The sequence below is a fragment of the Sulfitobacter sp. NFXS29 genome (assembly GCF_040148765.1).
GTDB lineage: Bacteria > Pseudomonadota > Alphaproteobacteria > Rhodobacterales > Rhodobacteraceae > Sulfitobacter.
The window spans coordinates 57374-101886 of the sequence record NZ_JAGDED010000012.1 but is presented as its reverse complement, the minus strand read 5'-3'; the positions used below and the strand labels follow the sequence as shown (position 1 = coordinate 101886).

Below are 44513 nucleotides of genomic sequence, written 5' to 3'. Positions count from 1 at the left end.
TTCCACGCGGTTCAACTCGCGCTCGCTCATCATCACCCATCCCATGTCCACACATCCTCATCCCAAACCGAGGACAGAGTGACACTTCTGCTTTGCTTAAGGGTGACATTATCGCTTTGCGGCTACAACAAAAAAACCTATAATCATACTTATGGTAAATGCAAAACCCCACAGAAAACCGCAAAACGCAACAACAACACCACAGGGACACCAAAAACTACCCTATCGCTACATACCATATACCAAAAGATAGTCGCTCTATCCCGAATGATCCGCGCCAAAGCTTGGGCTAAATGCAATGATATCCTTGCAAATAGCAGGAGAAAGCCATGAGGCGCTCATTTACCACCGCTAATACTGAAATCAGCCCCCTCCCTAAAAGGCATCAGCATAGCCCGACACACAATCCTTCAGACGCCCCAGCTGGAAGCCTCACTGGCTGAGATATGTGAAAGCCCGAGCCCAAGTTTACGTAGGTAAACCGACGATCCGTAAGGCCCGGACGCCAGCCAAAATACGATAATACAGACAGCGGTACTCATCACGATGCCAAAATCGATAAGTGCGAAAGAAAGGTCCTCTTCCCATGCATATTCTTATTGCCGATGATCACAACTTGGTGCGGGAAGCCTTCGCCAATGTATTGAAAAATATGGAGGGTTTTACTGTTACCCAAGCCTCCACATTTTCAGAAACCATTTCAAAGTTAGAGGATGCTGCCCCCGATATAATCCTTCTAGATTATGATATGCCTGGGATGGACGGCCTCCAAGCCCTCCAAAAAGCTTTAGAGGCTGCGAAGCCCATCCCGGTGGCACTGATGTCCGGTGTCGCTTCGGTTGAGATTGCAGAGCAAGCCCTCGAACACGGTGCTGCGGGCTTCGTACCTAAGACGTTAGGCGTAAACGCGATCTTAGGCGCGATTAACCTCATGATACTAGGTGAACAATTCGCTCCTGTACGCTGGATGCGCGAAACACAGGTTCATACTGAAGTTCCAGACAGCGGTATCACGCTAACCGGCCGGGAGATGCAACTGCTAGAAGGGTTGCGTGAAGGAAAGTCTAACAAAGAAATTGCCCGTGACTTACACCTCCAAGAGGTCACAATTAAACTCTATATGAGGTCGCTCTTCAAGAAGTTAGGAGCAAAAAACAGAACCCATGCAGCGCTTCTAGGCAAACAAAAAGGGTTCGTTTCGCATTAAAGCCCGTGCCGATATTCTCGAAGAACAGTGGCCGTCTCCGCGGCCTTAGCATCAAACGCACTGAACCTTTCAACGACTGTAACGCGGCCTCTAACCTTTGCCGCCGTCTCTAGAGCTGCAGCCGCCTGCTGCAGTTCTGAAGCGCCAACAACCGCCGCTGATCCAGCAACTTTATGGGCGCATCTGGCGAGCTGTTCATAGGAATTGTTCGATACAAACTGTGATACCTGAGCACGCGCCCCCTCGATTTCATCTACAACCTGAACCAAAAGCTCCACAAAAGCAGACCTCTCCATCACCGCATACAATTCAAGAAGTATGTCGCCGTCGATCAGAGGGATGTCCTCCCCCTGCCCTTGTTTAAAATCATCAAGTCTGGCGAGGATATCTCGTAACATTGTGGTTCGGAGCGGTTTGATCAAACAGCCCTGCATACCAGCTGCTAAAAACCCCTCGATCTCCTCAGGAAGCGCATGCGCTGTCAGTCCAAAAATTGCTGAGTTCTGCGAAGGCCCAACTGTTTGCCGGATGTGCATTGTTGCCTCCACCCCATCCATGCCGGGCATGCTTATATCCATGAGTATAAGATCAAATTTGCCCTCCTGCGCTTTGCGCAGCCCCTCATGCCCATCCTGCGCGAAAACCACTTCATAACCCTCCGCCTCAACCATACGGCCAACAATAAAGCGATTGGTTTCATCATCCTCGACGAGAAGAACGCAGCCAGCTTCCAAATGCGCTAGAGGATCAAATGCAGACACGCGACTTATCTCCTTTCGTTCGACGGTTTCAAGAAGCAGGACCATAGGAGGATTGCTTTCTTACCCGTCGGCCTTTTGCTCAGAAATCACCTGCCATGACTTTGACGAGGCGTCTGCCCGATTGCCAGAGCTATGCCTGTTTCTAGCTACATGCGGCTGATCAGCGCCTTCCAACACGGCCTCAGAAACCGTTATCTCATAGATCGCATTCAGTAGGATATCCCCCTACGACATAGGGATAAGGGTTAGGCCCACCATGCCAAAAGATAGCAAATGCAGCCCAGGCCCATCGCACAAAGTAAGCGCTAGCGCAGAACGTGTTTCTCTAGAAAACCCCGCCACCCCCCTACTCCACTATCGTCGTGGCCGCAGTAGACGCGTCGGTCTGATAGCTTTCCATGATCTCACCCAGAGCATCTGAAACAGACTGTTGATTGCCTTGGTTGTTCTGGTGGTTCTCGATCATGATAAGTCCTTCAGACCCATCGCCCAAATGCATGTCGACCTGCACCCAGTTACCGATCGCATAAGAAGTCGAACTCACAGGATAGCCCGGATATCCAGAAGCGCCAAAGTTAGAGGTACTGAAGCCACTCTCAGCACCATCAGGCCCGCGCATATACATCGCAAGATGGTTTTCCCGACTGCGGTTGGCAAAATTCCAAGGGCGACTTCCAATCACAAAAGTCGTTTCTCCTGCGAGCGCTTCTCTCGGGAACGGCAAAAGAAGGCAGAAAACAAGAAAATATTTCATGGTAGTTCTCCGTCTAGCAATATGAGGGAGGTGGCCCGATGCGGTTACCGGGCCACCTACGGCGCATAAGGTCCTTAGGAGATGAACAATGTGGGAAGGACCTTACCCGCCATTCCATTCTCAGTTAATACCGTCGATGGTCACACCAAGGTTGTTGCCTACCGCCGTCGACGTCGATGAAATCGCCGGGGCAGAAAGCGTGCCGAGCCCTGCAACATCCGCAAAAATCACAGCGTCAACAGTAGAGGTTGACCCAACCGTCCCAATGGCATTCTGAACATTATTCCCCATCAAGAACGCATCTTGGTCCGAGGTCGTGGTCAGATTTGCCGTCAGGTTGTTCGCCACCCCCGTGGCACTGTTATCCACAGTGCCATTCAACACGCCCGTGGTCGTAGCAGTCGCAAGGATGGCGCCCGGCAAGGAGATGTCCGCAAGCGTCCCGGTTAGGCCAGTGCCAAGAGTGAGATCCGCACCCCCAAACGCCTGACCGGCATCGAAGGACATCGACACATCAGAGTCGAGACTGGCGCTGTTACCAAGCGCACTTGCTTGCGTTTCAACAGCGACCATGTCGTCGCTCGTGAACCCAACTAAACCGGTTAGCGCGTTGTCGATCCCCGTGCTGGTGCTGAGCGCTGTCATAGCACCCAACGACGTCTGCTCAGACTCCACTTGCTCCAAGCCAGTTGGCGCAACAGCAATGCTGCTTACAGCATCCGTGGTGACGGTCGATTGAACATCAGCATCCCAGTTCCAGTTAATGGTATCAAACGCAAAGGCCGGTGCTGCAGCCATAATCGCGATAGCAGAAGCGGCAAAGTGGTGAAGTTTCATTTTGGTAGTCCTTCCTGTGGTTAAGTTTGTGTCTGGTCTGTTTTTTCGGGGTATTCCCCGCCCGGTGCGCAGCCTTCATTCTCTTGTGCTGGCAGGCCGAGCCCTTCAGTGAGGATCTGGTAGACGGCCAGTTCCACCACCGATCGCACTCCAAGTTGCAACGGTTCGTTGCGCACCTCTCCGGAGTCGAATTCTACAAAGCGGTCGCCGAAGAAACGGTAAACGCCCGCCTCATGCTCCACGCCGACAATTTGCTTCTGGAGACTCGTGACGTAGACTGTGCCGAAGCTATTTACGTCTACGACCCTGAGATCGATGCCGACATTGATCACTGCAGCCCGCCGGCTGCCGCCGATGCCGGCGATAAAAAGCCGCTCGCCGCCCGATTGGATGTTGTAGTTCAACTCAGTCAGTGCGCCGAGAACCAGAAAATGCGCAGGGGCGACATCCACCACACGCGCTGGCTTCTTAATAAGTTTCTGCTCGATAAGCTGCTGCTCGGCCAAAGCCACTCTCGGATCAAGCCGTTCAGCAAGATTGACCTGCTTTGTCTTGAAGAGCGCGCTGATCATCATTTCTGACGCACCTTGCGTTAACTCAGTGCTATCGTTCAGACTGTCGTAAGCGCGCTTGCCTGTCTTATCAGCGATCAGCCCGACCGCAACCGTTGGGCGATTTTGGGCAGGGTTTGCCGCAAGCGCTGCCAAGCAAACCGTATAGGGTGTATGGTTATCTGTAACCGGGGGGCCCTGAAGAGGACTTGCTTGCTGCGTACTATTTGTCGCCGGGGAACAGGCCCCTAAAGCGGTTCCTCCCACAAGGGCGGCAGCGAACCATGCTGATCGTCGATGTGTTGAAGTCTTTGGTTTCATCTTGGCGTCTCCTGTCATCCCACAAGAAACACCATCCGAAATCCACACCGCCCAGTATATTGTGCGGCCGTATAGCTTTGAGGTTCGAAAGGATATGCCCGCTCTTCTTAGGAAAACCGCAACAGCTCAAAGGAATAACTCAAAACCGCGAAGGTCCATCCCAAACACCTTCGAACGGATAGAGCAGCTGGTCCCCTACCAAATATAAGACCAAGAATTGGTCGTCTTACAATGACAGCTTGAAGCGGCGCGGATCGTTGTCGATCTGGTTTGATCCGGAGATGGTGTGGGCGCCGCCGCCAAACGGCAAGCGAGGGCGGCAACAGCAATTCAGTGACGCGGCTATTCAAACGTGTCCAACGCTGAAGGTCCTTTTTGGCATGCCGCTCCGCCAGACAACTGGGTTCGTTCAAAGCTTGCTGCGGTTGGTCGGGCTTGATTGGTCAGCACCGGACTTCAGCACTCTTTGCCGCCGCCAGAAATCGCTGAACGTGAGCCTGCCGTATCGTGGCGGTGCTGGCCCGTTGAATCTTCTTATCGATAGCACGGGGATCAAGGCCGAGGGTGAAGGCGAGTGGAATGCACGTAAGCATGGCGGTTCTAAACGCCGCATATGGCGCAAGATACACATAGGTATCGACGAGGAAACGCTGGAAGTTCGGGCAGTCGAAGTCACCAGCAGCAACATCGGTGATGCTCCTATGCTGCCCGAACTCCTGAACCAAATCCCGCTCGATCAGGACATCGGCAACGTTACCGCAGATGGGGCGTATGACACTCGCAATTGCCACGAGGCGATTGCTGCCAGAGATGCCCATGCGGTGATCCCGCCACGCAAGAATGCAAAGCCCTGGAAGCCTACGAGCGCCGGAGCAATTGCCCGCAACGATGCGGTTCATGCGCAACGGTATCTGGGCCGCACGGTGTGGCGACGCTGGAGTGGATACCACCGCAGAAGCCGCGTCGAAACCAAGATGCATTGTATGAAACTACTGGGCCAATCGCTCATGACGAGGGACTTCGAAAGGCAAGTCGCGGAAATCCAAGTCCGCATCGCCATCCTCAACCGCTATACCGCTCTTGGCATACCTATCACTAAGCCCGTAGGCTAAATCCGTCTGGGGTAAGTGGAAGAGTATGGGTGTGTCTACCTGCGCTCACACATACCGACGGACCTTTAAGCGCTCTTTACTCCATCGAAAAAAAGGAAAAGAGCGAAGGCGGCGCTTCTTTTCCCATCTTTTTCAGTGGCTTGTGACTAAGGCAATGTAGAAACCCAAGCACCTCCATGGTTTTGCGCACGCTTTTAAGTTTTCTCTGCGCACGCTTCTCCTTGGACTGCCTGGTCAGACGTGTCGCCGGGGGCGCGATGCATGACCCGTACGAAAACAATAAGTTATGAAAAAGTGGGACACTAGGATCGATTATATCTTCCGGAAAGATTCAGACTAAGTTCCCACCAATTTGGTAGTTCAGGCTCGCTCGGAGCTAACCTAACTGTTCGGTCTGGATGGGGGCTGAAGCGGCTTCGAAGAAGCCGTCAGATGCGAAGCTATTTCAAGCAGTCCGCTGATAGCATTGCGCCTCAGTCCCAGACCTTACGCGTTACTCCTCGCGTATGAGAGCGGTGGCGGGTTTGGCACCGTTGTCCCCGTCCGAGGCGAAGGTCAGCGTGACGCGGTCCCCGGCCTTGAGGCCCGAGGGCACGAGGGTCTTGGCGTCCAGCGTCCAGACCGAATTGTCGGTCAGAACGATGATATTGGCCAGACGGTCATAGGCCACGATCTCTCCGGAGGTCTGATCCGCGAAGGCCGCGGTTGAGATGGCAGAGACGAGGAAGGCAGGCAGGATGAAAAGGCGCATGGTGAATCCCCTGATGAAGCGCATGAAGGATAGATGGCGCGCGCCCTGACCCGTGCAAGAGGCGCCGGGTCAGGGCAATGAAATATTTACCGGCGGCCGGGTTGGCTCGGTCGCCCGCTGTGGCGTCAGCTTTGCAGGTCGAAGCGGTCGGCTTCCATCACCTTGGTCCATGCGGCGACGAAATCGCGGACGAACTTGGCCTCGTTATCATCCTGCGCGTAGAGTTCCGAATAGGCGCGCAGCATCGAGTTCGAGCCGAAGACCAGATCGGTGCGCGTGGCAGTGTAGCGCACGGCTCCGCTGTCGCGTTCCTGCATCTGGTAGGTGCCATCTTCCTCCACCGGAACCCATTTGAAGTTCATGTCGGCAATGGTCTGGAAGAAATCGGTGGTCAACTGGCCTTCGCGGTCGGTGAAAACCCCATGCTTGCTGCCGCCGTGGTTCACCCCCAGCACCCGCAGTCCGCCGACTAGCCCGGTCATCTCGATGCCGGTCAGCCCCAGAAGCTGTGCGCGATCCAAAAGCATCTCCTCGGGCGGGATGTCGTAATCCGCTTTCAGCCAATTGCGAAAGCCGTCGGCCAGAGGCTCCATGACCTCGAAGCTCGCGGCATCCGTCATCTCCTGGCTGGCGTCGCCCCGGCCCGGGGTGAAAGGCACCTGTGTGTCATGGCCTGCGGCCTTGATCGCCTGTTCGATCCCGACATTGCCCGCCAGCACGATGGTGTCGGCCAGCGAGGCGCCCGCCGCCTCGGCCAATGGCGCCAGCGTGTCGAGCACCTTGGCAAGGCGCGCAGGCTCGTTGCCCTGCCAGTCCTTCTGCGGATCAAGACTGATGCGCGCGCCATTGGCCCCGCCGCGCATGTCGGAGCCGCGGTAGGTGCGCGCGCTATCCCAGGCGGTAGCGATCATCTCGGGTCCCGACAGACCGCTGTCGGCAATCTTGGCCTTAAGTGCCTCGACGTCATAACCGGTCGCCCCCGCGGGCACCGGGTCCTGCCAGACGAGGTCTTCTTGCGGCACGAATGGCCCGATGTAATTCGCCTTCGGCCCCAAGTCCCGGTGGGTCAACTTGAACCACGCCTTGGCGAAAGTGTCGGACAGGTAGTCGAAGTCCTTGTGGAAGCGCTCGCAGATCTCACGGTAGATCGGATCGACCTTCATCGCCATGTCGGCGTCGGTCATGATCGGATTGTGCTTGATCGACGGATCGGTCGCGTCGGGCACCATGTCCTCGGGGGCGATGTCGATGGGCTCCCACTGGTTGGCGCCTGCGCGGGATTTCACCGATTTCCATTCGTATTTGAACAGCAACTTGAGATAGCCATTGTCCCATTGCGTCGGGTTTGAGGTCCAGGCGCCCTCAAGTCCCGAGGTATGGATCGTGTTGGCATTGCCGTCATAGCCCGGATCGCTCCAGCCGAAGCCGCCGTTGACCACGTCAGAATCCGCCGGCGCGGGACCCACGTCCTCGGCGCGCAAACCGCCGTGGCATTTACCGACGGTGTGGCCACCCACGGTCAGGGCCGCGGTTTCTTCGTCGTTCATCGCCATGCGGCCAAAGGTCATGCGAACATATTCCGCCGTGAGCTGCGGGTTGTGCTCGCCGTTCACGCCCTCAGGGTTCACGTAGATCAGTCCCATGTGCGAGGCGCCAAAGGGGTTGTCCATGCTGGACGGATTATTGATGTCTTCGACCCGCTCGTCGGTGGGGGCGAGGATCTGACTGTCGTTGCCCCAGTTGATGTCCATCTCCGGGCCCCAGATGTCCTTTCGGCCGAAGGCGAAGCCATAGACCTTGAGGCCCATGTTGGAATAGGCGACCGTGCCCGCCACCACCAGAAGGTCGGCCCAGGACAGCGCGTTGCCGTATTTCTTCTTCACCGGCCAGAGGATGCGCCGCGCCTTGTCGAGGCTGGCGTTGTCTGGCCATGAGTTCAGCGGCTCGAAGCGGATGTTGCCGGTCCCTGCCCCGCCGCGACCATCGCCCAGACGGTAGGATCCCGCCGCATGCCACGACAGACGGATGAAAAGACCGCCGTAATGGCCCCAGTCCGCTGGCCACCAGGATTGACTGTCGGTCAGCATCTTCTCAACGTCATCCCAGACGCCTTGGAAATCCAGCCCCTTCACTGCTTCGCGGAAGTCAAAGTCTTCGTCCATCGGGTTGGAGCGCGCATCATGCTGGTGCAGGATCGAAAGATTAAGTGTCTTCGGCCACCAACGCGTCGGGCTGCGCCCGATGTCGGTATTGCCACCGTGCATGACGGGGCAGCCGGTATTCATTACATTGTTTCCGTCCATTGTGCGCTCCAAACCTGTGCATCAGAAAATCTTATTGTTTGGAGCCTAACCCTCGCCTTCCATAAATCCAAATTGAATATACTTACCAATGCGATAACTTGGGCTAATGACAAACATCACTTTCAAGCAACTGCGCTATTTCGAAGCTCTTGCTCGGCACCGCCACTTCGGCCGCGCCGCAGAAGCCTGCGGCATCTCCCAGCCCGCACTTTCGGTGCAAATCAAGGAACTGGAGGCGATGCTCGGCGCCGTTCTGGTCGAGCGCGGCGCGCGGCAGGTCGGGCTGACCCAATTGGGTGATACGCTTTTTGAGCGTTCGCGGCGCATCCTTACCGAAGTGGGCGAGTTGGGCGATCTGGCGCGCTCAGCCAGCGGCCCCTTCACCGGGCAATTGCGCTTGGGTATGATCCCGACGATTGCCCCTTACTTGCTGGTGCCGGTCATTTCCGCCCTCGCCACAAGGACGCCGGGCCTCGAATTGCACCCGCGCGAGACCGTCACGCGTACGCTGATTGCCGACCTGCTCGACGCCCAGCTTGACGCCGCCATCGTCGCCCTGCCGATCTCCGAGCCTGCGCTGGAGGAATACGCCCTCTTCGAGGAGGATTTCGTACTGGTCCGCCCGCAATCCGAAGCCAATGCTCGGGTGCCTGGCCCTGACAAATTACAGCAGATGCGCCTGCTTTTACTCGAAGAGGGTCACTGCTTTCGCGACCAGGCGCTGAGCTACTGCGCGATTACCGATGCGCCGCCGCGCACGCTGATGGAAGGCAGCTCGCTCGCGACGCTTGTACAAATGGTCGGCGCGGGTCTCGGGGTGACGCTGATCCCCGAGATGGCCGTGCCACTGGAGACCCGTCTCGCCCCGGTCTCAGTCGCGCGTTTTCCGACCCCAGCCCCGGCCCGCCGCATCGGCATGGTTTGGCGCAAGACCAACCCGCTGGCGGAAAAGCTGATGGAGGTCGCTGAAGTGGTGCGCGAAGTCGGTGCTTCCAAATAGAGAAACGGCCCCAATGAGGGGCCGTTCACAAGATGCTCAAGGCGATCCTGTCAGCTTTCCGTCAAACCGCCCAACTCGTGATCGTCGAGGTTCATCACGTCCTCGTCCGCTTTCTTCCATTCGCTACGGTCCGCGTCGGTCGCCTCAGGCGAGAACAGACCGGTCATCGCGTAGAAGATGCCGATCAGCGGCGCGGTCCAACAAGCGAAGGCCAGCGGGATATATAGCAGGTTCTCGAGATTGCCGCTCATGATGCCGAGGCCCAAGGCAGAGATCACGAAAGCACCGCCGGCGTTCCACGGGATCAGCGGGCTCATCAGTGTGCCGCCTTCCTCGACCGCACGGCTGAGGTTCAGGGTCGAATAGCCCATACCGCGATAGAGCGGCGCGTACATCCGGCCCGGCAAGGCGATCGAGATATAGGGATCGCCAGCCACCATATTCGTTGCAAAAGCCGTGGCGATGGCAGAGCTCTGCACTGCCGCGAAGCTTTTGACCCGACTGATGATGGCATGAATGATCGCTTCAAGACAGCCGGTACGCTCTAGCGCGCCGCCAAAACCCAGAGCGATCAACATCAGTGAGATGGTCCACATCATCGACTGAATCCCCCCGGCGTTCAGCAGGCTGTCGATGTCATCGACCCCGGTTTCAATCGCATAGCCGGACTGGGCGTAGGTAAAGACAGAATGCAGCCCCTCGCCCTGCCAGAAAATGGCGACCAGCCCGCCCGCGATCACCCCAGCAAAAAGTGACGGCAGCGGCGGCTGGCGCATGAGGGCAAGGCAGATCACGATCAGGGCCGGAATAAGCGGGACCAGCCCGAGCGAGAAGGTCTCGGCAAGGCCGGCGGTAATCTGATCGATGCCGCTGACATTCGCAGCCCCCGCCCCATTGATCGTAAAGAACCCGACAAGGATGTAGATCACCAAAGCGATCAGCATGGCGGGCACCGTCGTTGGCATCATGTTCCGGATATGGTCGAAGACATTCGTGCCGGTCACAGCCGGTGCCAGGTTCGTGGTGTCCGACAGAGGCGATATTTTGTCGCCGAAAAAGGCGCCCGAGACGATGGCGCCGGCGGTCCAATAGGCCGGAATCTCAAAGCCCGCGCCGATCCCCATGAGCGCAAGGCCCACCGTACCGACCGTGCCCCAACTGGTCCCGAGCGAAAGCGAGACAACGGCGCAAAGGATCATGGCCGCCGCGAGGAAAATGGAGGGGGTCAACAACGTCAGCCCATAGTAGATTAACGTAGGCACCGTCCCGGCCGCGATCCAGGTACCGATGATCATGCCGACCACAATCAGAACCGCCAGTGAGGGCATCGATACGTGAATGACGTGAAAGATACCTTCCCGGATGTCGAGCCAGGTCTGGCCGCGCACGACCCCGAGAAGCGAAGTAATGGCAAGGCCCAAAGCCAGCGGAATATGAGGGGTGAAATCACCAAAGTAGAAAAGCTGTAGCGCCAAAAGGCCCAAAGTCAGCAATACCGGTAATAGGGCGAGAGACAGGCTGGGCAGTTCTCTCTTTTCCATAAGGAAGATCCTCCGCTGTTTTTATCGAAACTTTGATCTGAAACGCCCAAGAAACCGCTCATGTTCCCGCAGCGGCCTCGGGCAGACAGAGCTGTCAGTCGTGAGCGCGGCGGGCCTCCTCTGCGAAGCGGCGTCGATGATCAAGTGCGCGATTGTGCAGCCCGGGAGCCTGAGCGGCGGCCTCACCGCCGGTCCTGGTCACCGGGTTGGCACGGCATTCATCCGGCAGCCAGTCACCTCACGCGGGTTATCGTTGGCTCCCGGCGAGTGGTATAAATTTCATAGATATCACCCTCTTGGATTGGTCGTCCCCGACTCTCTTTGGCCGGGATGCGAAGTGGCAATACGGGGTCGCATGAAATTCTTCTCTGCACTATTGCGTGAGCTTCTCAGGCAACCAAGTTGCGAGCTCAGGGAAAACCACGATCAATATCAGCGTCAAAACCTGCAACGCGATAAAAGGAAGGACTCCGCGGCACATTTGCCCGTAGGTCATGTCGGGCGGGGCGATAGATTTAAGGTAAAAGATCGAGGAGGCCATCGGCGGGGTTAGATAGCCGGTCTGGATTACGATGAGTACGAGCGTTGCAAACCAAATAGGATCAACACCGGATGAGCGGATGAATGGCGTAAATAGTGGCACGCAAATCAGCACATTTGCTGTCCAATCCAACACGAACCCAAGTACGAATACCACCAACAGGAAGAACACGATCATCCCGGTGGTGCCCAGCCCTGCCCCGTCGATAAAGTCCCGGATCAAACTTGCGCCACCATTGGCCGCGAAAACCCCCATAAACATCGTGCCTGCTGCGACGATCAAAAGTATCATCGCTGAAATGCGGACTGTGATGGCGAGAGATTCTTTCAGCACCTGAAAGTTGAACTGCCGGTTTACAATACAAAGCACAAGTGCCCCCGCTGCCCCTACGGCCGCAGCTTCGGTGGGGGATGCAATCCCTCCGAGGATCGACCCGAGCACTGCAAAAATCAGCAAGAAGACTGGTAGCAGTGTCGTCACTGTTGCCCAAAGCTTCTCGCCAAGGGAAAAGCTTTCCTGGGGTTCGTCATCAGCGTGCGGCTCTGGCGGAAACAAGAATCCTTGCAGGGCGATGTAGCCCAGAAACAGAACAACCATCATCAACCCCGGCAGCATCATACCGGCAAGCAGCTTGCCGACGGACATCTGTGCCAAAGATGCATACATTACGGCAATCACGGAGGGCGGGATCATCGTACCCAGCGACCCTCCCGCACAAATTGTCCCTGCAATAAGCGTATTGCTGTAGCGCGCCCGCTGCATTGCCGGGATAGCCATCATGCCAATCATCACTTCAACCGCGCCGACCACGCCTGCAGCCGCGGCAAATACCGCACCCATCGCGATGGTCGCCAGCGCCAACCCACCGGGCAACCGCCCCAGCCACATGTTCATGACACGGAACAATCGCTCAGCAATTCCCGAACGCTCAAGCAAAGCGCCCATAAGAATGAACATCGGAATAGCGGAAAGGATAAAGTTGGTCGATGCCGAATAGAACGAACCGTAGAGCTGATTAAACCCGACTGGGCCAAAAGCAACCAACCCCGCCCCGACGGAAACGAGAACAAGCGAAAAGGCGACGGGCAAGCCCAATAGAATAAGCGCGAAAAGCGCGGGAAACATCAGTGCGGCTGTGGTCATGTTAGGTCTCGATCTTAAAAGTATCGTCGGATTTAGGCGTTAGCAGCCCCCGCAGCCCTTCGGCCGCCAACTGTAGCGCCAGCGCTCCCAACCCAATGGCCAGTGCTGTGTAGAAGGGCCACATAAGCGGCGCCCAGGGACTAACGTGTTCTACCTCACCATTTAGAAAGGCGCGCCAAGCCCGCTGGCCAGCGATTGATGTCAGCTTGAGGAAAACCGGGCAAAGGATGAACAGATAGATGCAGCCTTCGATTGCACCGCGAAGGCGCACTGGCATCTTTGAAGAGAGAAAATCGATGCGAACATGTGCGTCCTCGCGCAATGCCTGCGCCGCGCCGAGGACAAACAAAACCCCAGTGCTCATATAGGCAATATCGAAGGCCCATTCGGTAGGCGCGCCAAAACCGTAGCGCGCCACCACTTCGTATAACATGGAGGCGATCAGGATCAGGACCATTGCTTGCGCGATATATCCCAGTACGGCAGATATTCCGTCTGCCAGTGCCAAAAATAGACGTTTCATGACCGCCTCCGTTCCGCTTACTGGCCGTTTCGGATCAGGTAGCCGCTCTGCGCGGACCAACGATCCATATAGGCGATGTAATCGTCGAGGATGTCAGACATCTCAGCATTGCCCTCGTCCTTCTGCGCTGCGGCCGTCTTCTTAATCCAGTCAAGTCCGGCTGCGGAAAGTTCTTCGGCAAAGGCAGGGTCAAGCTCAATCACCTCCGCCTTGGATCCGCGGAACGTTTCCATAGCCTTCATATCCAGATCGTAAAAGTTGATGAGCGACTGTAGCGTCGTAAGTTCTGCTGCAGCTTCAATCTTAGGTTTCAGTGCCTCGTCTAGGGCATCCCAAGTTTCTTGCTTCAGAACCACCTCCCACAGGAAGGTAGGCTGATGTACACCGGGGGTGATGATATAGGGCGCAGCTTCGTGGAAGCCTTCGGGAAGATTGCCAGAGGGCGGACCCCATTCAATAGCGTCGACGCCTTTTCGTTCTAACAGCGTGTAGATCTCACCAGGCGGCACCACAGTCGGCACCGCACCGAAGTAATCGCGCATCACCTCTGCCCACGGGCCTGAGGTGCGATACTTAAGCCCTTTGAGGTCTTCAGCTGTCTTGATCGGCATATTGGCGTGCGCCATCACTTCGGAAGAACCGATGCCGACAACAAGCGATTTGAAACCATCCTCATCGCGGATGTCTTGCAGCTTTTCCTTGCCACCACCTTCATAGATCCATGTGGCATAAGCCTCGGGCCCCATGCCACCCGGAAAGCCCGAAAAGATAGCGTTGATCGGATTTTGGTTTACCAGATAGCTGGGCGTCGAATGACCTGCTTCGACAATCCCGTCGCGCACACCGTCATAGACTTGCAAGGCCGGTACGAGGATGCCAGCACCGAAAGGCTGCACCTCGACCACGCCATCGGTCAGCAATTCGACATTGTCAGCAAATCGTTCGAGGAAGTTTACGTAGAAAGGCGAGCCCTCTGGCACGGATGTAGGAACTCTCCAGGTTATCTCCTGCGCCGCAGCAGGGCCCGCGAGTAGCGTTAATGCGCCCGCGACGGCGAGCCATTTGGGGGAATTAGACATAGTCGTCTCCTCTGTTGAACACCGCGGTCCTTGGATCGGCCAGCGGTTTGCGACTCGTATTAATACAAACCGTAAGAAGTATGTCGACATAAAAAATACATTGTTAATGCTCCGCTCAATTACCCTGCGTTTTTTTTGGAGAATGCCGCTTAGAGGAAAGGGCCAGACTGCTGCCCGGCCATTTCGACTTCGTTATCTCGTCACGTCGTCCGGCATCAGCTCTTGCGGCAGGTTCTGATAGGACACGGGTCGTAGGAACCGCCGGATCGAAAGTGTGCCAACGCTGGTTGCACCAAAATTGGTGCTGGCCGGGTAAGGCCCGCCGTGGACCATAGAATCCACCACTTCTACTCCCGTCGGGAATCCATTCGCCAACAGGCGGCCCGCCTTACGCTCCAGAACCGGCATCAGCGTGCGTGCCGCATCAATATCGGCGTCGTCCATATGCAGCGTGATCGTCAACTGACCCTCCAACTCAGCCGCCAATGCGCGCATTTCATCGATCGAAGCGACCCGCACCACCAGCCCAAGCGGGCCAAAGACTTCTTCATGCAGTGCTGGATTGGCTTTGAACTCTGCACCCGTGGTCTCGAACAGCGCCGGGGCGGCGTTGCGGCCTGTGCTGTCGGCCACATGCACTTGGCGGAGGCTTTGCTCGGCCTTGAACTTGTCGCGGCCCGCACAGAAGGCCTGCGCGATGCCGTCAGTCAGCATGACCTGCTCGGCCACCCCTTTCAACGATGCCGCAGCACTTTGCACGAAACTATCGGCGCCGGCCCCATCAAGCACCACGGCGATGCCCGGATTGGTGCAGAACTGCCCTGCGCCCATGGTCAGCGATGCGGCCCAGCCTTTGCCGAGTTCCTCGGCCCGTGCGTCCATCGCGGCGGGCAGCATGAACATCGGGTTGACCGAGCCCAACTCCCCAAAGAACGGGATCGGCTCTGGCCGTGCGGCGCAGAGATCGAACAGCGCCCGCCCCCCCGCGAGCGAGCCGGTAAAGCCCACTGCTTTGATCAGGGGGTGCTGCACCACAGCTTGACCAACAGTACGGTTGCCACCTTGGATCAATGAAAAAACCCCGCGCGGCATACCGCAGCTTTCAATCGCCGCGTGGATCGCTTCGGCGACGATCTCACCTGTACCGGGATGCGCGGAGTGGCCCTTGACCACGACCGGGCAGCCTGCCGCCAGCGCCGCCGCCGTGTCACCCCCGGCGACTGAAAAGGCCAGCGGGAAGTTCGACGCGCCAAAGACGGCTACTGGGCCAATGGGGCGTTGCACCATGGCGATATCCGGGCGCGGGGCGGGCTGGCGTTCGGGCATAGCAGCATCAAATCGGCGGTCGAGGTACTCACCCTTTTCGATATGCGACGCAAAAAGCCGTAGCTGACCTACTGTCCGGCCCCGCTCTCCTTCCAGCCGCGCTTCGGGCAGGCCGCTTTCTTGGCTGCCGATCTCGGTGATCTCGGCCCCGCGGGCGTCGATCTCATCAGCGATAGCGTTCAGGAATTTGGCGCGTGTCGCTCGGCTGGAATACCCGTAGTCCCAAAAGGCCGCTTCGGCCGCGACGCATGCGCGTTCGACCAACTCCACGGTTCCGACTGAGAAATCGTGCGCCGGGCCATGTGCCGGGCTGGAGCTGAAAAGCTCATCGCTGGCGCGCCATTCGCCTGCGATCAGGTGTTTTCCATGCGGTGTATAATTCATGCCATATCCTTTCATTCGAGCCTGCGGCCCGGTGTCAGCTTTCTTCCGCTAGCATCTGAATACAATATGTATGCAAGATTACAACCCAAGCACAGCGAGGACCCGGATGGCCGATATAACTTTGACCCACGATGAACTCTACGCGATTGTTCGCCAGTTCTTTGAAGCCAGCAGCCTCTCTGCGTCGAACGCGGCGGCGCTTGCACGGGTGATCGTTGCGGGCGAAGGCGATGCCTGCAAATCCCATGGCATTTACCGCATTGAGGGCTGCTTGCGCGCGATCAAGGCAGGAAAGGTGGTGCCTGACGCTATACCCAAGATCAGCCAAGATGAGAGTGCGATTGTTCGGGTAAACGCGGGTGTCGGCTTCTCCAATGCGGCTTTCGAAGCAGGCGCCCCGGTACTTGCCGAACGTTGCCGCGCCACCGGTATTGCGGCGATGGTCATCAACGATTGCACTCATTTCGCTGCCCTTTGGCCTGAGATCGAAACTCTGACAGACATGGGACTAGCGGCAATGGCGATGTGCCCCAGCTATGCCAGCGTCGCGCCGTCTGGCGGCACTGAGCCGTTGATGGGTACCAATCCATTTGCCTTCGGGTGGCCGCGCGCGGGCGCTGATCCTTATGTTTTTGATTTTGCCACCAGCGTGGCCGCGCGGGGCGAGATTGAGTTGCACAAGCGCGCCGGCACCCCCCTGCCCGAAGGCTGGGCAATCGCGCCGGACGGCAGCCCCACAACCGACCCCGAAGCCGCGCTCGCGGGGGCCATGCTGCCCTTCGGCGGGCATAAAGGCTCAGCCATCTCCACGATGATCGAACTGCTCGCCGGGGTTATGATCGGCGATCTGACCAGCCCCGAGGCACGCGACGCCCTAGGATCGCTTAGCCTTGCCCCTGCCCATGGGGAGCTGATTATCGCTTTTGACCCGGCCCGCTTCGCCACCGGGCGCCCGGGTGATCCAATGGCACGCGCCGAACAGCTGTTTGAGGCAATCCTCGGCCAAGGCGCACGGCTGCCCTCCCAACGCCGTTTTAAAGCCCGCGCCGCAACGCGGGCAGAGGGCATTCCCCTGACAGCTGCAGAAAAAGCAAATCTCGACCATTTGCTGGCCCATGGGCTGGATGCGGCCTGACAAATGGAAAGGCCCACCGCTTACGCAGTGGGCCTTCCGGCGGGATTTGCCCAGGGCCGTGATCAGGCCGCGGTTTTGGCGACCACACCGTCCTGTTTGGACCAATCAGCGTACCATGCGCGGAACAGCCTGTACTGCGCTTCGGCATAGCCGCGCTGGCTGTCAGACAGCGCATCGGTTTCGTTAAAGTGCAGCATGTATTCTGCGTGACCCTCAAGCACCATTAGATGTTTATAATAGAGCACCAGATCAGGCCCCTCATCGAATGAGGACAGAACGCCAAGCGCCGCGTCGAGCTCTTGGGCCCGGTGGCGTGCTTCGGCATCGCCCGCAGCCGCCGCTTGGCTCAAGGCCACGAGATGCAGCACCTCACGCGGCAGCACATTGCCGATGCCGGTGATGGCGCCGGTCGCACCGCAGTTGACGAAACCGTGGTAGACCGTGGTGTCCACGCCAATCATCAGCGTTACATTTTCGTCCCGGCTGGTGATGTTCTCGGCTGCGTAGCGCAGGTCATCCGCGCCCCCGAACTCCTTGAAACCGACAAGATTGGGATGTTCCGTACGTAGGGCGAAGAACAGGTCCGCACGGGTGGCAAAGCCGTAATAGGGGCTGTTGTAGATGACCGCAGGCAGATCGGGCGCCGCTGCCAGCACTGTTTTGAAGTGGTCCCTTTGCGCCGCCACAGAAGTCCCACGCGACAGGATGCGCGGGATCAGCATAAGTCCCTTCGCGCCGACTTTCTGCGCATGGGTGGCATGTTGCGCCGCAAGCTTGGTGTTCACCGCACCGGTGCCAACCACAACCGGCACACCGGCGTCGACCAGACGCTCAACGCCTTCCATCCGCTCTGCATCGGTCAGGAGCGGCCAATCGCCCATTGATCCACAGTAGACTACAGCGCTCATGCCATCAGAGATCAGTTTTTTGCCCATGCGGACCAGCGCGTCGAAGTCTGGTTTACGGTCTTCTGTACAGGGCGTCATCAGGGCCGGAATGCAGCCGGAAAAGATTGTCGGGGTCATTTGGTTCTCCATCATAGAAACCGCGCACAGATTTAAAGCCATGCTTCGGCGTTGAGGGCAGTTTACCAATTGTATTTTATTTGTCGACATAAAATTTCGATAACAATGGGCGGGGGCCCTCCCTCGCAGAAATTAGCTATCAAATGTCGATATGCTGCCGCCGATCACGTGAGATCAGCGTTTGGATTTGATGCACGATCTGGTCCGCATGTGTTTTGGCCAGCCGATCCGACTGGGCGATGTCGCGGGATTCGATGGCCAGCATCAGGTCTTCGTGTTCCTGTACATATTCATTCGGAAGCTGATCATCGAAGGACTGATAGTACATCCGCAACAGCCGCCGCCCCTCATCCAAAAGCCGAAGACATAGCGCTTCGTAATAGGGGTTTCGGCCCGCGCGGGCGATCTCGGCGTGGAACTCCCGGTTGGTGGCGATCATCGCCAGCGCATCCTGCGCGTCCACAGCCGCGGCGAACTCTTCTTGCCGCGCCCGGACCGCTGCCAAATCAGCTGGCGTATGGAACTGCGCCGCCAGCCGCGTGGTAACGCGAAACATCAGCGTCATTGCATCGAAAAACGTGTGCAGGTTCATGAAGTCGATGTTCGACACCACCGTAGACCGGTTCGGCAAGGTGGTGACCAAGCCTTCACTCGCCAGCCGTACCAAAGCCTCCCGGATCGGTGTGCGCGACATCGACAGGCGCTCGGAAAGACGGATTTCATCAATCGGGCTGCCTGGCGTCAACGTAAGATCAAGGATTTCATCCCGTAGGACCGTGTAGACGTATTGCGCCCCGGACCCGCGTTTACGCTCGGATGGTTTTGCTTTGGTGCTCATGAGAAACCCTAAAAGACGCTACCGTTGAATCTAATCGTCAGATTTCATAACACAATCGTAACCTCCAGCCACCGACTTCGATGCTTTTAAGTTCTCAAATGTAAAAGTTCCCTTAAGATGTTCCGTGGTAGCGGCAAAGGTAGTGCCGTTTGCATCGTGGCCGGCTACAGCGCCTAGCTGTATGAGCTTCTACAGGCGTTTCCTCTCAGAACTTTACGTGGTTCCGCAATCAAGCGAGCGCACAACATTCAACTGATCGGCCTCGGATTGGCTGATGACCCCTTACAGTAACCTGGGGCTGGCCCAATACTCAGACCGGAAAAACTTGGACCAAGCGAGTAGCTTGAATTGTTAAGCTTAGGTTATTATAGACTTACTTATCAATAAGGGGCGACAAATGCATCAACCTATAGATTCCGATACCTCCTTCTTCCTACTTCTCGATATCGGCCGCATGTTACGAGCTGAATTTGAGCACAGAGTAAGCGATGCAGCGCTCGGCATCACCCCTGGCGAGGCAAGGACGTTGGCAAATATTGCGCGCTTCGGGCCTTTGAGCCAAAACGATCTAGCCGATCTGAGTGGCTTTGGCGCAATGAGCGTTACAAGGGTTTTGCAAAACCTTGAAGGGTTGGGGTTGGTATGTCGAAGCATCAACCCAAATGATAGGCGCATCAGAATGGTTCAGGTAACCGACAGCGCTCTGCCGCTTTTAGGTGATTTAGCAGGCATTGGAGATGAGGTTAGAGCAGTCACACGCGGGAGTATATCTACTAACAACTGGCGCGCCTTTGAAAACATGCTGAAAATTGCACGCGACAACCATCTAGCAGCCTATCGCGCAAGACGTACAGCAGAAATAGAACCGGAATGAGACATCCAGATTCTATTTGCCGGACTTACCGAATCGGGGATTGTTGCATTGGTTCCATCTTGACATATCGGTTCTGGCCCATTTCACCCTCGACGGTTTCGATCTGGGGGTGGGTCTCCTCTCCCCCCCTCAAGACTAGGGACAGGCGCGACCGCATGATCGCCGCCGTCGAGACCTTCTTCAAGTCCATCAAGGCTGAACTGATCTGGCAGCATCCCTGAATGACACGGCGCAAATTGGAGATGGCCGTCTTCGAATACATCAATGGGTTCTATAACCCGCGACGCTGTCACTCAGCACTGGTCCGTAAAAGTCCGGTCGCTTTCGAACGAAAGGTGGCTTAAACGAGCACGAGGGGTGGCACGAAAGCGTGACAAGTTCAGATACGATTGCACGATCATGATTGTTCAGCTCACCAATCATTTTGCCCCGGCATAGTCACGGCGTGCACCCCCAATGATACGTCCACGCTATGTTTTAAAGCGCTTACTTCAGTCCTTCCGGCTTTCACAAGTCGGTACACAGCGCGCCGTGTCCGAATGTGCAGATCGCCGTGCTTCCACTTCGGGGCTCCCATGCATCGGCAACTACATCCCGGCCTCTTTCACCGCACGATCCCAATATGCATACATGTCTTCAAATTTCTACGTGGTATTGCCATGCAGCATCGGAAAAGGAGGCGCTGCAGGTGGGTCAGGGCTGTCTTAGTCATGTATTCCACTTTTCAAATATGCGCTGTCTGGAAGGCGAGACACCAGTTCTATTTTCTATACAGGCATGGCGCCACAACCAGCAAATTGCAGAGGCTATTTTCTGAGTAAAGTGGGTTTTAGTTAGCATCATTGCCTCAAACGGGCTCTATTTTAATGGTTCAAGCGAAAGTCCCTCCCTTCCTTCACATGACAACGCTCCTGTTGCTTGCTAAGAAAAACAAGAAGCCTTCAAGGAACTAGCCAAGATGCAAGTAAGCTACAGCGACCTACCGGGGGTCCTCTTGTTAAAACCCACGAGGTTCGGCGATGCACGAGGATTCTTTTCCGAAAGCTGGAACCGCAAGAAACTGGCGGAACATGGGGTCGCGTTAGACTTTGTGCAGGACAATCATTCAGTCTCTACCGCCGTTGACACCGTGCGCGGGCTGCATTTTCAGGCTCCGCCCCATGCTCAGGACAAACTGGTGCGCTGCGGCCAAGGGGCACTATTTGATGTGGCGGTGGATATTCGCAAGGGCAGCCCAACCTATGGTCAATGGGTAGGCTATAACTTGACCGCCGAGAACGGGTTGCAATTGCTGATCCCCAAGGGGTTCCTACATGGCTTTGTCACGCGTGCCCCTAATACGGAGATCATTTACAAATGCACCGACTACTACGCCCCCGAGTGTGATGGGACGGTCCGTTTTGATGACCCCGATATTGGGATTGATTGGGGCATATCCGGGGAGCCTACCCTCTCAGGAAAGGATGGCGAAGGCGCGCATTGGGCGGCTTTCGACAGCCCATTTACCTACGGAAAGTCGGCATGAAGATACTTGTGACGGGCGGCGCTGGCTTTATCGGTTCGGCGGTAGTCCGGTTGGCGGTGGCTCGGGGGCATGAGGTCATCAACCTTGATGCGCTGACATATGCGGGCTGTCTTGAAAACCTTGCTAGCGTGGCGAATGATCCGCTTTATGCCTTTGAGCATGCCGACATACGCGACCGCGCCGTGTTAGATCGTATTTTTGCCGCATATAAGCCCAATGCCGTGATTCATCTGGCCGCGGAAAGCCATGTAGATCGGTCTATCGACGAGCCCGGGGATTTCATCGAGACCAATATCAACGGTACCTACAACATGCTGGAAGCCTCGAGGAGCTACTGGATGGCCAATGCCAGGCCGGAAGAGTTTCGCTTTCACCACGTTTCGACAGATGAGGTCTACGGCTCGCTTGGTGCAGAGGGCATGTTTACCGAAGAGACGTCTTATGACCCGCGCTCGCCCTACTCTGCCTCTAAGGCCTCGAGTGATCATCTGGTCCGCGCATGGCATGAAACCTATGGCTTGCCGGTCGTGTTGACCAATTGCTCCAACAACTACGGTCCTTTTCACTTCCCCGAGAAACTGGTGCCGGTGGTGATCTTGAACGCTTTGGCCGGTAAGCCCATCCCCGTTTACGGCCAAGGGCTGAACGTACGCGACTGGCTTTACGTCGAAGATCACGCCGACGCTTTGCTCTTGGTGCTGGAAGAAGGCACATTGGGGCGAACTTATAACATCGGGGGTGGGAATGAGGCGCGCAATATAGATCTTGTGAAGACCATTTGCAGCATTCTCGACCGAAAGCGCCCTAAAGGCACACCCTATGCCGAACAGATCACATTTGTGCAGGATCGTGCGGGTCATGATTTACGCTATGCTATCGATTCGAGCCGTATTCAGGATGAACTAGGCTGGTGCCCTTCGGTGACGATCGAAGAGGGGCTGAAGCGGACCGTGCAATGGTATCTCGACAACGAAGAATGGTGGCGCGCGCTGCAGAACCGCAATGGTGTGGGTCAGCGCCTTGGCATCAGAGGGTGAACGCATGACTATCCTTGTCCTCGGTAGAACCGGTCAGGTCGCCCGCGAACTCGCTGCCTTGAAGGGCATAGAATGCATTGGACGCGACGCCGCTGATCTCGAAGACCCGGAGGCATGTGCCGCTCTGATTTGCAGCAAACGCCCCGAGGCTGTGATCAATGCCGCCGCTTACACGGCGGTAGATCAGGCGGAGGAAGAAGAGGCTCATGCCACCACGATTAACGGCGCGGCCCCCGGCGCAATGGCTCGCGCTTGCGCAGACCTAGGCGTTCCCTTTGTGCAAATCTCTTCCGATTATGTCTTTAAGGGCAGTGGTACCGCGCCGTGGCAACCGGATGATCCAACCGCACCACTGGGCGCTTATGGTCGCAGCAAACTTGCCGGAGAGCAGGCGGTACGTGCGGCGGACGGCACCTATGCGATCCTACGCACCTCTTGGGTAGTTTCGGCCCATGGGTCGAACTTCGTCAAAACCATGCTGAGTCTAGGGGCAGAGCGCGACACCCTCAACATTGTCTCCGACCAAATCGGCGGCCCCACCGGCGCTACCGAGATCGCGGCGGCTTGTCATGCCATTGCGCGGCAGCTGATAGACGATCCGAACAAAAGCGGCACCTATCATTTCTCCGGCACACCGGATGTCAGTTGGGCGGATTTTGCTCGCGAAATTTTCGCGCAGTCAAAGCTTAATTGCACGGTAATGGACATCCCCTCTTCCGAGTATTCGACTCAAGCCCAGAGGCCGCTGAATTCACGGCTTGATTGTAGCGCTACAGGAACTGCCTTCGGCATCATCAGGCCGGATTGGCGCGAGACCCTGACGCATATACTCAAAGACCTTGGAGTCCGATCATGAGCAAACGCAAAGGCATCATTCTCGCTGGAGGCTCCGGCACGCGGCTTTACCCGATCACCATGGGGATTTCGAAGCAACTGCTGCCAATTTACGACAAGCCGATGATCTACTACCCGCTCTCGGTTCTCATGCTCGGTGGCATCCGTGACATCGCCATAATCACCACGCCGCAGGATCAAGAGCAGTTCATTCGGACGTTGGGCGACGGCAGCCAATGGGGGATCAACCTTTCCTACATCGTGCAGGAAAACCCCGATGGTCTGGCCCAAGCATATCTACTGGCCGAAGACTTTCTTGCCAGTGCGCCTTCGGCCATGGTGCTCGGTGACAACATATTTTTCGGCCATGGGCTGCCGGATATGCTGGCCGCCGCAGATGCGCGTATCGAAGGGGGCACGGTGTTCGGCTATCACGTCTCTGACCCAAAACGTTACGGTGTCGTCGGCTTTGATGCGGATGGCATAGCCAAAGAGATCATCGAAAAACCTGATGTGCCGCCTTCGAACTACGCCGTAACAGGTCTCTATTTCCTTGACGGAGATGCCCCAAAACATGCCGCAGAGGTTCAGCCATCGGCGCGGGGTGAGTTAGAAATCACCTCACTGCTTTGCCAGTATCTACAAGCGGGCAAACTGCAGGTCGAGCGCATGGGCCGTGGCTATGCTTGGTTGGATACTGGCACCCATAGCAGCCTGTTGGACGCAGGGAATTTTGTCCGCACGCTGACCGAACGGCAGGGTTTGCAAACCGGTTGTCTGGAAGAGATCGCCTTTAAAAATGGTTGGATCAGCGAAGCGGCCCTCGCTGAGCGCGCCGAGATGTTCACCAAGAATGACTATGGCAGCTATCTTGCCACGTTAAAGTAAGCCTGCGCTCCTCAATCGCCCGCTGCGGTCGATGTACAGGTGCGCGCGCAAGTAACGAGATGTTGACGGCAGCCTGACTAGCGCGACGGCATACCGTTGCGCGCGCTTAGCCGGCCTCTTTTAATGCGAACAGGCTTCAGGTGGTCACCCTGTTTGTAGCAACCATCGCGGCCTAAGCACCCTATCGGCAGCTTTGCTCTTGTTGGTCGATCCTGATCAAACCCCTTTGATCGACCCGCCGTCGATGCGGATGCGCGACCCGGTGACATATCCCGCGCGGGCCGATGCGAGGAAGGTCACCACGTCGGCGAATTCCTCGGGCTTGCCGTAGCGGCCCGCCGGAATCGTGGCGCGGGACTTGGCGGCCACCTCGGCCAGGACGCTGTCGGTACGCTTGGCGGCAGCGGCGTCGAGCTCGTCGACCCGCTGCGTGTGGATGCGCCCTGGCATGACCACGTTGACGGTGATGCCGTCGCCGGCGACCTCATTGGCCAGCGTCTTCGACCAGCCCACAACCGCCGAGCGGATGCCGTTGCTGAGCGCAAGGTTCGGAATCGGCTGTTCCACGCCCGAGGAGGTGATCGAGATGATCCGGCCCCAACCGCGGGCCTTCATCTCGGGCAGAAGCCGCGTGTTGAGGTGAAAGAGGTTCGCCGCCATCGCCTCGAAATGCGCAAGCCACTGACCGCGCTCGGCCGCTTGCGCGGTGCCGGGGGGCGGGCCGCCGCCGTTGTTGACGATGATGTCCACGCCGCCGTCCGACAGCAGCTGATCGGCCAGCGCGTCGACTTGGGAGAGGTCCGAAAGGTCGCATTCAACGGGGTGGACGTTCTCAATGTCTTTCGCCCAGTCGGCGATCTTGTCGCGGCTGCGCGCGGCGGCAAAGACGGTGGCGCCTTCGGCGGCCAGAGACTTGGCTATCGCCATGCCGAGGCCCCGGCTGGCCCCCAGTACGAGCGCGCGTTTGCCGTTCAGTTCGAGATCCATCAGTTCAATTCCTTCAATCGTTTTTCCTGTCGCGCGATCAGCCGGTCGACCTCGGCACGGGTGGGTTCGCTCAGCGCGGCACCGGGACGGCGCTGCGCGTCATGGGCGATGATGCCGCGTTTCGCGAGCGTGTATTTGCGGATTGCCAAACCCAGGCCCGGCTGCTGCTCGAAACGTGCTAGCGGCAGGTAGGCGTCGAAGATGTCTTGCGCGCGGGCGGTCTCGCCGCGGCTGCACAGATCGACCACCTTCACCATCATCTCCGGATAGGCGAAGCCGGTCATCGCGCCGTCAGCGCCGCGGCCCATCTCCTCGGGCAGGAACAGCCCACCGTTGCCGCAAAGGATCGACAGTGGGCGCTCCAGCATGCCCTCGGCCCGCAGAGCTGAGATCTTCTCCAGCCCCGGCCAATCTTCGTGTTTCAGGCAGACGCAGGTGGGCAGATCATTGACGATTCGGGCGATCACCGAGGGTGCGATCTGCACGCCGGTCACGAGCGGGAAGTCCTGAAGCACAAAGGGCACGTCGCCCAGCACCTCGGCCACCTGACGGTAGTAGTTCACGATCTGATCGTCGGTGCGCAGGCTTCCCGGCGGGGCCACCATGGCACCGGCGGCGCCCAACTCCATCACCGCGCGCGTCAGCGTGTCGATCTGCGCGAAACCGGGGGCCGAAACGCCCACGACGACCGGCACACGGCCATCGACACGTTTCAGGATGCGGGCAACGACCTTCTGCGATTCCTCGACCGTGAGCTTCGGGGCCTCGCCCATCATGCCCAGGACCGTCAGGCCCGTGGCCCCCACCTCGAGATAGAAGTCGACCATGCGGTCGCAGCTTTCCATGTCGATGCGGCCATCGGGGTGAAAGGGGGTCACGGCGATGACAAAGACGCCTTTCGCCTCTGCTGTAAGTGCGGACATGTTTTCTCCTACCTTGTGTGTTGCAGGGCGACCCGGCCAATCGCCATGGCGGTGGCCGCCTGACAGGGCTCGATGACGGGCACGCCGAGGGTTGTTTCAAGCTCACCGCGAAAGGCGGTCATCCCGGCACAGCCGAGGATCAAGACATCCGCCCCCGCGTCGTCGCGCAGCGAGGTGCCGACGGTCTTCAACCGCTCGAAGGTGCGGGTCTCGTCGGCCAATTCCAGCACGCCCAGCTCCAATGGCTCGTCGCCCGCAAGCCTGTCCATCACCCCCATGGCGCCGAGGTAGCGCATGTGGCGCGGGATCGAACGCCGCAGGATCGAGATGATGCCGAAGCGCTGGCCTAGCGTCATCGCCGTCAGCACCGCCGCTTCCGCGATGCCCAGGACGGGCTGCGCCGATTGTTCGCGCAGGGCGGCCAGACCGGGGTCAGAGAAACAGGCGACGACAAAGGCGCTCGCCTTATCCTCGAGGGCCGCGCAATGCGCCAGCATCGGTCCGACCACACCGTCGACATGGGCCTGCGTCTCGATCCCCGGGGGGCCTTCGGCCAGCGTCCGCGCCACGATCGGCACCGGAGAGGCCGCGCGCATCAGGTCAACGGCGTGGTCGATGCCGTCGGTCACATGCTGACTGCTGTTAGGATTGACGATGTAGATGGTCATGGCTGGCCTTCCGTGCCGTGGTGGGCGCTGCCCCAGAAATCCGTGGGCAATTCGAAATCCGCCGCGCCGCTGAGGCGGGCGATCATGAGCTCCGCCTGCGCGGTTGCCTCGCGCAGCACCGCACCCTCGTCGAGCCGTGTCGCGCGGGCGTCGCGCAGTACCATTTCGCCGCCCACCATCACGTTGCTCACGTCGTTGCCGTTGGCAAAGCAAACCATCCGGTGCACCGCCATGTTGCCGGGCTGAAGATGCGGACGGGCGAGGTCCATGGTCACGATATCGGCCTGTTTTCCGACCTCAAGCGAGCCGATGCGGTCCTCCATCCCGATCGCCCGCGCCCCGTCGATGGTGCACATTGCCAGCACCTTGCCGATCGGCAGCACGTCGGCGTCACGGAAATGGCGCCGGTGGTAATGCATCGCCTGCTGCATGTGCCGGAACATGTCGCCCGAGCGGTCCGGCGCCGTGGCGTCCGAGCCGAGACCGACGCAAACGCCCATGTCCATCATCTCCACCGCCGGGCAACGCCCCGAGATCGAGGCATTGGCCGAAGGGTTGTGCGCGATCTTGGTGCCTGTTTCGGCGACCGCGGCCATCTCATCGTCATGCAGGTCGATGCAATGCGATAGCAGCGCGTTTGGCCCCAGTGTCCCCAGTTCCTGTGCCCGCCGGATTGAGCCGCGCCAGTGGCCGTCTTGCGTAAACACCAGCCCCTTGTCGCGGGCATGGGCCTGCACGGCCTGGGTCTGCGCGCAGGCGGCGGCGTAATCTTCGGGGACCATATCGCGTTCGTGCTCGTCGCGCAGCACGGGGTAGAGCATGGCGATGTTGATCCGACCCGCGTGGGTGTCGTGCCAGTCCGCGGCCACGGTTTTCGCGGTGTCGAACTGCTGCTCGAAGCTTACCGGGTAGGGCCGCCGTTCGCCGGTCTTCCAATCGGCATAGATCAGCGGGTGGGGCGCGCGGGTGGGGCCAATGGCCACGACACTGCGGGTGCCGACCTCCAGCACGCCCTCGCAGTGTGCGGCGGCATAGGCGGGATCGTCGCTGCGCATGATCGTGTCCCCGCCGCCCAAAAGCGATACGCCGGTGGTCACGCCGAAGCGCAGCCGCTCAAGCGACGCCAACCGCGCTTCAGCGCGCCAGAATTCAGGGGGCGAGAGCTGGGTATAGACTTCGCCGCAGATCGCCTCCCAACGATCTCCGCCGTGCATGCCCAAGGTTTTGATTAGACCATGGCCGGCATGGGCATGCACATCCACGAGCCCCGGAAAGACGACATGGCCGGTGCAGTTGATTACTTCGGCGGTCTCGACTTGTTCGCCGAGTTCGGCGGCCCGACCGATGGCCACGATCTTGCCGTCACGGACCGCCACGGCCCCCGCCTCGATCACCCGCCGGGCGGGGTCCATGGTGATGACCGTGCCGCCGGTAAGGAGCGTATCAGCCTGCATGGGCCACCTCCGGCAGATGAGGTAATGCGGTCACATCGATCACCCCATCAGCCGGCATAGTGAAATCGGGATGCTCCCCCGCGATGCCGATGACCCGCAGTGGGTTATAGAGCGTGAGCCACGCGGGATCTTCCTGTAGCAAACGGTAGGCCTCTTGCCAGACCTGCGCCCGGGCGGCGCGGTCGGGCATGACGCGGCCCGTGTCGATCAAAGCCTCGATCTGCGGGTTGGCATAGCCCTGCCACCAGGAGCCGGCAACGCGGCTGTCGATCTTCTCGTAGAGCACGCGGTAGGTGCTCATCGGGCTGCTATCGAAGACGCAGAGGTCGCGGATTTCCTTGCGGCGGACCATATGGGCGTAGTCTTCGCGCTCGGGGTGGATGTGCACGTTGAGGGTGATCCCCACCTCCTTAAGCTGTTCCCCAAGGGCAGCGGTCAGCCGTTCGGCTTCATCCGGCAGGCGCGTCGGGCAATCGACGGCGAGCGTCAGGCCGTCACCATGCCCCGCCTCAGTGAGCAAAGCGCGGGCGGTGTCACGGTCCATCTGCGCGCCCTGCCCCGTCCCGGCGCCGAAATGGTTCGGGCTAACGAAACCGCGCAAGGGACGCGCGGCGCCCTGCATCACTGTTTGGATGGTGGCCTCGCGGTCGACGGCAAGGCTCAGCGCCCGGCGGACGCGGGCATCAGCCAGCGGGCCGCGTGCGGCATTCAGCAGGTAGATGATCGCGACCGGCGACAGGAATTCATGCCGCATCGTGCCAAGGCTGCGCGAGGCCGCGAAGTCGAGGCCATTGGCGACCTGCACCCTGCCCTCCGCCAGCATCGCCTGACGCTTGGCGGCATCAGCTTCCAGCAGCCATGTGACAGTCTCATTCGCCGGGCTGCCGGAGAAATGCCCCGCCACCCGCACTGCACTGATGCGCTCGGGCGTCATCTCGGTGACCCGGTAGGACCCGCTCCCAATCTGAACGCTGTAATCGCCCGCATCGAGCGCTGCGAAGGCCGAAGGTGCCACGATGAACCCCTGCTCCAACACATCCAGAAGATCGGCCATCGGCGCGGTCAGCGTGATGCGAAGCCGCGTCGGGGTCAGAACCTTCAGCTTGGCCCCGCCCAGAAACTGCCGCCAGACCGCCGGCGCGCCTAAGGTATAGCCCTTGTCCTCCCGCGCCATGCGATTGACCGAGGCGGCCACCGCCTCCGCGTCGCAGGGGGTGCCGTCGTGGAAGGTCACGTTTGGCTGAAGCGTGAAGGTCCAGACTGTTGCGTCTTCCGACACTTCCCAGGTCCGCGCCAGTGCCGGGACAAACCCCTGCCCGTCGCGTTTCACCAGCGTGTCGTAGATCGCGTGCAGCACTGTCAGCTCGTCATTGGCGTCGGTACAGTCATGCGGGTCGTGAAGGCCCAGCCGGGCCTGTGCGATCAGAGTCATACGACATCCCTTTCCGGCTCATCAATCAAGTGGCAAGCAACGGTCTGGCCGTCGCCGACATCACGCAGGGCAGGCCGTTCGGCGGCGCAACGGTCCCAAGCAAAAGGACAGCGGGTGCGGAAGCAGCAGCCCGAGGGCAGCGACAGCGCCGAGGGCACCTCGCCCGTAAGCTCGATTTCCTCTTTATCCCGCTTTTCCTTGATGCTGGGTGCAGCCGAGAGAAGGGCGCGTGTATAGGGGTGACGCGGCCGCGAGAACAGAACGTCGCGCGGGGCGTTCTCGACCATGAAACCGAGGTACATGACGCCGATCTTGTCGGCGATGTGATGCACGACCGAGAGGTCATGGCTGATGAAGAGATAGGCGAGACCGAACTCGTCGCGCAGGTCCTTCATCAGATTCAAAATCTGCGCCTGGATCGAGACATCGAGCGCCGAGACCGGCTCGTCCGCCACAATTAGCCCCGGGGTGACCGAAAGCGCCCGCGCGATGCCGATACGCTGGCGCTGGCCGCCGGAGAACTGGTGTGGATAGCGCCCTGCGTGTTCGGCATTAAGACCGACCTTCGCCAGAAGCGCTTCGATCTTCTTCGGCACCTCGCGCCGTTCGGCAGTGGTCTTGGTCTGCTGCAGCAGCGGTTCCGCCACGATGTCGCGCACTTTTTGGCGGGGGTTGAGCGAGGCATAGGGATCCTGGAAGATCATCTGCATCTTTGCGCGGACGGGCAACATCTGCGCAAAGTCGTGCTCGGCCACGTCCTCACCATCAATGCGCAGTTCACCGCCCGTGGGTTTGTAGATGCGTGCAATGGTCTTGGCGACGGTAGACTTGCCACAGCCGCTCTCGCCAACCAGCGCCATGATCTCACCGCGTTCGATGGTGAAGTTCACCCCGTTAACAGCGCGGACCACAGGCTTGTCGATCCGAGGGCCCTTCTTGCCAAAGCGCAGTCGGTCGAGGACTGAACCGCCCAAGGAAAAATGCATTTCAAGATTGCGCACGTCGAGCATCGGTGCAGGGGCATCGGTCATGCGGTGTCTCCGGGGCTGAGAGGAAAGTGGCAGGCCGCCGATAGCGAGCCACGCTGTGGCATAAGATCGGGTGCAATCTCTGCACAAAGGGCCTGCGCGCGTGGGCAGCGGTCGCGGAAATTGCACCCCTTGGGCAGGTTGCGAATGTCCGGCACGGTGCCGGGGATCTGTTTTAACCGTTCATGCCGGTTGCCGAGGTCCGGGATGCTGTCGATCAGTCCGCGTGTGTAGGGGTGCGCGGGGGCTTCGATCAGCTCACGGGTGCGCCCGCGTTCGACCACGTTGCCGCAGTAGAGCACCGTGATGTGGTCGGCCATCTCCGAGACCACGGCAAGGTCATGGGTCACAAGGATCATCGAAGCGCCCTTCTCGGCGATCTGGCGGCGCATAAGTTTCAGGATTTGGCTTTGAATGGTTACGTCGAGCGCGGTGGTCGGCTCATCCGCGATGATCAGACGGGGCCGCGCCAGAAGCGCGATGGCGATCACCACGCGCTGGCGCATGCCGCCCGAGAACTGATGCGGATAGGCCTTCAGCCGTTCTGCCGCGCGGCTGATGCCGACGCTCTCCAACATCTCGACACAGGCGGCACGACGTGCCTCGGCGTCAAGATCGCTGTGCAAGCGCAACACCTCGTCCATCTGCCGACCCACGCTGTGCAGTGGGTTGAGCGAGGTCATCGGGTCTTGAAACACCATCGAGATCTCGCGGCCCCGGATCTCGCGGAGACGCGCCTCCCCTGCCTTCACAAGATCTTCGCCGTCGAGCAGGATCTCCCCGCCCTCGATCTTGCCGGGGCTATCGATCAGCCCGAGGATGGAGAACCCAACAACCGACTTGCCGCCGCCGCTCTCGCCAACAAGGCCCATGACCTCGCCCGCCGCGATGTCGAAGCTGACGCCGTTCACGGCTTTCACAGTGCCCGCGAAGGTGTGGAAATGGGTTCTGAGGTTCCGGACCTCGAGCAGTTTCTGCTTTACCGTGTCGCGCATCATTTCAGCCTCGGGTTCAGTTCGTCGCGCAGGAAATCGCCAAAGAGGTTGATGCCGAAGACCAGCATCATGATCGCCACGCCGGGAAAGACGCTGGTCCACCACAGGCCCGAAAACAGCACGTCAAAACCGTTCTTGATCAGCAGCCCCAGCGACGGCTGGGTGATCGGCACGCCCACGCCGAGGAATGACAGCGACGCCTCGATCAGCACGAAGGTGCCGACCTGAATGGTGGCGATGACGATAAGCGGCGTCAGCACGTTTGGCAGGACGTGTTTGCGAATGATCTTGTGGTTCGGCAGGCCGGCGACCTTAGCCGCCTGCACATATTCCTTCTCGATCTCCGACAAGGTCGAGCCGCGCACGGTCCGGGCATAGACCACCCAGCCCACCGCCGTCAGCGCGATCAGCACCTTGTCGATGCCGGTACCCACGGCGGACATCAAAAACAGCGCGATCAGGATCGAGGGGAAAGAAAGCTGGATGTCGGCGATGCGCATGATGACGCTGTCGACAATGCCGCCATAGAACCCCGCGATCAGACCCAAAAGCGTGCCGATAACGCAGGAGGCGACCATGGCCACCAGCCCGATAAACAGGGAGATCCGCGCGCCATAGAGGATCGAGGCCCAGACGTCGCGCCCCTGCCCGTCGGTGCCGAGCCAGAACTGCGGGTCGCCCCCTTCGAGCCAGACGGGCGGCTTGTAGCTGTCCATCAGGTTTAGCGCCGCGATGTCGTAGGGGTCCTGCGCCACGAGGAAGGGGCCCAACAGCACCGCGAGGGCAAAAAACGCCATCAGCGCGCTGCCGATCATCGCCGAGGAGCTGCGGCGGTAATTGTAGAAAAACTCGGATTGGAAAAGTGCCGTCATGTTACCGCCCTCATTTCAACGTGATGCGCGGGTCGATCAGCGTGTAGACGATGTCGACAAGGAAGTTGATCACCACGAAGATCAACGCCACCAGCATCAGGTAGACGACGATCACTGGGCGGTCGGCGCGGTAGATGCTGTCGATCAAGAGCTTGCCCATGCCGGGCCAGGAAAAGATCGTCTCGGTGATCGTGGCAAATGCAATGAGATCGCCCAGTTGCAGACCGAAGATGGTGATGACTGGAATGAGCGCGTTCTTCAGCCCGTGTTTGTAGAGCACGTCGCGGCGCGGCGCGCCCTTGGCGCGGGCGAACTTCATGAAGTCCTGCCGCCCCACTTCCATCATCCCCGCGCGGGTCATGCGCAGCAGGATCGCCATGGTGGCGAGTGAGAGCGTCACCGCCGGGAGAATGATGTGGTGCCAGCCGTCGGCGGTCAGCAGGCTGACGCGCAGCCCGAAAAGCTCGGCCGTGTCACCCCGGCCCGAGGAGGGGAAGATTCCCCAATGCACCGCGAAGAGGAAAATCAGCACCATGCCGACCCAGAAGCCGGGCAGCGAGATGCCCAGAAGCGAGCCTGCCATGATCGTTCGGCTAATGCGGGAGTTCGGGTTGGCGCCGGCATAGACGCCGAGCGGAATGGCCACCGCAAGCGCCAGCGCCATGGCGACCAGCACCATTTCGACGGTAGCGGGCAGACGCTCCAGAATCAAGGTCATCGCGGGCTGGCGGAAGACGTAGGAATTGCCGAAATCGCCCTGCACCAGGCTCGAAATGAAGCGCCCGTATTGCACCAGCAGCGACTGGTCGAGCCCGAGGATCCGGCGCGCCTGCGCGATCTCGGCATCGGTGGCGTCGATCGGCACGACCATGAACACCGGATCGCCGGTGAAACTCATCATCAAAAAGACGATTACGGAGACGATCCAGAGGACAAGCGTCATCTGGATCAGACGTTTGAGCAGATATCCGAACATCGGCGGCTACAGTCTTTCGGCAAGGAGAAGAAAGACCCCGGCAGCGCAGACCGCCGGGGTCGGAGGCTGCGGCTTACTCCGCCACGTCCATGTCATAGGCCCAGATGAACTTGTCCACGCGCGGCTCCAGCATCACGCCGTCACGCTTGGCGTAGATGTCCTGCTCGTAATGCACGGGGATCATCGGGATGTCCTTAAGGAGCAGCTTTGAGGCTTCCTGCAGATACTGGTCACGCTCCTCGATGCTGGGGGTGGCGTCTGCCTTGTCGACCAGCGCGTCGAGCTCCGGGTTAGAATAGGAGCCGCGGTTGACCTGACCGTAGCCTTCCTTCTTGTCGCGGGTGTAGAACAGGGCGCCATACATAGAGCCCGCATCGCCCGCCGGCACGTCCCAGCCCGACATGATAAAGCTGGACTGCTCCGTCGGCACGCGGATGTAGCCCCAGAAGTTCGACTTCGGCATGATGTTCAGTTGCAGGTCGATGTTGATCTTAGCCAGCATCGAGGCCAGCGCCTGCGCGATCTGCGCGTCGTTGACGTAGCGGTTGTTGGTGGCGTCCAGCGTCATTGTGAAGCCGTCGGCATAGCCCGCCTCGGCCATCAGCTCCTTCGCCTTTTCGATGTCCACCGGGTACATCTCGCGGAAGCTCATGCCGTCGGCATAGCCGATGTGGCTTTCCGGCACGAATTGGTCACTCGGGGTGGCCAGACCGTTCATAACGATCTTGTTAATCGCATCGGTATCGATGGCCCGCGCGATGGCTTCGCGCACCCGCTGGTCGGTCATCGGGTTGTCGCCCTCAATGGTGGGTGATTTCTCCCGAGTATCCATGGCCAGCACAACGTTCAGAAGGCTCGGGCGGGTGACGACCTCAAAACCTTCTTCGCGTTTGACCCGGTCCACGTCGCGCACGGCGAGGTCTTGGATCACATCCACCTCGCCGGTCAGCAGCGCCGCTGTGCGGGTCGCGGGGTTGGTGATCGGACGGAAGGTCACCGTGTCGATCTTGGGCTCGCCGGCCCAATAGTCGTCATTGGCCGAAAGGGTCAGTTTCTCTTCCTTGATCCAGCTCTTCAGCTTGTAAGGACCGGTGCCCATCGGCTCGAGGTCCATCTTCTCGTCGCCAGTAGCTTCGGTGTATTCACTGTCGAGGATCAGCAATTCAGCCAGATCATTGGGCAGCACCGCATAGGGTTTGGGCGTCTTGATCTCGACCGTGTGGTCATCAACGGCAGTGATAGAGGCAATGTTCGCTACGAGGTCCGGGCGGATCGACTCACGCGTCTTCTCGATCGTATAAACGACGTCTTCCGCAGTGAAATCGTTGCCATTGTGGAATTTTACACCTTCGCGCAGCTTGAAACGCCATGTGGTGTCGTCGACATTTTCCCAGCTTTCAGCGAGGCCTGGCCCGAAGGACAGATCAGCGGTGCGCTTCACCAGCGGATCGTAGAGGTGGTAATACATGATGTTAGACGACAACTCCTCACCCGCCAGCGGGTAGAGGTGGCTGGGGTCCGCGGTAAGGCCAATGGTGACCGATTTTTCGGCCAATGCCGCGCCCGCCGTCGTGGCCATTAGGGCCAGACCGAGGGCACTGGCACGCAGCACGGTTTCACTGAGGTATTTCATGGGTAGCTTCTCCACTGTTGGATGGGTGACGGGGCCACTTGGCGGGCCCTCATTCATTATGGCGACGGTTGATCGGCGTCAGTGGCCCGGGCGGGCAGTCTGCACCTCGATCTGATAGCCCTCGGGATCGTTCATAGCGAAGGCGCGGATGCCCAGCTCATCACTGTCGAACATCTTGGTTAGCCCGGCGACCTTGTTGGCCTCAGCCCAAGCATACCAAGCGTCGACATCCGGCACGCGCAGGCAAAGCTGAACGGTCTTCTTCTCCTGCCATTTCTGCATGCCGTGTGTCTCATCCACGAGACCGACATGGGCTTGGCCGTCGATCCGGTAGATCTTGGACCACCCCTGATCAATGGCGAGCGTCAGGCCCAGCACGTCCTCATAGAAGCGCATCGCTGTCGGCAAATCGCGGTAATACTGAAAGGTGATCGCGAGAACGATACCGCCCTCGGGTCGTTGCGCCTGCATGGAATCCCCACTACGTTCCTAATTGGTATCCATACGGTATACACTCGGAATGCTGAGTCAACCACCTTTGCGCCGGTGCTGACCTGCGGGGGATCAGAATGGATGATAAATGTGCGAAATGATCGATTCTCGAACATTGCTGAGATGTAGCTTCATCGCAGCGCTGGCGGCGTCGGGCTCCTTGGCGATGACCGCATCGATCAAAGCGATATGCTCCTCGCACCCCGGCACCAGACGATCAGGGATCGAACCTTGATCATACATGCTGGTTTTGACCTTAAGGCTTTCGATCAGCTCCAGCAAAAGATTCGATCCCGCCATCTCGGCAAGGATGAAATGCAACCGCATATCCAGAGCCGAATGCTCTGCCGCTGTGGGGCGCTGGCCATCTATAAACCCTTGCATCTTATTGCGAATATCGCTCAGCTCGATGGTGGACTTGCCCGAGGACGCGGCTTTGCGTGCCGCTTCACATTCCAGCAGGCTACGGACATGGAGGATCTCCATGATCTCATTCAAGGACACGCTCGAAACCACCGGCGCGCTACCTGCGCTGCGTTTGGCAAGTCCTTCGCTGACTAGTTGACCGATTGCCTCTCGCACTGGTGTGCGCGATACGCCCAAATGGTCGGCGAACTTCTTTTCGCTTAGCCGCGTGCCCGGTTCAAGCGTGCCGTCCAGGATCATCGCCTTCAGCCGCTTGAAGGTGGCATCCCCGAGTGTTTCAATTTTTTCGGTCATGTTGCCTCCTCTCGGGGCTAAGAGCCCACCTCCGCCCCGATATACCTTTTATCGGTATACCATATGGTATACGCATGGTATGATTATTTTTACCACCCCAGATACTGCATATCGTCGAGGTTGCCATGCAAAGCAAACAGATTGACACCGTCATTCGTGGCGGGACCGTTGTAACACCCTTAGGCGTCGCGGTTCAGGACATCGCCATCGCGAATGGTAAAATCAGTGAACTGAGCAATACCATCACATACTCTGCCCCGACAGAAATCGACGCGCGCGGCCTCTTGGTATTGCCCGGTGGTGTGGATACGCATTGCCATATCGAACAAATGTCCGGTGCCGGGTTGATGAATGCCGATACGTTCCGCACCGCCACACGCTCTGCCGCGATGGGCGGGACCACGACCACCGTTTCATTCGCCGCGCAGCACGTGGACCAAAAGATGCGGAAGGTCGTGGGGGACTATGCCGCGCTTGCCAAGAAGGGCGCGGTGATCGACCACGCCTTTCACATGATTGTTGCGGACACGGGCAATGGCAATCTGGCCGAAGATATCCCGGCCCTGATCGCCGAAGGGCACCGTTCGATTAAGATTTTCACCACCTACGCCAAGGTTCGTCAGGATGACAAATCCATTCTTGATATCCTTGCGCTAGCGCGGGATGCGGGCGCGCTCGTCTGTTTTCACGCCGAGAATGATGGGCTGATCGGCCATATGACCGAAAAGCTGCTGGCCGAGGGCAAGACCGCCCCGAAATACCACGCCGCCTCTCACCCACGCGAGGCAGAGATTGAGGCGATCGACCGGATGTGCCGTTTTGCCGAATTCACCGGGGCGCAGGTGATGATCTTTCACGTCTCGACCCGCGAAGGGGCCGAGATCATCAGGCAGGCCCGCGCGCGTGGGGTAAAGGTGCAGGCCGAGACTTGTCCGCATTACCTTTTCATGACCGAGGATATTTTGGATAGCGAAAATCCGGCCCGCTTCATGTGCTCCCCTCCGCAGCGCAGTGCTGAGGATCAGGCCGCCCTTTGGAAGGCGATAGCCGATGGCACGATTGAGCTCATCACCTCAGACCATGCGCCCTACCGGATGGACGCCAGCGGTAAGTTCGCCCATGGGGAAAACGCACCATTCAATCAAATCGCCAATGGGATGCCGGGACTGGAGACGCGCTTGCCGCTGATGTTCACCGCAATGGTAAGCGAGGGCCGCATGGGTGTCGAAGCATTCGCGAAGGTGACGGCCACTGCGCCTGCGCGGGCCTTTGGTCTGGATGGCAAAGGCGCGATTGCCGAGGGTTTCGATGCCGATCTGGCGATTTGGGATCCGGAGGCGTCTTATACCTACGGCGCCGATGACTTGCATGACAACACCGGGTACAATCCCTTCGAAGGCACAACCGTCAAAGGCATGCCGCGCCATGTGCTCTCTCGGGGTGAGCTATTGGTAAGGGATCGGGCGCTGGTCACCGAAGCGCCGCGGGGGCGCTGGCTGCCAATGCGCGCGGGCTAAGGGGCGCCATTGCAGCGCCCCCTCCCCTATTGCTTCTAAAGCTTAGTTCATGCCGTAGTTTGCACGGTCCAGCTTGTCATAGATCTCGCTTTTTGCCAGCGCTGCCAGCGCATCGGTATCGGTGTGATCCACATCGGCCAGCAGTTCGACCCAGCGGTCTACGATGCGCTTATAGTCTTCCAGCAGCGCCTCGGGGTTCTCGATCCCGCGGCTCTTGGCGTTTTCGATAAGCACGGCTTCGTCCGCTTTGACGAATTCTGCCAGCGCGTCTTTAAGGGCTTGGTCGGGCTCGAAGACTTCCATACCGCCTTCTTTCGCAGCAGAGACCGCTTTGTCGACGTCCTTGTCGAACTCAACCCGGTGCTGCGCCAAGTAATAGGCCATTTGGTCAAACAAAACGTCGCGCGACTCTTGCGACAGCCCCTGCCAGAACGTCGGGTTATAGCCCCACTCGAAACCGGCGTAGTAGTTGCCGACGGCCAGCATGTTCAGATGCGTGACCACATCGGAAAGCGAAAAGGAATCGAGGGCATCAGCGGCCGCCACGGCGCAGTCGAGCGAGCTTGTATCGAGGCCGGTGTACATCTCGCTTGAGGGGATCGACACGGGCACGGCGCCTACATGTTCGGCAAAACGCGACCAGGCGCCCCCGGCCATGCGCAGGCGTTTGCCTTGGATGTCCTCATAGGTGGCGACCGGCGTGTTGCACATCATATAGTATTCTGAGGTCGAGTAGCCGCCGCCGAAGACCACGCCATTCTCTTTCCACTCGGCCAAGGCGGCTTCGTTGGTGAGGCCAAACTCAGTCGAAGCGAAGGCCATGACCATTGGGTCGGTGTTGTAGAAGGCGAAGTTGCCAATCAGGTTCGCAACAGGCAATTCGGACGGGGTGTAGGTGCCCGCGTGATAGGTCACCTGTGCCACGCCATCGCGCACGCCTTGCAGTGAAGCGGCGGGCGGCAGCAGGGAGCCGCCTGCGAAGACGGTGAAATTCACCTCCCCATTGGTTTCTTCGGCCACACGTTCGGCAAATTCCACGTATGGGCCGCGCACCATCGAATGGCGTTCCGCAAAGAAATGGTTCGCGTTCTGGGCTGCGGCCACAGTGCCGAGGCCACAGACCGCGAGAGCCAGTATGGATGTATTGAGTTTCATGTTGTCGTCTCCTCCGGTTGAAAAAAGCGTTACTGCGCCATGAGTGAGGGCAGAAACAGGCTGATCGCGGGAAAGGCGATCAGGATAAAAAGCGTTACGATGTCCATGGCGATGAACCATGTTGTGCCCGAGATGATGTCGCGCAACTTGACCTCGCCCGAGAGCGCGCTGTGCAGGACATAAAGATTCAGGCCGACCGGCGGTGTCACCAGCCCAATCTCCAAAAGCTTGACGCAGATGATGCCGAACCAAATGAGGTTGATGTCCGCGGCCTCGAGGACCGGTAGCAGGATCGGTAGTGTCAACAGGATCAGACCGATGGAGTCGATGACCATGCCTAAGATAACGAAAAGCGCGGCAATCATCAGGATGATCACGATCTGATTGTCCGACACCGACAGCATCATATCCGTTAGGGCGCGCGGTACGCCCGACAGCCCCATGAAGCGGGTGAACATCACTGCGCCGATGGAGAGAAAGAAAATCGAAGAGGTCGCGAGCGTCGTCTGGCGGATCGCCTCGGCCAGCGCTTTGCGGGTCAGCGCGCGGCGCAGCAAAGCAACCGTCGCGGCAAGGAACGCGCCCACTGCACCGGCCTCTGTCGGGGTGAAGAAACCACCGAAAATGCCACCCAATACGCCGAGCACCAGCACAGGAAATGGCCAGACGGACCATAGCAGGCCCAGCACTTGCGCCCGGTCGATCCGTTCGACCACGGGCGGGGCCAGCTGGGGGGTGACCGTGGCACGAACGGTGATCATCGCCATATACACGAACGCAGAGAGCACACCGGGAATGACGCCCGCGATGAAAAGTTGGCCGATAGATTGCTCGGTAAAAATGCCGTAGAGCACCATGAGGATCGACGGCGGGATGAGAGAGCCAAGCGTGCCCGAGGCCGCGACGACACCAGTGGCCAGCGAGGGGTGATATTTTGCCTTCAGCATCTCCGGCACGGCGATCTTTGACATCGCGGCGGTGGTCGCGATTGAAGAGCCGGAAGCAGCCGCGAAAAGCCCGCAAGCGCCGACACTGGCCGAGGCCAGACCGCCAGGCACCCGCGCCAGCAACACCCGCAAAAGGTCAAACGCGCCCGCGGTAAGTCCGGTATTCGCGGCGATGAACCCCATAAAGAGGAACATCGGGATTGCTGTCAGCGACCAGTCTCCGATCAAGTTGAAGGGCATAGCGCTGACGATGCCAAACGCGGCTTGCAGGTTGAACATGACGGTGATGCCGACAAAGGACACCGCCATAAGGGCCGTCCCGATGGACATCCGAAAGGCCAGCAGACCGAACAGCGTGCCCACACCGATCCAGCCGATAACGAGATTGCTCATGACATGCCCCCATCGAGGTCGGACTGGGTGACAGGCTGCCCGCGCAGCACCAGCAGACCCCGCAGCAACGCGGCGAGACTGGCAAGGCCGAAGCCAAGCGGTAGAACCATACGCGAGGGCCAGACGATGACCTCACGCCCGCCCATCACGACTTCGCCCACACGCAATGCGCGCATCGCGTCCAGCCCGGTGCGCCATGTCATCACGGCCAAGATGGCGGCGGCGGCGAGGCAGCTAAAGAGCAGCGCGAGTTTCTGAAGCCATGCGGGGAAGTGATTGAACAACAGATCGACCGAGATTTGCTGGTCCTGCATCTCGACAAAGGCCATCGGCAGCATGACCAGCGCGACCATATAGTAGTAGGACGACATCTCGACCGTGCCTTGGATCGGCGCGTTCCACACCAGTTTAGCGACGACATCGGCTACGATGTTCAGCATCATCGCGATGACGCCGAAGCCGCCGATAAACATCAGCCAAGAGCATAATCTGTTGAACAGCGTCAGCATCGGGCCTCCTCCCCATACCAAGACGGGAACCGGGCCCGTAATTCCGATTCAACCTCACCGCTGAACGGTCAGTTGACAAATAGCGATGGTTGATCGAGTGATAACGAAACGCGATCAACACGGAAGCATCAATGAACCACGGCAGGAAACCCACAAGGCTCGACCTCCGACATCTGCGATACGCTTTGGCTGTGGCCGATGTCCAAGGTTTCCGTGCCGCAGCCGAAATGCTCAATATCGCGCAGCCGGCCATTTCGAAAGCCGTGAAAGACACTGAGGTGGATTTGGGGTTTCGGATATTTGATCGCAGCGGGCCGCGCGTGATCCCCACGCCGGAGGGGGTCGTCTTCCTTGACGATGCGCGCCAGACGGTCGCGCAGTTCGAGCGAACGATCCGCGCCTCACGCCAGAATGCAGTCGGGGCCCGCGGGCATATCATCGTGGGCTATTCCGCCCTCGCTACCTCACGGCAAATCTCGGAAGCGCTGGATGCATTCCACCGCAGTGTCCCCGGCGTGCAGGTCGAAATGCATGTCATGTCCACGGATAACATGCTGAAAAACCTGAAATCCGGAGCGATTGACCTTGGCTTTCTGCTGTCTCATCCCACCGTTGGCGCGCCGGGGATCGACCAGATGCCCGTCTGGAGTTCGCGCATCGGTGTGGTCGCCCCCGCAGGCGAAGCCCCTTCGCGCGTGACTGATTTGTCAGAGATGCCCTTCGTCATGGGGTTGCGGGAAAACTGGCGCTCATGGCGCGCGCTGCTCGACAGCGCTTGCGATCGCGCGGGTCTTACCCCCGTGGTGGTGGATGAGGCTTGGGACGTGCAGGTGATTTTGCAGCGCGTGGCCGAGCGCCGCGGCGTGACGCTTTTCCCCTTGAGCATGGCCGACAGCCTGCCCGCCGCTTTGGAGTTGGTCCCAATAGCAGGGCTGGATGCAGAGGCGACGATCTCGATGGCATGGAGCATCAAGGCAGATACCGGGTTGCTGCGTCAGTTCCGCAACCACTTCCCGCCGCTTGGCTGATCGCGTTCGGTTATCGCACGATACCACAAGTCTATTTGCGTAACGCGGCGATAGCGCGATCATATGCGCCTATGAAACAAACCCCGATCGCCCCCTTCGACCTGCCCGAGGCGCAGCCTTTTCTTCTTGAAGGCAGCCACACCGGTTTTCTCTTTTTCCACGGCTTTACGAGCACGCCGCAGAGCGTGCGCGAAGTCGCAGAAAAAGTACATGAGATCAGCGGCGCGACTGTATATTGCCCGCGTCTTGCGGGACATGGCGAAACCCCCTCCGCCTTGGCAAAAACCGGCCAAGCGGATTGGGTCGCCTCTGCAGAGGACGCTCTCGCCACCCTCTCCACACGCTGTGCCCAGGTGATCGTCGGCGGGCTTTCCTTAGGTGCGACGCTATCGCTCAACCTCGCCGCCAGAATGCCCGATAAGATACAGGGTGTGGTCAGCATCAACGGCTCAACCGGCCTCTACCGTCCCGAGGTTGTGGCGCCGCTTTACGAGGCAAGCGGGCCAGCGTTCATCGACGGCATCGGTTCCGACATCGCCGAACCGGAGAGAACCGAGATCTGCTATGATCGGATTCCACGCGATACGCTAAAAGAGCGGTTCCTGCTAACGAATGCCACCGGCGCCTTGCTGCCGCTGATACGGCAGCCGATCCAGATTATGCAGTCGCGATGCGACAATGTCGTTGACCCAAAAAACGCGCTGCGCATCGCGACCTCAGTGGGGTCAAGTGAGATACGGCTGTCTTGGCTAGAGCGGTCATATCATGTGGCGACGCTGGATTATGAGCGGGGCGAGATTGCGCGGCGGATTGCTGGGTTCTTAGGGTAATCGGACACGATCGCGCTCGGAAGAGATGGCTGGTCAAATTGACCTGCTCAGAACCCCGAAAAGACCATGTCGAGCGCACCGCGGATTTCATAGTCCGATGCGGAAAGATCGGCGATGGGAGGACCTTTGAGCAACGCAGAGGGGATCGCCGCCATCTCGGCAGTATGCAGGGCATAGGCATCGCCGTGAATATCGAACACTGGCTCGAGGCGTCCTATGACCCCCGGCCCGCCTGCAATTGGGATCAAAGGTGCGACGACGCGGGAGCCGGTGTCGATTAGATCCGTTTGGAGGTCGAGCACAAACCGTCCGCCAGATACTTTGTAGACTTGGAACTGCGCCATCAGCCGAGCCGCAACACCTGTACGTCCGCCAACGGCATCCCATTGGTCTCAATCCAAGCGCGGCGCTCTGAGATTGCCGCCGCGTTATCTGACGCCCAAGCCGCGGCCCGTGCTGCACGCACCGCTTCTCCGACAGCAGCATCGCTGATCGCGGAGACGTTCAGGCCCAACTCCCGGGCGGCCGTGAGGTTCTCTGCCGTTAGGGTGATATTGGTGCGCTGCTTTTCGGCTGTCGTCTGCATGGCGTCCTCCTAAGTCACATATAAAATACACATAATTGGTGTGTAATGCAATGGGACTGGGATCACCTCCCTACTCGCGCGAATGCCCCGGCGGGTTGCAAAAGGGGCATTTTCCGCGCCCTATCCCTGAATTTCGTTAGGCGGATCGGCCCGCGCGCTGCTGATGTTGCACGTTATCGAAGGTTATTGGGTGGGGGGGGGGAGGGTACACCCAAAAAATTCGATTCAACCCCATGCACAGTAGAATATCCATACTTTTAGACATCAATTCCAAGCCTCAGATGTGCTAGGCTCATCCATAACGCGGCAACCTGGAGAAGGCGAGATGGCAAAGAAATCCTCTAAAACCGACCCTGCGGCGCTGCCTTCCCACGAGATACTGCCGGTACGGGCGTATTTGGACGTAAACGAGGTTGAACTTGAAACCCAGAAAATGAACGAGATAGCCCAACTGGTCCGCCTGCCAGATGGCTTGTCAGAAGCAGCACAAAACGCCCGGCTCGCTAGAGCCCTTGATCTCTATGAAGGCCTAGCCCCTACTGACGGGCTCGAAGGCATGCTTGCAGCGCAGATGGTTGGTACGCATCACGCCGCGCTTGACTGTCTTCGCATGGCTGCAGTTCCGGGGCAGACATTCGCTTCACGTGACATGAATCTAAAGCATGCTCAGAAACTCATGGCGCTCTACACTCAACAGGTAGCTGCATTAAACAAACATCGCGGCAAGGGACAGCAGAAGGTCACCGTTGAGCATGTCAATGTTCATGCAGGTGGCCAAGCTGTCGTCGGCAATGTGGAGATGGGAAAGCGCAATGGACAAGCTTTAAGTAAGACGGACGCCATTGAAAATGCACATAGCGTTTCTTCTTCCACCGCTAAGCAGCGGAAGCCGATCAAAAGTAAGCGGCGAGATTAGGCGGTGATGACACACCAACGGAATACCGGACCCATGCGAACAAGCCCGCGCTGCGGTGCCAAGACCCGCAAGGGAACACCGTGTCAGGCCCCTGCCCTCTCCGGTAAGGCCCGCTGCCGCATGCACGGCGGCGCAGCGGGCTCCGGCGCCCCGAAAGGCAAT

The 44513-nt window shown here is 58.9% G+C and carries 43 protein-coding genes and 3 pseudogenes (1 of these 46 cut by a window edge); 16 read left to right on the top strand and 30 right to left on the bottom strand.

All coding sequences use genetic code 11. The features are described 5' to 3' along the window. The first annotated feature begins 586 nt into the window (after positions 1-586). Complete coding sequence (locus J3456_RS17130) at positions 587-1207, top strand: response regulator transcription factor (RefSeq protein WP_349581402.1); 621 nt, start codon at positions 587-589, stop codon at positions 1205-1207. Here the strand turns inward: J3456_RS17130 and J3456_RS17125 are convergent. The 4 genes from J3456_RS17125 to J3456_RS17110 all read right to left on the bottom strand — a co-directional run bounded on the left by J3456_RS17125 (position 1204) and on the right by J3456_RS17110 (position 4431). Further along, a complete protein-coding gene (locus tag J3456_RS17125) occupies positions 1204-1968 on the bottom strand; it encodes a response regulator (RefSeq protein WP_349581401.1) in 765 nt (254 codons plus the stop codon). The genes J3456_RS17130 and J3456_RS17125 overlap by 4 nt on opposite strands. A 346-nt stretch (positions 1969-2314) precedes the next feature. Beyond that, positions 2315-2722 (bottom strand): hypothetical protein, encoded by a 408-nt coding sequence (locus J3456_RS17120; protein WP_349581400.1) that lies wholly within the window; start codon positions 2720-2722, stop codon positions 2315-2317. 120 nt (positions 2723-2842) lie between these two features. Continuing rightward, the gene (locus tag J3456_RS17115; protein ID WP_349581399.1) at positions 2843-3559 is read right to left on the bottom strand and encodes a hypothetical protein; all 717 of its coding nucleotides are present in this window, start codon (positions 3557-3559) and stop codon (positions 2843-2845) included. Between the two features lie 20 nt (positions 3560-3579). Then, entirely contained in the window at positions 3580-4431 is an 852-nt protein-coding gene (locus J3456_RS17110) for a CsgG/HfaB family protein (protein ID WP_349581398.1), read from the bottom strand. A gap of 191 nt (positions 4432-4622) precedes the next feature. On the opposite strand from J3456_RS17110, the pseudogene J3456_RS17105 reads away from it, so the two are divergent. Next, positions 4623-5543, top strand: a pseudogene (locus J3456_RS17105) (IS5 family transposase); the annotation flags it as partial. Positions 5544-6036: 493 nt separating this feature from the next. Here J3456_RS17105 and J3456_RS17100 read toward each other — a convergent pair. Next, complete coding sequence (locus J3456_RS17100) at positions 6037-6294, bottom strand: hypothetical protein (protein WP_349581397.1); 258 nt, start codon at positions 6292-6294, stop codon at positions 6037-6039. Between the two features lie 125 nt (positions 6295-6419). Next, positions 6420-8597, bottom strand: a complete 2178-nt coding sequence (gene katG, locus J3456_RS17095; protein WP_349581396.1) for a catalase/peroxidase HPI — start codon at positions 8595-8597, stop codon at positions 6420-6422. Between the two features lie 106 nt (positions 8598-8703). Here katG and J3456_RS17090 point away from each other — a divergent pair, with 106 nt between their 5' ends. Further along, positions 8704-9597 (top strand): hydrogen peroxide-inducible genes activator, encoded by an 894-nt coding sequence (locus J3456_RS17090; protein WP_349581395.1) that lies wholly within the window; start codon positions 8704-8706, stop codon positions 9595-9597. A gap of 50 nt (positions 9598-9647) precedes the next feature. On the opposite strand, the gene nhaC is transcribed toward J3456_RS17090, so the two are convergent. The 5 genes from nhaC to J3456_RS17065 all read right to left on the bottom strand — a co-directional run bounded on the left by nhaC (position 9648) and on the right by J3456_RS17065 (position 16134). Then, a complete protein-coding gene (gene nhaC / locus J3456_RS17085; RefSeq protein ID WP_349581394.1) occupies positions 9648-11138 on the bottom strand; it encodes a Na+/H+ antiporter NhaC in 1491 nt (496 codons plus the stop codon). 373 nt (positions 11139-11511) lie between these two features. After that, positions 11512-12822: a TRAP transporter large permease gene (locus tag J3456_RS17080; RefSeq protein ID WP_349581393.1), complete on the bottom strand. Its 1311-nt coding sequence runs from the start codon at positions 12820-12822 to the stop codon at positions 11512-11514. Between the two features lies 1 nt (position 12823). Next, on the bottom strand, positions 12824-13345 hold the full coding sequence (locus J3456_RS17075; RefSeq protein WP_349581391.1) for a TRAP transporter small permease subunit: 522 nt from the start codon (positions 13343-13345) through the stop codon (positions 12824-12826). Between the two features lie 17 nt (positions 13346-13362). Next, positions 13363-14424 (bottom strand): TRAP transporter substrate-binding protein DctP, encoded by a 1062-nt coding sequence (gene dctP / locus J3456_RS17070; protein ID WP_349581388.1) that lies wholly within the window; start codon positions 14422-14424, stop codon positions 13363-13365. 192 nt (positions 14425-14616) lie between these two features. Further along, positions 14617-16134 (bottom strand): aldehyde dehydrogenase (NADP(+)), encoded by a 1518-nt coding sequence (locus J3456_RS17065; RefSeq protein ID WP_349581385.1) that lies wholly within the window; start codon positions 16132-16134, stop codon positions 14617-14619. Between the two features lie 106 nt (positions 16135-16240). Between J3456_RS17065 and J3456_RS17060 the strand changes: the two genes are divergently transcribed. Then, positions 16241-17269 carry an Ldh family oxidoreductase gene (locus tag J3456_RS17060; protein WP_349581384.1) on the top strand — a complete coding sequence of 343 codons (1029 nt, stop codon included), beginning with the start codon at positions 16241-16243 and terminating at the stop codon, positions 17267-17269. Positions 17270-17331: 62 nt separating this feature from the next. On the opposite strand, the gene J3456_RS17055 is transcribed toward J3456_RS17060, so the two are convergent. Then, positions 17332-18294, bottom strand: coding sequence for a dihydrodipicolinate synthase family protein (locus J3456_RS17055; protein ID WP_349581382.1), 963 nt, complete (start codon positions 18292-18294; stop codon positions 17332-17334). A gap of 139 nt (positions 18295-18433) precedes the next feature. After that, the gene (locus J3456_RS17050; protein WP_349581381.1) at positions 18434-19132 is read right to left on the bottom strand and encodes a GntR family transcriptional regulator; all 699 of its coding nucleotides are present in this window, start codon (positions 19130-19132) and stop codon (positions 18434-18436) included. Between the two features lie 397 nt (positions 19133-19529). Between J3456_RS17050 and J3456_RS17045 the strand changes: the two genes are divergently transcribed. The 6 genes and pseudogenes from J3456_RS17045 to rfbA all read left to right on the top strand — a co-directional run bounded on the left by J3456_RS17045 (position 19530) and on the right by rfbA (position 24290). After that, complete coding sequence (locus tag J3456_RS17045; RefSeq protein WP_300057524.1) at positions 19530-20006, top strand: MarR family winged helix-turn-helix transcriptional regulator; 477 nt, start codon at positions 19530-19532, stop codon at positions 20004-20006. A 161-nt stretch (positions 20007-20167) separates the two neighbouring features. Next, positions 20168-20350, top strand: a pseudogene (locus J3456_RS17040) (IS3 family transposase); the annotation flags it as partial. Positions 20351-20964: 614 nt separating this feature from the next. Continuing rightward, a complete protein-coding gene (rfbC, locus tag J3456_RS17035; protein WP_300057526.1) occupies positions 20965-21531 on the top strand; it encodes a dTDP-4-dehydrorhamnose 3,5-epimerase in 567 nt (188 codons plus the stop codon). Then, a complete protein-coding gene (rfbB, locus tag J3456_RS17030; protein ID WP_300057528.1) occupies positions 21528-22568 on the top strand; it encodes a dTDP-glucose 4,6-dehydratase in 1041 nt (346 codons plus the stop codon). The genes rfbC and rfbB overlap by 4 nt, the downstream gene beginning before the upstream one ends. Before the next feature lie 4 nt (positions 22569-22572). Next, on the top strand, positions 22573-23424 hold the full coding sequence (gene rfbD / locus J3456_RS17025; RefSeq protein ID WP_349581378.1) for a dTDP-4-dehydrorhamnose reductase: 852 nt from the start codon (positions 22573-22575) through the stop codon (positions 23422-23424). After that, positions 23421-24290 (top strand): glucose-1-phosphate thymidylyltransferase RfbA, encoded by an 870-nt coding sequence (gene rfbA, locus J3456_RS17020; protein WP_349581376.1) that lies wholly within the window; start codon positions 23421-23423, stop codon positions 24288-24290. Before rfbD ends, rfbA begins: the two co-directional genes overlap by 4 nt. A 216-nt stretch (positions 24291-24506) precedes the next feature. Here rfbA and J3456_RS17015 read toward each other — a convergent pair whose 3' ends face one another. From J3456_RS17015 to J3456_RS16960, 12 genes are all read right to left on the bottom strand, one after another. Continuing rightward, positions 24507-25277 (bottom strand): SDR family oxidoreductase, encoded by a 771-nt coding sequence (locus J3456_RS17015; RefSeq protein ID WP_349581374.1) that lies wholly within the window; start codon positions 25275-25277, stop codon positions 24507-24509. Further along, complete coding sequence (locus tag J3456_RS17010; RefSeq protein ID WP_300056709.1) at positions 25277-26200, bottom strand: dihydrodipicolinate synthase family protein; 924 nt, start codon at positions 26198-26200, stop codon at positions 25277-25279. Before J3456_RS17010 ends, J3456_RS17015 begins: the two co-directional genes overlap by 1 nt. Positions 26201-26208: 8 nt before the next feature. Then, the gene (locus J3456_RS17005) at positions 26209-26868 is read right to left on the bottom strand and encodes an aspartate/glutamate racemase family protein (RefSeq protein ID WP_349581371.1); all 660 of its coding nucleotides are present in this window, start codon (positions 26866-26868) and stop codon (positions 26209-26211) included. After that, a complete protein-coding gene (locus tag J3456_RS17000) occupies positions 26865-28322 on the bottom strand; it encodes an amidohydrolase family protein (protein ID WP_349581369.1) in 1458 nt (485 codons plus the stop codon). Before J3456_RS17000 ends, J3456_RS17005 begins: the two co-directional genes overlap by 4 nt. Beyond that, entirely contained in the window at positions 28312-29754 is a 1443-nt protein-coding gene (locus J3456_RS16995; protein WP_349581368.1) for an ABC transporter substrate-binding protein, read from the bottom strand. The genes J3456_RS17000 and J3456_RS16995 overlap by 11 nt, the downstream gene beginning before the upstream one ends. Then, positions 29751-30785 (bottom strand): ABC transporter ATP-binding protein, encoded by a 1035-nt coding sequence (locus J3456_RS16990; RefSeq protein WP_349581365.1) that lies wholly within the window; start codon positions 30783-30785, stop codon positions 29751-29753. The genes J3456_RS16995 and J3456_RS16990 overlap by 4 nt, the downstream gene beginning before the upstream one ends. Continuing rightward, on the bottom strand, positions 30782-31777 hold the full coding sequence (locus J3456_RS16985) for an ABC transporter ATP-binding protein (RefSeq protein ID WP_349581363.1): 996 nt from the start codon (positions 31775-31777) through the stop codon (positions 30782-30784). The genes J3456_RS16990 and J3456_RS16985 overlap by 4 nt, the downstream gene beginning before the upstream one ends. Next, complete coding sequence (locus J3456_RS16980; RefSeq protein ID WP_349581361.1) at positions 31777-32649, bottom strand: ABC transporter permease; 873 nt, start codon at positions 32647-32649, stop codon at positions 31777-31779. The genes J3456_RS16985 and J3456_RS16980 overlap by 1 nt, the downstream gene beginning before the upstream one ends. 10 nt (positions 32650-32659) lie before the next feature. After that, entirely contained in the window at positions 32660-33625 is a 966-nt protein-coding gene (locus J3456_RS16975) for an ABC transporter permease (protein WP_349581359.1), read from the bottom strand. Between the two features lie 73 nt (positions 33626-33698). Next, complete coding sequence (locus J3456_RS16970; protein WP_349581357.1) at positions 33699-35258, bottom strand: ABC transporter substrate-binding protein; 1560 nt, start codon at positions 35256-35258, stop codon at positions 33699-33701. A 78-nt stretch (positions 35259-35336) separates the two neighbouring features. Continuing rightward, positions 35337-35729, bottom strand: coding sequence for a VOC family protein (locus tag J3456_RS16965; protein ID WP_349581354.1), 393 nt, complete (start codon positions 35727-35729; stop codon positions 35337-35339). Between the two features lie 93 nt (positions 35730-35822). Continuing rightward, positions 35823-36470 carry a GntR family transcriptional regulator gene (locus J3456_RS16960; protein ID WP_349581352.1) on the bottom strand — a complete coding sequence of 216 codons (648 nt, stop codon included), beginning with the start codon at positions 36468-36470 and terminating at the stop codon, positions 35823-35825. A gap of 125 nt (positions 36471-36595) precedes the next feature. On the opposite strand from J3456_RS16960, the gene hydA reads away from it, so the two are divergent. Then, positions 36596-37987, top strand: a complete 1392-nt coding sequence (gene hydA / locus J3456_RS16955) for a dihydropyrimidinase (protein WP_349581351.1) — start codon at positions 36596-36598, stop codon at positions 37985-37987. A 42-nt stretch (positions 37988-38029) separates the two neighbouring features. Here hydA and J3456_RS16950 read toward each other — a convergent pair whose 3' ends face one another. Genes J3456_RS16950 through J3456_RS16940 form a run of 3 tightly spaced genes read right to left on the bottom strand, consistent with a single transcriptional unit; the run spans position 38030 to position 40991 of the window. Beyond that, the gene (locus J3456_RS16950; protein ID WP_349581349.1) at positions 38030-39142 is read right to left on the bottom strand and encodes a C4-dicarboxylate TRAP transporter substrate-binding protein; all 1113 of its coding nucleotides are present in this window, start codon (positions 39140-39142) and stop codon (positions 38030-38032) included. A gap of 29 nt (positions 39143-39171) precedes the next feature. Next, on the bottom strand, positions 39172-40482 hold the full coding sequence (locus tag J3456_RS16945; protein WP_349581347.1) for a TRAP transporter large permease: 1311 nt from the start codon (positions 40480-40482) through the stop codon (positions 39172-39174). Further along, complete coding sequence (locus J3456_RS16940) at positions 40479-40991, bottom strand: TRAP transporter small permease subunit (protein ID WP_209219519.1); 513 nt, start codon at positions 40989-40991, stop codon at positions 40479-40481. The genes J3456_RS16945 and J3456_RS16940 overlap by 4 nt, the downstream gene beginning before the upstream one ends. Before the next feature lie 131 nt (positions 40992-41122). Between J3456_RS16940 and J3456_RS16935 the strand changes: the two genes are divergently transcribed. Then, positions 41123-42019 (top strand): LysR family transcriptional regulator, encoded by an 897-nt coding sequence (locus tag J3456_RS16935; protein WP_349581345.1) that lies wholly within the window; start codon positions 41123-41125, stop codon positions 42017-42019. A gap of 71 nt (positions 42020-42090) precedes the next feature. After that, positions 42091-42849 (top strand): alpha/beta hydrolase, encoded by a 759-nt coding sequence (locus J3456_RS16930; protein ID WP_349581343.1) that lies wholly within the window; start codon positions 42091-42093, stop codon positions 42847-42849. Positions 42850-42896: 47 nt separating this feature from the next. Here J3456_RS16930 and J3456_RS16925 read toward each other — a convergent pair whose 3' ends face one another. Further along, complete coding sequence (locus J3456_RS16925) at positions 42897-43193, bottom strand: CcdB family protein (protein ID WP_260013399.1); 297 nt, start codon at positions 43191-43193, stop codon at positions 42897-42899. Beyond that, a complete protein-coding gene (locus tag J3456_RS16920; protein WP_349581341.1) occupies positions 43193-43435 on the bottom strand; it encodes a type II toxin-antitoxin system CcdA family antitoxin in 243 nt (80 codons plus the stop codon). The genes J3456_RS16925 and J3456_RS16920 overlap by 1 nt, the downstream gene beginning before the upstream one ends. Before the next feature lie 325 nt (positions 43436-43760). On the opposite strand from J3456_RS16920, the gene J3456_RS16915 reads away from it, so the two are divergent. The 3 genes and pseudogenes from J3456_RS16915 to J3456_RS19480 all read left to right on the top strand — a co-directional run. Next, positions 43761-44351 (top strand): hypothetical protein, encoded by a 591-nt coding sequence (locus J3456_RS16915; protein WP_349581339.1) that lies wholly within the window; start codon positions 43761-43763, stop codon positions 44349-44351. A gap of 6 nt (positions 44352-44357) precedes the next feature. Next, a pseudogene (locus J3456_RS19485) lies at positions 44358-44462 on the top strand (HGGxSTG domain-containing protein); the annotation flags it as partial. Positions 44463-44471: 9 nt separating this feature from the next. Beyond that, positions 44472-44513 carry the 5' end (the start) of a hypothetical protein gene (locus J3456_RS19480; protein WP_502989520.1) on the top strand. 105 nt of this gene lie beyond the right edge of the window, so the window shows 42 of its 147 coding nt (coding positions 1-42); it begins with the start codon at positions 44472-44474; the stop codon falls past the right edge of the window.

Excerpts from the sequence above, each read along its gene's own strand:
- J3456_RS17130 (WP_349581402.1), top strand. The coding sequence starts at position 587 with ATGCATATTCTTATTGCCGATGATCACAACTTGGTGCGGGAAGCCTTC.
- J3456_RS17120 (WP_349581400.1), bottom strand. The coding sequence starts at position 2,722 with ATGAAATATTTTCTTGTTTTCTGCCTTCTTTTGCCGTTCCCGAGAGAA.
- J3456_RS17115 (WP_349581399.1), bottom strand. The coding sequence starts at position 3,559 with ATGAAACTTCACCACTTTGCCGCTTCTGCTATCGCGATTATGGCTGCA.
- J3456_RS17110 (WP_349581398.1), bottom strand. The coding sequence starts at position 4,431 with ATGAAACCAAAGACTTCAACACATCGACGATCAGCATGGTTCGCTGCC.
- J3456_RS17100 (WP_349581397.1), bottom strand. The coding sequence starts at position 6,294 with ATGCGCCTTTTCATCCTGCCTGCCTTCCTCGTCTCTGCCATCTCAACC.
- katG (WP_349581396.1), bottom strand. The coding sequence starts at position 8,597 with ATGGACGGAAACAATGTAATGAATACCGGCTGCCCCGTCATGCACGGT.
- J3456_RS17090 (WP_349581395.1), top strand. The coding sequence starts at position 8,704 with ATGACAAACATCACTTTCAAGCAACTGCGCTATTTCGAAGCTCTTGCT.
- nhaC (WP_349581394.1), bottom strand. The coding sequence starts at position 11,138 with ATGGAAAAGAGAGAACTGCCCAGCCTGTCTCTCGCCCTATTACCGGTA.
- J3456_RS17080 (WP_349581393.1), bottom strand. The coding sequence starts at position 12,822 with ATGACCACAGCCGCACTGATGTTTCCCGCGCTTTTCGCGCTTATTCTA.
- J3456_RS17075 (WP_349581391.1), bottom strand. The coding sequence starts at position 13,345 with ATGAAACGTCTATTTTTGGCACTGGCAGACGGAATATCTGCCGTACTG.
- dctP (WP_349581388.1), bottom strand. The coding sequence starts at position 14,424 with ATGTCTAATTCCCCCAAATGGCTCGCCGTCGCGGGCGCATTAACGCTA.
- J3456_RS17065 (WP_349581385.1), bottom strand. The coding sequence starts at position 16,134 with ATGAATTATACACCGCATGGAAAACACCTGATCGCAGGCGAATGGCGC.
- J3456_RS17060 (WP_349581384.1), top strand. The coding sequence starts at position 16,241 with ATGGCCGATATAACTTTGACCCACGATGAACTCTACGCGATTGTTCGC.
- J3456_RS17055 (WP_349581382.1), bottom strand. The coding sequence starts at position 18,294 with ATGACCCCGACAATCTTTTCCGGCTGCATTCCGGCCCTGATGACGCCC.
- J3456_RS17050 (WP_349581381.1), bottom strand. The coding sequence starts at position 19,132 with ATGAGCACCAAAGCAAAACCATCCGAGCGTAAACGCGGGTCCGGGGCG.
- J3456_RS17045 (WP_300057524.1), top strand. The coding sequence starts at position 19,530 with ATGCATCAACCTATAGATTCCGATACCTCCTTCTTCCTACTTCTCGAT.
- rfbC (WP_300057526.1), top strand. The coding sequence starts at position 20,965 with ATGCAAGTAAGCTACAGCGACCTACCGGGGGTCCTCTTGTTAAAACCC.
- rfbB (WP_300057528.1), top strand. The coding sequence starts at position 21,528 with ATGAAGATACTTGTGACGGGCGGCGCTGGCTTTATCGGTTCGGCGGTA.
- rfbD (WP_349581378.1), top strand. The coding sequence starts at position 22,573 with ATGACTATCCTTGTCCTCGGTAGAACCGGTCAGGTCGCCCGCGAACTC.
- rfbA (WP_349581376.1), top strand. The coding sequence starts at position 23,421 with ATGAGCAAACGCAAAGGCATCATTCTCGCTGGAGGCTCCGGCACGCGG.
- J3456_RS17015 (WP_349581374.1), bottom strand. The coding sequence starts at position 25,277 with ATGGATCTCGAACTGAACGGCAAACGCGCGCTCGTACTGGGGGCCAGC.
- J3456_RS17010 (WP_300056709.1), bottom strand. The coding sequence starts at position 26,200 with ATGTCCGCACTTACAGCAGAGGCGAAAGGCGTCTTTGTCATCGCCGTG.
- J3456_RS17005 (WP_349581371.1), bottom strand. The coding sequence starts at position 26,868 with ATGACCATCTACATCGTCAATCCTAACAGCAGTCAGCATGTGACCGAC.
- J3456_RS17000 (WP_349581369.1), bottom strand. The coding sequence starts at position 28,322 with ATGCAGGCTGATACGCTCCTTACCGGCGGCACGGTCATCACCATGGAC.
- J3456_RS16995 (WP_349581368.1), bottom strand. The coding sequence starts at position 29,754 with ATGACTCTGATCGCACAGGCCCGGCTGGGCCTTCACGACCCGCATGAC.
- J3456_RS16990 (WP_349581365.1), bottom strand. The coding sequence starts at position 30,785 with ATGACCGATGCCCCTGCACCGATGCTCGACGTGCGCAATCTTGAAATG.
- J3456_RS16985 (WP_349581363.1), bottom strand. The coding sequence starts at position 31,777 with ATGCGCGACACGGTAAAGCAGAAACTGCTCGAGGTCCGGAACCTCAGA.
- J3456_RS16980 (WP_349581361.1), bottom strand. The coding sequence starts at position 32,649 with ATGACGGCACTTTTCCAATCCGAGTTTTTCTACAATTACCGCCGCAGC.
- J3456_RS16975 (WP_349581359.1), bottom strand. The coding sequence starts at position 33,625 with ATGTTCGGATATCTGCTCAAACGTCTGATCCAGATGACGCTTGTCCTC.
- J3456_RS16970 (WP_349581357.1), bottom strand. The coding sequence starts at position 35,258 with ATGAAATACCTCAGTGAAACCGTGCTGCGTGCCAGTGCCCTCGGTCTG.
- J3456_RS16965 (WP_349581354.1), bottom strand. The coding sequence starts at position 35,729 with ATGCAGGCGCAACGACCCGAGGGCGGTATCGTTCTCGCGATCACCTTT.
- J3456_RS16960 (WP_349581352.1), bottom strand. The coding sequence starts at position 36,470 with ATGACCGAAAAAATTGAAACACTCGGGGATGCCACCTTCAAGCGGCTG.
- hydA (WP_349581351.1), top strand. The coding sequence starts at position 36,596 with ATGCAAAGCAAACAGATTGACACCGTCATTCGTGGCGGGACCGTTGTA.
- J3456_RS16950 (WP_349581349.1), bottom strand. The coding sequence starts at position 39,142 with ATGAAACTCAATACATCCATACTGGCTCTCGCGGTCTGTGGCCTCGGC.
- J3456_RS16945 (WP_349581347.1), bottom strand. The coding sequence starts at position 40,482 with ATGAGCAATCTCGTTATCGGCTGGATCGGTGTGGGCACGCTGTTCGGT.
- J3456_RS16940 (WP_209219519.1), bottom strand. The coding sequence starts at position 40,991 with ATGCTGACGCTGTTCAACAGATTATGCTCTTGGCTGATGTTTATCGGC.
- J3456_RS16935 (WP_349581345.1), top strand. The coding sequence starts at position 41,123 with ATGAACCACGGCAGGAAACCCACAAGGCTCGACCTCCGACATCTGCGA.
- J3456_RS16930 (WP_349581343.1), top strand. The coding sequence starts at position 42,091 with ATGAAACAAACCCCGATCGCCCCCTTCGACCTGCCCGAGGCGCAGCCT.
- J3456_RS16925 (WP_260013399.1), bottom strand. The coding sequence starts at position 43,193 with ATGGCGCAGTTCCAAGTCTACAAAGTATCTGGCGGACGGTTTGTGCTC.
- J3456_RS16920 (WP_349581341.1), bottom strand. The coding sequence starts at position 43,435 with ATGCAGACGACAGCCGAAAAGCAGCGCACCAATATCACCCTAACGGCA.
- J3456_RS16915 (WP_349581339.1), top strand. The coding sequence starts at position 43,761 with ATGGCAAAGAAATCCTCTAAAACCGACCCTGCGGCGCTGCCTTCCCAC.